The following is a 43,778-nucleotide window of genomic DNA, read 5'->3' on the forward strand; positions in this document are numbered from 1 at the left end:
CAAAGCAAGTAAGCTAAGAAACCAATCATAGCCAAGCGACCATTCCACAACTCAGCTTGAGGATTCCAACCAAAAAGAAAAGCATTACGGTCAACGCCGTTATATTCTGTAGCAACTGGTGGTAAATCGGTAGCAGGACGAGTTTCACGAGTTTGCATTGTTTTTTCCTCCAAAAAATTAAGATTTTCGGTTAGTGGTTAGTGGTTAGTGGTTAGTGGTTAGTGGTTAGTGGTTAATCCTCTACTCACAACCAACAACCAACAACTAACAACTAACAACTAACAACCAACAACTAACTAATAACCAATGATGTGCAATACATCACGCAGGACGCTGAAGCCAGCCAAATCCCAAAGCAAGTAAGCTAAGAAACCAATCATAGCCAAGCGACCATTCCACAACTCAGCTTGAGGATTCCAACCAAAAAGGAAAGCATTACGGTCAACGCCGTTATATTCTGTAGCAACTGGTGGTAAATCGGTAGCAGGACGAGTTTCCATTTTTTGACTCCGTTTAATTTTCTTTTATCGTTCCATGTATCCCAAATGTAGCTATTTAAAACTTTCCTGCTTTCTGCCAATGGGAACAAACTACACCCATCTCTGACGGACGATTAGATTGGCTGTATTTTTTTAGTTAAATCCACCTACAGAGAGTGCAAAAAAAATAAATGTAAATAAATGTAACAAACATGACATTATATAAAATTATTTTCCTCAAATCCTCTTTAAGAAATCTGAATATTTTGCTTTTTTCAGCCCTTCAAAAATTGACTAAATTAATGACAGAGTGTGTTTATATATCGACTGCCACATACAAGCTACTTCCATCATTATTTTTTGCCAAAAATTTGATTCATTCTTCAAATTCCTATACTTGAAAGTAGATAATTCACTGTCACTGGTCACTGGTTACTGGTCACTGGTCACTGGTCAGGTGACTAACTTCTACCTCTTGCTACAGTCGATTTTCAAACTTTGGGGGGATGCTTTAAACACCAGAATTCCAGGATTCTAAGCATAAAGAGTTGGGTGTTACAACATAGTTTTAATTTTATGAATTCCCACTGACTTGAGCTATACGAGGAAGGAATTAGAATGTTTCATAGTACGCACGTAGTACTGGCACTATATAAGTCATTCTTTTGGGTGGCGCAAGAGCCAGTTGTTAACCAGCCAGATATCACGTTTGGACCTCGCTTTTTTTTCGCGTTAATCTCTGGTGTGATCCTGGCTTTTGCCCTGCAACTGGTTTTAACAAACCTTTCTGTTGCAGCGGGTATCTCCTACTTGGGTCGTTCCTCTGACTCAGATGGAGATAAAGACCACGGCGAGGTGGGAAGTGTAGGCGGCACCATTCGCAAAATTGGCACGGCGCTGGGTATGTGGACAGTGATTTCTGTCACTATTGCTCTTGCCATTGCTTGTTTCTTAGCGGTGAAGCTCAGTCTTTTGGATTTAACTCCGGGATTGGGAGCAATTTTTGGTTTGGTCATTTGGGGAGCGTACTTTTTACTGCTGGTTTGGGTGAGTTCAACTACAGTTGGTTCCTTAGTTGGCTCTTTGGTTAATGCGGCGACTTCCGGCTTACAGTCAATTATGGGGACTGCAACTGCTGCTTTGGGAGCGAAGGCTGTCAATCAGCAAGTCGTATCAACTGCTGAAGCAGCAGCAGCTGCCGTGCGTCGGGAGTTGGGTAACGCTATTGACCCTGCGACTCTGCGCGATAGAGTGGAAGACTATTTAGATATGGTGCGCCCGCCAGAACTGGATTTGTCTGGGATTCGGGGTGAATTTGAAAATTTACTCAAAGACCCGCAACTACTTGCGATCGCAGGTGGTACAGCAGCAGGTGGTGCAGCGCTTCGTAATATTGACCGCCAAAAATTTGTCGAATTAGTTAGCAGTCGTACTGACTTGTCCAAACGGGATGTTAACCGCATTGCTGACACATTATATGGTGTTTGGCAACAAGTCGTGGGTCAGCAACAACCCTTGCAAGACCGCTTTAGTGAGTTGGCTGACTATCTCAAATCCCTTCCACCGGGACACAGCAGGACTGATGAACTCAATGCCAAGCTGGATCGGTTAATCGAAGAAATGCGTTCCACAAAACAAGCAAACCAAAGGGCAACTCAAGAAACTGCCCCCGGTCCGCTTCAGAGGACAATCCAGCAGGCAATAACGGCGCTGACTGGTGTTGTTATGGGACGTACAGATTTATCTGACTTAGATGTAGAAAAAATTCTAGGTGCTCTTACCACTGCTAAAGATAAAGTATCCGAACAAGCAGATAAATTAGGCTTGCCCACACCAAAGCAGCCTTATAGCCCCATTCGTGCTGATATAGAAAATTACCTCCACAACACTTATACTTGGCAACTAAGTTCTGATAGAGTCGCCCAAGAGTTTCGTGATGTTATTTACGATGCAGCTGCCGATCCGGGAACGGTGCGGCGAGAGTTGGAGCAAATTCAAAGAAGCGATTTCGTTAACATCTTGCAACAACGCGGTCTGCTGACTCAAGCAGAAATTCAGCGTATTTGCGATCGCTTAGAAGCAGTCCGTCAGGAAGTCATAATTGCAGTGACTGCCGAAGAAGAAAGAGAGATAGTACAAGACTTGCAACGTCGGGTAGAAAGCTATCTCCTAGTCACTCCTAAATCAGAGTTAACCGCAGAAGGTATCCAAAGGGATTTCAAACCCCTGTTAGAAGACCCAGACGCAGACCATGAAACTCTCTCTCGACGACTCGCTCAATTTGACCGCCAGGAATTGCGGGAAACTCTGTTAGAGCGGAATGACATTTACCCAGAAGAAGCAGATGCAATTCTTGACCAGTTGGAAAAACAGAGAGACCAAGTTTTAATCGAATCCCAAGGAATTGCAGAACAAGCAAGATATCAAGCAGAAACGCTGTGGTTGAATTTGAAGTCCTACCTGCGGAACACTGGTAAAGATGAACTCAATCCTGATGCCATCCGCACGGATCTCCAGAGATTGCTGGACGATCCACAATCAGGAGTTGCCGCAATTAGAGCACGCTTATCTCGTTTTGACCGCGATACCTTAGTCAAATTACTCGCTCAACGGCAAGACTTGAGCGAAGAGCAAGCAAACCGTATCTTAGATACTGTTGAACAATCTTGGAATAGCGTTCGTCATGCACCAAAAACCGTAGCAGATAAAGCTAAGGCACAATACGACTCTGTGACAACTACAATTGCAGATTACTTGCGAAACACTGGTAAAAACGAGTTAAACCCTGAAGGAATTCAACGGGATTTAAATAGACTGTTGCAAAATCCCAGAGAAGGAGCTGTTGCACTGCGCCGCCGTTTGTCTCAAATAGATAGAGATACGTTGGTGAAGTTGTTGAGTCAGCGCCAAGACTTGAGTGAAGAACAAGTCAATCAGGTCATTGATTCCGTACAAACAACCGTTCGCGATATAGTACGTGCGCCCCGTCGCCTTGCTACTCGCACCCAGCAAAGAGTGCAAAATTTCCAAACTTATATGTCAGAGTATTTGCGCCTCAGTGGGAAGGAAGAACTGAACCCCGAAGGTATCAAGCGCGATTTACAACTCCTGTTACACGATCCCCGTGTGGGGTTGGAAAGCTTTAGCGATCGCCTTTCCAAATTTGACCGTTCCACCATCATCACCCTACTGAAACTGCGGGAAGACTTGAGCGATGAGGAAGCAGCGCGAATTGCAGATAGCATGATTTCAGTGCGCGATCAGCTTGTCGAACAAGTGCGAGGAATTCAACGGCGCATTCAAGATGTCATTGAGGGAATTTTTGCTCGCATTCGCAATTACCTCAACTCCTTAGATCGCCCAGAATTAAACTACGACAGCATTAAACGCGATGTTCGCAAATTATTTGACGATCCCCAAGCAGGATTTGAAGCTTTGCGCGATCGCTTGGGATCGTTCAATCGCGATACAATAGTAGCAATACTCAGTTCCCGTGAAGATATTTCAGAAGCCGATGCCAACCGCATCGTAGACCAAATTGAACGGGCAAGAAACAGCGTCTTGCAAAGAGCAGAACGCATACAACAAGAAGCACAGCACCGCTTAGAAGAAGTCAAGCGTCAAGCGCAACGTCAAGCAGAAGAAACCAGAAAAGCAGCAGCATCTGCAGCTTGGTGGTTGTTTACAACAGCACTCGTTTCTGCTGCATTTTCCGCAATTGCAGGAGCTGTTGCTGTTGCTTAAATAAAGAGTTTGTCTCCGCTTACCTAAAGAATACCTCTCTTACAAGAGAGGTTTTTTTACTGTTAATATCGCGACAGAGGGTAGTACTATAAACTACCTTTGTGATCCATACTAAAAATTGCTCCCTTTGCAAAAACTTGCTATGGATCGATTGGAGGAACTATTCCGATTAGTTGAGGAAGCCTGCGGACACCCGCCAGGAAGCCTAGAACGTCAGAAACGGCTAACACAAATTATTCGCTTGACTTCTGGTAAACTCTGGAAAGAAAGCAGTCCCTTCTACCAAGATGCACTGCAACAAACCTGGCTGTACTTTTGTCGCAATCTTTGTGAAAGTACAACGGGTCAAGCTTACGATCCCAAACTAGGTAGTATTGTCACTTGGCTAAACGTTTACTTAAGACGTAGATTACAAGACTTTTATCGCAACCAGCAACGACAACAAGCTAGAACAATTTCTACAAATTTCAGCCAATCCCGATCGGGTGAGGATGCTGAAATTCTCGACCCTGTAGATAACCTAGCAGCTGAACCTGATGCTCCTCCCATTTTAGAAGAAATTAGGTCATGGGTCGAGACAGATTCTGATGGAGAGTTGAGTTGCAGTCACATTCAAGGTCGCCCTGATGTGACTTGTCAAGTGTTAATTTTGAAACGCTTACCACCAGAAGTTGGTTGGAAAGAACTCTCCATAGAATTTGGCTTGTCGGTTTCTACATTAAGCAGTTTTTATCAAAGGCAATGTCTTCCTCGTATGCGAAAATTTGCTGAAAAAGAGGGTTATTTATAAGACACTGCATTGGCAATAATACCAATTAAATTGAGGTGACTTAAGATTCCCGTAGCTTCAACCAGTTCGGTAGAAGTCACCTGACCGAGGCGTCCTACCATCACAACCCCTTTGCAGTGGGAAGCCATAAGTCTGGTATTAACTGTTCCGAGAATGGAAGGAGCGTCCACTAGCACAATGTCATAGTTTTGCTCAAAAAACTCCAGCAGTTCTTTCATTCGTGCAGAACTTAATAATTTAACTGAGTCTTCTGGTATAGGTCCAGCAGTCAAAACATCAATGGAGGGATGTACGGGTTGAACATATTGTTTGGCAGAAGAGTTTGTTTCTTCAACTAATAATAACGATAATCCCCAATCATTAGAGAGAGTCAAGATTTTGTGCAGGTTAGGTTCGCGCAGATGAGCATCGATGAGTAATACCCTCTGATGCATACGAGCAGCACTCATTGCAAGCCCCAATGCTAAAGTTGATTTACCTTCTCCTGGGATTGCTGAAGTTAACATGAAAGACTTGCAGGGAGAAGAAAATCCTAACTGAATATTCTGGTACGCCATATCAAGGCTTTCATGGGATTGAGAACAAAAAAGGTAACCTTCGTCACATATAGCTTTTGTTAAGGAACCAGTCAGTATTTTCTGTACAATAGAAGGTAGGCTCAACTTTCTCTTCTCTATATTTAATGATGGTAAATTTGGAATTGTTCCCAGTAAACGAAGATCGGTTAGCTTTTGCAAATCTTCTGGAGAAGAGATGGTATCACTTAAACTTTCGGATAGTACAGCCGTTCCAATACCTAAAATTGGAGCAAGTAGCGCCCCTATAAGTAAGATAAGAAATCTATTGCTGCGTAAGTAAGCTCCTCGTTGGGGTTCTTCTAACACTTGCAATTCATACCCTCCCCGAGCAACCATCAATTCTAAAGATTGTTGTGTTGTCATAAGTTGCTCGAATGTTTTGCGATGAGTTTCTACGAACGGTAACAGACGGTTGTATTCTGCAATCAAACTAGGATATTTGTTAAGCTCCAACCGAATTTGAGCTTCTGATTCAGTTAAACTCTTTTCATTAGCACGCAGCCCGAGTATAGTTGTTTGCACTTGTACAAGCTCTTCCATCAGTTTGGAATCTATCCCTACTATTTGCCCTTTCATGACTAGAGGTGCTTCTATAGTGACAGATTCTGGAGCAAACAACTGCTTTTGTTTAAGTAGGGAATCCGATTGTATTTCTGTTTTGTTCCCTAGCGTTTGCTCAATCTCTTCCTGTAAAAGAGCCACTTGGTTTTGGCGTTGCTGAATTAATTTTTGTACGACAGGAGAATTTTCTGTATAGCGCAGTCGTTCTTGAGTCAAAGCCAATTCTGTCTTTTGAATTTCATTGACGAGCGTTTGATAGCTCGGCGATTGACTCAGGCGAAAGGAAATGAGAGAATTTTTGGGAGAAAAATCTAGTTCTTTCTTAAGATTGCTATACCGCGCCCGTGCATCTTGAAGTTGGGCGCGAGTGTATCTTAACTGTTTCCTGACATCAGCAAGAGATTCTAAAAGAATTTTGCCTTGCATTTCCGGATCGAGTAAGTTATGTTTTCTCCGAAATTTTTCTAATTCTTTCTCAGCTTGAAGCATCTCTTTTCTGACTTTTGGCAAGCGCTCGTTTAGAAACGAAAGCCCTCTAGAAAAACGTTCTTTTTGCTGTTCTATTTTGTAATTTTGATAGACTTTCTGTATAGCAAGCAGAACTTTTTGTGATTTAACTGGATCGTTATCTTTGTAAGAAAGCTCAAAGATTTCAGTTACAAGTTTATTATCTTCTGTATTTCTTTCTACTTTTGTGACAGTTAAACGTCCCTGTTGACCTGTTGTTCCTCGCATATCTTCTACTGTAAGCTCCGGATAATCCGAACGCAAGGAGTTGACAACCTTTTGTATCAGTTTGGAACTTAGCAGAAGCTCTAACTGAGAAGTGCGATCGCTAACTTCAAAAGTAGGGTCAACAGCTTTGTTGTCTGCTCCTTCTTGAAGGAAATTTGACCGCCCTCTCTCAGAAGATTGAGAAGTAACCATTATTTGCATAGAACTCTGATACGTTGGTTTTGTCACAAAAGCCAAAAGGCTTGTCAAAGACATTACTATGCAGTAAACACTTAAGATCTGCCTGCGCCGCCGAACCAGAAGTTTAGAGAGTTTTTTGACCTCAACCGTACTTTTTTGGGGTACTACAACTATCTTCCCCCGTTCCAAACCAATATCAGTCACTATCAAGTTCCTCTAATATCAAATGATTTTTTCCAACAAGAGTGAGAAAAATATTTGTCAGTTTTTTTACTGAACTATAATTCTTTACTAAAGAGATGAGGCGTCAATGAGTTTGCTCTTCAATAAAGAATCATTTTCGATATGGCTGACAACACTTGCAATATCCAACCTCTAACATTTTTCTTTTTCATTTCAACCTAAGTTAAAACATCAAACTCGTCAACTCTTTCTTTTAATCTTTATCATATTGTTAATAATCTTTCTTATATTGTTTTGCTGTTCCCGAAAAATCTATTTATACAACTATATGTAGGGTAGGAGCTAACTATATGTAGGTAGGGCTAAAGCTTACCAACTAAGACTGATAGTGGGCTTTAGCCCTACCTACAATACTTAAAGTTTTTTAGGAATAATTGATGATTCCTAGATTTGTGTATTTTCATACTAGAAAACAATGAAAAATCAAAGAAATATTGAATTGATTAATTTTGGAAATTAAAGTTTTTGTAAAAAGCTTTCAAGATTTGCGGATAATGAGTCGGTCATCGAATGGGACTCCCAGGGAGTATGAATACTTTTATATGAAATCTTCAGTTTTTGTGTAATATCATATACAGCAGCCACAAAAATTAAAGATTTGGTAAAATCTATAAAGATTTTTAAAAAACTTCCGGAAGAGTAAATTAAGGGAGTTCAAAAATTTGATTTTTATGGATCGCAAAAATAAGATTTGTGTACAATATGTTGATATCTAAATAAAGAATTACTGTAAAGCTCGCGCTGTAGATAGATGTTTAGCGCAGCTTTTGATTATTGGGATGCACTGACCTGAAAAGGGCTTCTGCCTCTAACTCTTATGAATGCGATTGTTGAAATCGATGCTGAAACAATGAAATAAAATGCCTATCCCTTTGCTGCATGAAACATCCCGGCTGAAGATACTTTATCAGTATGGAATCCTTGATACTCCTGATGAAGCAGATTTTGATGACTTAACCAAATTGGCGGCACAAATTTGTCAGACTCCAGTGGCGCTTATTACTTTTGTAGATGACAACCGACAGTGGTTCAAGTCGAAATTTGGCGTATCCCTTACAGAATCACCACTTAACTCTGGTTTTTGCCCGTTTGTTGTTCAAAAAGGTGATGAGTTAATTATCCCAGATACGTTAGTGAATAAAAAGTTTGCTAAAAATCCAGTTGTTGTTCTGCCACCACACGTTCGCTTTTATGCAGGAATGCCATTAATTACAAAAGAAGGCTACACCCTGGGAACCATTTGTGTACTTGACTTTATTCCCCGCAAACTAACTCAGCTGCAAATACAGACCCTACAAACTTTAAGTCGTCAAATTGTCAGGTTGTTAGAACGCAAGCGCAATGAGTCAGTTCTTTTAGCACTGACACAGCGAGAACAACAGAAAGCTGAACAACTCGAGCAAGCGATGAAAGAACTGACTCGCACCCAAATGCAATTGATACAAAACGAAAAAATGATTGGTTTGGGTCAACTTGTGGCTGGAGTTGCCCACGAAATCAATAACCCACTTAACTTTATCTACGCCAATCTCATCCACGCGAATCAGTACACGCAGGATTTACTGAGCTTAGTTGAACTTTATCAGAATTACTATCCCCACCCAGTTAAAGAAATAGAAGCGACTTTGAAGGCAATTGATTTTGATTTCATTCAAGAAGATCTGCCCAAACTCATTTCGTCTATGACTATTGGAGCCGATCGCATCCGGCAAATTGTCTTGCTATTAAGGAATTTCTCTCATTTAGAGAAAGCCGAGATGGCTGAGGCAGATATTCACGAGGGGTTGGATAACACGTTGTTACTTTTGAAACATCGATTGAAAGGTTCGTCACGGAACCCCAGTATCAAAGTTATTAAAGAATATGGTGATTTGCCTGTTGTGCAATGCTACGCCGGACAGTTAAATCAAGTGTTTATGAATATTTTAACTAATGCAATTGATGCTTTAGAAGAGTCATTGGTCAAGTGTCATTTGTCCTTTATAGGGGATGAAGAACAAAGGACAAAGGACAAAGAACAAATAACTACTCCCACAATTCACATTCATACTGAAGCAATAAACAACGAAATTGTCATTCGCATTGCCGACAATGGACCTGGTATTTCACTTGAGGTACAATCCAAACTCTTCGATCCATTTTTTACAACAAAACCTGTAGGTTCCGGTACAGGTTTGGGACTGTCGATTAGCTACCAGATTATTGAAAGGCATGGTGGACAATTGACTTGTAAGTCAGCACCCGGAAAGGGTGCTGAGTTCGTCATTAAAATTCCTATGAATTATGAATGATGAATTATGAATTATGAATTATGAATTAATAAAAATTTCATCATTCATCATTTTTCTCTCGCCGTCGGGGTACTTCATAGGTCATAAAATCATAAGCCATGTCTGTTTTGGGAAAAATAGCACGGGCTTCCTCAAGTAAATCCTTCAACTCTATGGAATTTCCTGGAGCATAACGAGGACTAAAATGTGTCATAATGAGCCGATGTGCCTTAGCTCCTAAGGCTGTCTGTGCTGCCATTGTTGTTGTAGAATGCAAGCGCTGAAAAGCTAACTCGGAATCTTGATGGGCAAAAGTGGCTTCATGAATTAACACATCAGCGTCCTGTGCCAACTCCACTGCATTGTCACAGTAAATTGTATCTGTACAGTAAGCAATTTTGCGCCCAATTTCTGTAGGTCCGCACAATTCTTTGCCATTTATGACTCGCCCATCTGTAAGAGTGACTGTTTCACCACGTTTGAGTTGTCCGTAAATGCGTCCGGGCGGAATTTCTAACTCTTTGGCTTTTTCAACATCAAAACGTCCGGGACGATCTTTTTCCGCGACTCGATAACCAAAAGTGGTGACGCGATGATGTAAGGCGTTGCAAGTCACGATGAATTCATCATCTTCATAGACAACTCCGGGACGGACAGCATGAACTTTGATGGGAAAGGAAAAGTGGGTGTGGGAGTGTCGCGAAGCGAGTTGTAGGTAATCATTTAATCCGGGCGGACCGTATATGTCAACCCGTTCCACACTACCAGCTAAACCACAACTTGCAAGCAGACCCATTAAACCAAAAATATGGTCGCCGTGCATGTGGGTGATAAAAATTCGGGACAGTTGGCTGACTTTTAGGTCACTCCGCAGAATTTGATGTTGGGTTCCTTCGCCACAGTCAAATAACCACAACTGAGCTCGTTGCGGTAGTCTCAAAGCAACACTGGAAACATTGCGCGCTCGCGTAGGTACACCTGAACTCGTCCCTAGAAATGTTATCTGCACAGCCTTATTTTGCCTTCCTCTTGCTGAATTCATCACTTCTTCTTCTATAGTGGCATGGAAAACAGAAAATATTTTGTGCTTGATTTTTACGTGTTGGTAGTGGAGATGTAACTTGTATTAATCAATACCACACTTTTTGATTGGATTTTTGGGATTATTGTAACGATGCTTTAGCATATACAAAAACTTTGTAATTAAGCCTCACTTTTTTACAGAATTTTTACGAACTCTTGATGAAAAATATAATCATAGCAGTTAAATTGATAGATAGGGTAACCTGTAAGCACTGACTGGTGACAAATTATCAGTAACGAGCAAGGCATTTGGGAGATCTAGATTCTAAGTCTTCCTATTAATTGATGAAGTTTTTGCAGCAAGTTTTCTTTCCCTCTCGTAAGCAAATAAAAGCGATCGGTTAATCCCCATACTGAATCTATAGGGAGTTTGAACCATGAATCAATTTCTTTTTATCCATCAATAAATTTAGAGGCTTGTAGCTTATATGTAACTGGTGATTAGCTCATGTTGAGTTAATCGCCGAACGATTGGAATATTTCATGTTAACTCAATCACTGGATGCTGGCTACTGGTCATCAGTCACTAGCTGTAGCTAACTTTGTTGCATCAAAATGCTTTTAGTCAAATCTTAAAAGTATGGGAAGAGCACACAATAAACACCAGACACTGAATGTCCATTACTTTTTAAAAGTTCTGGTACTGTACGGCTTATTATTCAGTTTACTGTTCTTTCATGTACTACTTATCATGGGAGAAAAAGAAAATTTGGTTGAAGCTAGAGAGTTGGTTAATCTCACAGATTCAGCTATGAATAGCTCAGATTCTAACACAGTAGAACAGTTAGATCGTAGATTGATTGAGCTTAAGTTAAATTCAGAAAATATCGAAAATAGAAATAGGAAAAGCAAGAATGATACCAGTCAAAATTTGACACAAGTTATTAATGCTATTGAAAATTTGAAAATTACCGAGTTTAACAATTACTTTCATAAAAATTTTCTCTCCTTAAAATTTGATAAAACAAGAATTGATTTAGTAGATGGGAGTCAGGCTACTGCCCTGGTTTACTCAGTTATCTTGAAAGACCGTACTGCGATCGTCTTGAATCTTCCTCATAAAAAAAAGAAATGGACGTGGATAGATATTAACTATCAAAATTTGAGAAAAGAAATTAATGAGTTCCAGATTGGGCTAGAAAGACGCAGTGACATAATTTACGATCCCAAGCAAGCTCAAAAACTTTACGATTGGATAATTCGTCCGTTTGCCAATGATTTAGAATCATTCCATATTAAAACTTTAGTTTTCATTCAAGATGAAATACTGCGAGGCGTACCAATGGCAGCTTTGCATGATGGTAAGAAATTTTTGATTCAAAAGTACGCTATTGCTACAACTCCTGGCTTAAGTCTCACAAATACTCAAAAAGTGAACCGTAAAAATCTGCGAGCTCTTGCTGTAGGGCTAACGAAAGATGCAACAGTTGATGGTCGAATATACAAAGCTTTAACCAACATCCAGCACGAAATTTACCAAGTTGTGGTGCAAATTCCAGGAAGCAAGCTATTGTTAGATGAAGATTTTACACCTCTGAGGTTACACGCAGAACTTCGCAAAAAAAGTTACCCAATTATTCATATTGCCACTCATGGTGAATTTGGTATTGTTCCTGAGGAGACTTTTCTTGTCACAGGCAATAATCAAAAACTCACTATTATCGATCTAGGTACTTTAATTCAAGATGTCTCTCATGGTGCCAATTTAGTGGAATTACTAGCATTAACTGCCTGCGAAACTGCCATTGGCGATAAAAATGCCATTTTTGGTCTAGCTGGGGTTGCAGTCAAAGCTGGTGTAAAAAGTGCTTTAGCTTCTCTTTGGTCGGTTAACGATGCTGCTACGGAAACCTTAGTTACCAAATTTTACAAGGAGTGGAGTCAAGCAGGAATCTCTAAAGCAGAGGCTTTGCAAAAAGCACAGCAGGCGATGATTGCAACTGGTAAAGTGTACGCGCATCCCTACTACTGGGCACCATTCATCCTGATAGGCAACTGGCTCTAGATGGTCTGGGACACTTGATTAATAGCTCTCACTCTATGTCAATAATTTAGGTTTATTCTCTCATATATTAGGAAAATTAATAATTTGGATATTCAAGCTCATTATTGATTTACAAACAATCATAGAATGTCTCTCATTCTTATTGCTTTTTATTGAAAATAGCTTTTGATACCATTTTTGATTCTTTATGACTGCTCAAATCTCTTTTTTTACTTCAGTTGTCTGTTTTTATTCTTCCTTGGCTTTTCTACCTTAGAATATCAACGCTCATAATAAGCATTACAGCCTAAATTTTTGCCAACTTCTAGTTGTCAGCTTTGCCATCTTTTACTTGTTGTCCCAGAATCATTAACTATTAAGTACTTTTTTACTTTGGAACAGATGAAACAAGGATTGGTCTCAATACTGCAAGATCTGAGAATTTTTGTAGGTTGGGTAAATCTGTGGTAAACCCAACAAATGTCTGTAAATGTTGGGTTTCGTTCCTCAAACGCCACTTCACTCAACTCTGGAAACCAGAGCATGTGAGTGGCTCCCCAACCTACGTATTTTTGTATTTTTAGGCTTAACCGACAAGTATTGGCATTGGTCTGGCAGAGTGATTGATTTCCCAGTCCCCAATCCCTATTCTTTACTGAGCTAAATCTTGTATCAAACTGGCTGCTACTTTTCCTATTTGTTGTCCATTTTCCGTCAGCGCTAACGCCTCGGTCATGGCATCGTACCACAAACCAGCTTCTGCATAGAGAGTCACTTTTTGGAGTTTTTCTTGATGGTTAGCAAGTGCCACTCTCAAAGTGGATGATATTTGTACGACTTCAATTTCTGCCCTAACCAGTAAATTGTGTGATGGACGATCGCGATCGCATAAGGTTTCCACTTGCCATAGATAGCGTTTACCAGTGATTAAACCTTGCTTTTCCTGTGGTAGTGAGAGCTTCATAACTCCTGAAGAACTCTGTAACTGCTGCTTATACGCTAGCTTACTGGGTCGGTTATTCGTGTCAAATTCATAGAGAGTGAATTCTAAAGGTAATTGTTGGTCGTAAGGTACAAACCAAACAAAGGTTGGGTGGGAAGAAACAGTTTGTCCAACATGAGTTACAGGAGCAAGTAAGGTTAGGGAAAGAGCGCCAGCGATATGGCAACCTCCTCTCACACCAGATGAATCTGTATAGCCACTCGGCGGTTTTTGATCCTGAGGTGGTCGGTATCCAGCTCGTGCAGCCTGAGCCAGACTAAAGACTGTGGCTACGACACAACTTGCGATTAGTGTTGTCTTTATAAGTTTATGCAACAAGCCCAGCATATGAATATTCATAAGCATTTCCTCCGGGTTTGCATTGAAATTTATTAATCAATTTTATAAAGGTCTGTGAATTATACTTGCAGTTCACTACAATTCTACAAAAAACTATACCCTTCTCACTAAATTATTTTTCCTGTTAGTTTATATTTTTGTGTAAGAGGTCATTGATAAAATAAATCTTAAATTCCCATGTATTGTGTAGTGTCTTAATGTTTACTTTATAAAGTATCTCTAATTTTTTCCTATGGCTAATTTTTTTCTTTGCTCGTGTTATTAGAATTTAATCAACAAGATTTTTATAAAAATTTATAATTTTGTCTAACTCTTAAGAACACTTAAAATACTTGAGTTTGTCTTTATTCTCCCTGGAAATTATTTACATTAGCTTCACTAAAATTTTGCTATTGGCCAAGATAGCTCGCACAGAGTTCCTTTTTTCAAAAGAGACTCTCGCCTAAATTTACCTTTGAACTGTCGGGCTATATACTCAAACTGCTGTGTTCCCCGACCTTCTTTATACGAGTTGATACCCAAGCCATCATCTACAATTCTCAAAGTGTACCAACCTTTAAATGCAGTGCAAGTCACTTCGAGACGAGTGACGCCTGTAGCGTGTTTGCCAACATTGCATAAAGCTTCTTCTAGAAATCGACACAAACCCCTTTTTTGTTCAACACTTAAGAGACAATTTTCTATTGGTTCAAATGTACGAATCTTAAATTTGAGGGTTTCAAAGCACGGAAAGTCTCGCTGTAGAGTGTAGTTGTAAACTTGATAGAGAACTTCATGAATAGGGTCTTGCAAATTTATTTCCAGATTCTTCCCTATGTAAAGACTATTCTCTTGAGTCAGGGGGTCTCTTTGTAAAAATTGATAAATTCCCCGAAGTTCACAATTAACTTTCTCCAGTTCTTTTTCTAGTTGTGGAAGCAATTCTTGTGGCTGCGAGTCTCGATCTCGAACCCGTCTTAAAATTCTGGCTAAAGTTTGCAGGGGTCCGTTGTGAATAGTTTCAAAAGTATGCTCAATAATTGCTTGACGAGCATTCATTCTAGATCGCAAGCCTTTGTTGTATTGAAATAAGGCTGTCAGCCCCACACCATTAAAAACTAGCACCAGTACAGTGGGTACAACTGGAACCCACCACCCCCAAACAAGGAACAAATAACCTATAGCCATGAGGTTAGTGCTAGCAATACCAACAGCTAAAAGATGGACTGATGGAGATTGACTCAATCTGGCAAGAAGAATACCCAATATACCCCAACAAATTATCCACAAGTACTCCCACTCATCTGACCAAGTTTGTAGGAGTGGTCTGGAATCAAGTACTGCACTAATAATTTGGGAACAAGCATGAGCTTGAATTTCAACTCCAGAAATGCGTCCAGGTACATTGTCATTAGGTGTAGTTGCAGCAGTCATGATGTAATCTTTGACACTGGGTGCAGTGATTCCAACAATGACTATGCGATCGCGTATCCAATCTGGATTAAAGTTTTTTGTTTTGATATCATTCAACGAAATTGTTCTGAATCTTGCTCGACCACTCCGATAGTTTAGAAGTACTTGAACTCCACCTGCATCAGATCTGACATATCCTCCTGAATTAGGCAAAAAGCGGGGTAGTTCTGTGTTACCAAACCTCATAGCATGGCGATCTCGGATGCCATTTTCTAAGAATAGACCTTCACGAGCCAAGTAAGCTTCTACTAGACGTAAAGATAAAGAAAATTTATAACCTTTTGGTGTAGGTGTTCCCAACAAACTACGTCTTAATTTGCCATCACTATCTGGGATTTGATCTGCAAAACCAACTTGTTCGGGACGCATACCCGATGGTGGCTCGACTTTAATGGGCAAAACTTTTTCAATAACAATTAAATTTTTAAGACTCTTGAATGCTGCATTCAGTTCTGTACGACCGGGGTTAACTGGTAAATCTCTGTGAATATCAAGACCAATAACTCTAGGGTTATACGCCTGTATATTTAACAACAGTGTAGCTAACTCTCGATCTGGTACTGGGTAAGTTTTGAGACTGTGTATATCTTCTTCCTTGACTTCTACAATGAGAATTCTCTCGTCTACAGATTCAGAAGGACGCAGGCGCAAAAGACTGTCAAGAGCTAGCCACTCTAAATACTGAAACGATCCAGTCATGCGGACTGCGATCGCTAGCCCAATAAATATCATTCCCGTCAATGCACCTGTACTCCAAACGGTAATTTCATCTTTGATGTTTTTCCAGACGCCAAGATGCATAGTGCCCCGAAATTCAATGTACGGTCATGGTTATTGCAGGAAATCCTTAGTTAACCATTACCAGTTGTGTGCATTGCTTCCGGAAAAATTAACTCCTATTTTTTCTCAAGCTACCGAAGTAATACAGCATTCAATACTTGTCGCTTAAGCCTAAAAATACGAAAACACGTAAGTTGGGTTGAGGAACGAAACCCAACATTTATAGACATTTGTTGCGTTTCTACACGGGGAAAGCCCAACCTACAATTTCCGAAAGCCCTTGCAGTATTGATACAGCATTTCTCTTCTCTTCGTTTTACAGAAATTTACACATTTGAAGAAGTTTAAAAGGGTTTTCTATGAACTTACTGAGTTTTCTCAATTTTCTGGTCTTCTTAGCAGAGCTTGTCAATCAATTAATCCTTCTTCTCTAGCTCGCATTTCGGTTTGAATCCGGATGTTTTTCCCCTCTTCAGGATATACATCCAAAGCATCTTGCAGTTTAGTCCAATAATGGCGTACCATTCGCTCTGAGACACATATCCGTTCTGCAATCGCCTTATCTTGCAATCCTTCTTCAAAGGCTAAAGTCAGCACCTTGAGCCACTCTGGTTTGACTTCAAAACCTCTTTGCATACCTTTGATGTCTTTGGTATGCGTCAATCCCTGTAACGCCCACTCAACTCTAGTTAACATTTCTTGACTGGAAAGACTTTTATCAGCAACTGTAAAGCCTCCCTTGTGAGCGTCAATTTCCGGTCTAATACGCACAAGGGTTTTGACATGAGCGCTTTGGACGACAAGATTCAAAGTTGAGTATTGCTTCATCAAAGTTCGGAGCAATTGGATACCTGTTTCAGTCCGTGCTGGTGCTCCAAATTTTGCTGGGATAGAAATATCCATGACAACAAGGTCTGGTTGCGAGTCTTTGATATGACTGAGGACAGTTTCAGCCGTTTGCGCCGTGGAAATTTCAGCATTTGGATATTGTTTGCGTATCACTGGAATTGTGCCAGCCAAAACAGATTCATGGTCATCGATCACAAGGATTTTCAGCAGTTCTTGTTTTGTTTCTAATAAACCTTGGCTCGTCATGGTTTATCCTCGCTGTTTGTTACTCAATGAGTTATCAACTATCAGTTACTACTGTAACTTCTTGACTGAGAATGGATAACTGTTGTTACCCATACCAGCAAAAAGACCAAATAATACTCAGATTGTTGTTGCGACAAAAGCATTTTCCTGATGTTAAAATTTTAAAAGTATTGCAAAGATATTTTATTTCTGGTATACTAGAAAACATGAAAAATGTAGGTAAATCAGGATAAGTTATTTCTACTGTAAGTTGCCGATTGCTTTCCTGTTGATTTAAGCCTACATAGACAGATATCATTTGTGTTGACACTTCAGGCAAAACTATTCTCAATAATTCTTCTAAAGTTGTTAAGATCACCAAACTGCGTTCGGCTGGCTCATCTTGCCAGTACGTTGGTACATCAAGCCTAAAATAGAGATGGGAATTAGATGCCAACCATGACTGTAGTAAAAATTCAATAGCTAAAGGTAAACCTTCAGGAAGGTACGCCGAGAATAAGCGATCGCTCAATTGTGCTAGCGATTGATGAAAACTATCAATTTTTTTCAAGCACTCTTGAGTTGTGGTGAGTGAAAACTCCACATTATCTTCCGGAAGTAACTCTAGGCTGCGACGTATTGTAAACGACTCTTGCAATAAGTCGTCTCGAATTTTTTCTGCTTCTAGAAAAAGTTTCATGGATTGTCTAAAAGACCACCAACGTAATGCTTGTTGAGTCCTTTGATAGTAAGTAACAAACCAAAGGAGGGTCATAATATAGACAACAAGAAGCACAATTTGCGTACACAATTGATGACTCACAGGAAATCGCTATGTCGGCTTTTTCCTAGCGTAAGGAAAAAATATGTTGAGCACATGACTGATTTACGTCAAGTATCTTGTCTAAACCGGACAAAATCATTCCAATAACAAGCAATTTTCATTTCCGAAAACTGTATTTTGTCTAAGTGTACACAACTTTAAGAGTGTTTTGTTTAAAACAACCTACAAAAAGTACTATTACGTAATGCCAGATTTGCTCCTGAAGATTATATAACACATAACACTTACAAATCCGTAATTAACCTTGCCTTCCTGAGTAAGTATTGCATTGCTGTTTCTTCTTTAGAAATAATGTCAGCTGAGGTATTCATGCCAGCTTGGATGCGACATTGATGATTAGAACTTCCAAAGGAAAGCGCTTCAGGTTGAATAGTTGCCTCAAAATAGCTCAAAGTAGATGCTGCATGACCTTGCCCGTTTGGATTAGATTGAGGTGTAATCACGTCTGGAGAAATGCTTTTGACAACACCTTTGAGAGTCCCGTAATCAGGGTAAGGACAGGCATCGATTCGCAGATGCACGTCTTGACCTACTTCGACATTCTTAACTTCAGTAACAGGAACCATTGCCTTGATAACTAAAGGTGCATTCTGAGGCACAATTTCAGCAACGGGTTCTGATAGACGCAATACTTGACCGGGATTGCGTAAATTTAGCTTAAGAATGGTACCATCACTAGTAGCACGAATAACACTATCTTCTATTTTAATGTTATTTTTTTGGATTTCCTTCTGAGTTTGTCTAACTTGATTTCGCATCTCAATTCGTCGCTGGATAAGAGCATTTTTTTCTCTTAAGAAAGCAGAAATGCTTGCTGTCCCTCTAGCTGCTTCTTGAGCAATTCTTTCTTGAGCAATCTCCACTGTTGCTTGACTTGGATTGATAGCAGCCATAGCTTTCCGAACATTAGCTCTAGCAATATCTACAGACTCGTGTTCTGCTTTGACTGATGATTCTGCCTGTTCTACAGAAAGACGTTTTTGATCCACCTCACGCTCGGCGACTGCACCTTCGTCTACAAGTTGTTGATAGCGATCGCGTTCTCTTTTAGCAAATTCTAAAGCTGCTTTTGTTTTCTCCAAGTCTGACTCAGCTTTTTTTAAATTTGCCTCAGCTGCTAGTAATTCATTTTCCGTTTTAATTTGCTGCTCTTTATACTCCCGTTGATTGCGTGCTAAATCGGCTTTAGCAGAAGCAATTGTCCTTTCTATAACTTTTTTTTCCGCTTTAATTTGATTGTCTAAAGCGCTAATTTGTGCATCAATTTGTGTGATTTGTAAATTTCCTTCTTGGATACTTGAACGCAACTGACTATTTTTGACATGAAGTTCTAAATCATCAATACGAGCGATGATGTCTCCTCTTTTAACAACCTGATTTTCTTGAACAAAAATATTTTTAATAGTTCCTTCAATAAATGGTTGTACAAGACGAATTTCTCCAACGGGACGCACGTTTGCTGGTGCTTTCACGGTTACGTTGTATTTTACAGAGGAAGCAAGACTGATTCCTGCACCAACAGTTCCTACAAGAGTGATTCCTACTAAAGATGTCCACGGACTAACAGGAGGAAGAAGTTCTTCACTGCTAATGGAAGGAAATAATTTTTGATTTTCGGTAGAGAGCATAGATATTACCTCGTAATAAAGTGAGTGGCTAATGGTCAGTAGTTTATAACTACTAACTACTAGCAATCTTGCCAACTTTAGGGAATTAAAAATTCTCGATGCTCTCCTTCGAGAGAGAGCAATTCTTCCACAGAACCTTGAAGTTTTAACTTACCTTGCTCTAATAAAATCACCCAATCTGCTCGGTTAATTACTCTAGGACGGTGAGTAATCATAATTGTGGTTTTTCCTTGACGGTGTTTTAACAGTCGATCCAAAACTTGTGACTCACTGACTGGATCTAATCCAGCGGTGGATTCATCCAAAATCAAAACTGCTGGATCTGTGGCAATAGCTCGTGCGATCGCCAATCGCTGACGCTGTCCGCCAGAAATATTGGCACCAAACTCTCCTAGTATGGTTTGATATTTGTCAGGTAGTTTACTGATAAATTCATCAGCTCCTGCAACTTGACAAGCTCTCACAATCTGTTCAAAACTAAGATGGGGCGAGCCTAAGCGGAAATTTTCGATAATAGAACGACTCCAAAAATGAGCGTCTTGAGGAACTAAAACTACCTGTTGCCTGAGACAATCGAGAGACAAATCGTATATATCATAAACTCCCAAGCGAATACTGCCTGAGCTTAAAGGATATAATCCAGCAATGAGTTTAGCCATGGAGCTTTTTCCACAACCAGATTTACCGATGAGAGCAATAACTTTACCACCAGGGATTGTTAAAGAAAAGTTTTCTAATAAATCTACTCGACCTGCATAGTGGAAATTGACATTTGTACAAACAATGTCAGCATTTCCTGAAATTTTAGCATATGGTTTCTTACCATCGCCTTCATTTTCTGGCGTTGCATCTATAACTTCTGTTAAGCGTTGTGTAGCAGTTTTTGCACGCGTAAACTCATCTACAAAGCTAATGAGAGTTCCAATCAGTGACAAAAAATTGCCATTCATGGAATTAAACGCTAGCAGTTGTCCTATACTCAGATTTTCTGCTGAGTTAATAACTAAATTGCCACCAAACCAAAGCAAAATAACACTGCCGATCGCAGAAACAAAGCTAGAAAAGGTGTTGTTGACAATACTGATTTGAATAGTCCGGAGCGTTAAGCTAGCAAGACTGCTAAATTTACTTTGAAACTCATCCCAAAACTGTGGCGCTGCCGTAGTACTTTTAAGAGTCATTGCTCCTTTAAAAGTTTCTACTAAAACACCTTGTGTTTCTGCTTCTGTAATTAAAAGCTCGCGGGTTTTATTCCGCAAAGTTGGTTGGAAGATAATTGTAGATGTGGTCATCATTATAGCGATGAATATAGCCACTACAGTCAACTTCCAACTATAGAAAATCATGATACCGAAAGAAACTGCTGCAATAAAAATTTTGCTAGGTAGAGTGACAACAACTTGAGAAACGAGACGATTGATTTGATCGATATCCCGTAAGCGGCTGACAATTTCCCCACTACGTCGGGATTCGTAGTAAGACAGAGGCAGTCTCAAAATTTGTCGCCCAAATTCTAGAACCAGCCCTAATTGTAATCTTTGTGCAAAATGAGCGATTAAGTTAGATTGTACCCAGGTAATGCTGCTAGAAATAAGATTCATGACAACTACAGCGATCGCCACAGTCGTCAACAGCTTTGTATCACCTCTAACCAGTACATCATCTGTAAGGATTTGTAGCAAAAAAGGCGAAGCGAGAGAGAGCAATCCTAAAATCAAGTTTAAAGGTAATGCTTGCGCCAGAATTTTACGAAAAATCCAAACTCGTTTGAAGAAACGCTCAAATCCTGAGACTTTATCATTTTCTTGTGCAAAAAAGCGAATTGGATCTGGTTCTAGTAAAAGCATTAACCAGTCTTTCCAACCATCTGCTATCTCTTTCTCAGTTAGATAACGGATACCTACTGCAGGATCGGCAACAACACATTTCTTACCTTTTTTGCCGTACAAAACAACCCAGTGATTTCCTTTCCAATGAACGATCGCTGGTAAAGGTGCTTCATTCATGCGATCGATAAGTTCTGGTGAAGTTTTAACTGGGCGAGCATTAAAACCTAGGGTTTCAGCTCCTCGTTTCAACCCCAATAAAGTTGTACCTAATTGTCCAGTGCCAACCACTTCACGGATGTGATTTAGGGTGAAATTACGTCCATAATGTTTGGCAACTGATGCTAGACAAGCAGCACCGCAATCTTCTTCACTGTGTTGTAAAACGTGAGCGTATTTCATAAAGATATAATGCTTGCTTTGATTTTCCTGTTTGTTATTCAAAGGTGTTTGGTCGTATGACGCATTAAGAGTACCCTGACACGTATGAGTAGCCCATACACTATAAAAACAAGGCTACACAAACAAAGCCCGCACGTGCCAATTCTGCACAAGCTTACGCAGGCAAATTTCGTCCATGTAGCCACAACCATTTTTGTCAATTTTTCTGCTTTTTGCATCAAATTACACAATAGAGGAAGTTTAAGAGTATCGCATTAACGTTTTGTGCCAATTCGACTACCTTTGACAGAAAAAAAGATTACATATTTCAGAAATGATTATTGCCGGAAACTACATGAAAGAGCCGCCATCTCTGTCAAGACTAGCCATGCTAGTCTCTACATATTAGAAAATCATGCGTCCAAACCAAAATCCGAGCAGTATTGCTTCCGTACTTCCTAGTGAAAGTTATGTCCAGCGTTTTTTCTTTTTGTGACTCCGAGTGTCAAATATGAACGCCTGTTCCCAAGCAAACTGGATTTCTTCTGGAGTCAAGCCAGGATTACCAAATAATACCCCAGCACCTAATATAAACATATAAGTATCTAGATCGAAACCCACACGAGAGCGTCCTCCGCTTACTGTAGATGCTTCTTGTGAAGAAATTTCTGTAAAAAGTGGATGGTGTTCTTTCATTGCTTTTACTTTTTAATATGTTTGATGGAATGCAGGTCTGGTAACTTAAAAGCAAAAACGACAGCCATGATTTTTTATTCACGACCCTCTATTCTAAACTTTTAGTTATGCGAGATATTTGGCAAACACAACCCTAGCGGCTTAGTTCATGTTCTTCACAATTAGAAACAAGAAAGCTTTTATTGATTCTACAAAGTTCCTACCTTTCTAGGTAGTGTTTTAGAGCTAGATACCTGCTTGCTTAAATCCTGGGAGCGCATTGCTTAGTAGTAGCAAATATTGATTTCACTAAGAAGTCACACACAGATGTATATCTGCACCTTTCTAAGCAGGAATATTTAAGCAATTCAATAACAAAAGATAACTTTATCTATCTTTATGTCTTTTAATTTTTACATTGGTCTATGCTCTACGATATTTTGTATATCTCAAGAAGAGCAATTTAGATCGTCTAATGTTATGCTACTGGAATAGTATTCCGTATGTCAATACCTATGTCTAGAAAAAATGCTAAAAACCTTTGTATTCAGCTATCACCAGACGAGCAAAAACTGCTTGAAGAATACTGCTTAAAAACTGATAGAACTAAGAGTGATGTCAATACTGCAAGGGCTGAGAGTTTTTGTAGGTTGGGTTTACCGTGTGTGAAACCCAACAAATATTTGTAAATGTTGGGTTTCGTTCCTCAACCCAACCTACGTAATTTCATTGTTTAAGCTTAACCGACAAGTATTGAGAGTGATGTAGTTCGTGAATTGGTCAGAGGCTTGAAAAGTTCTTTAGATAGCAAATAAGTCTTACTAAAGAATTATGCAAAAAGTGAGCCGTGTAGTTTTTTCCATTTTTTATATAAAGAAACTAGAAACTGGAGCATCATAACGATGTTCCAGTTTTCAATAAAATTTTGTTTTTTTTACTTGAGTCATAATCTCTGTAAAGACTAGCCATGGCATATCTCTACACATTGAACAATTGTGCGTTAAAACCAAAATTTGAGTGGCAGTAATCTTACTCACCAAACTTATTTAGAAACAGGTTTAACCAAATCCTTTCGTCCCCAGACAATTTACCATTGGCTGGCGGTAAACTATGATCGCTTGGATTAGGTTCAGCGTTCGCTAACTTATCCAAAATCTTGTTTATTTCTAAGTAAACTCCTCCTATAATCTGTCCTCCAGAAACAGCAACACAATCTTCTGCTACAAGTTCTGTAAACAATGAATTTGTCTTATTTATCTGTGTCATTTTTTACTACCCATCTATCGCTTTATTTGCATTTTATTTATGAAGCTAAATACTGAAACATTATTAAATGTTTCAGTATTTAGTTAAAAATCTAGAGAATTGTATAGACTTTTCTCCAAATTTATCAATGACTAGATAGTTTCTACTTGAACAGCAGTTTCAAATGCAAACTGAAGTTCGGCTGGGGACAATCCAGGCTGACCAAAAACTGTAGCTGCGCCAATTATGAAGAGGTAGCCAGGAAGGTTAAAGTCAACATCAAGACCACCGCTAACAGTAGCAGATTCTTCAGCAGAGATTTCAGCAAATAGTACATTCTTGTCAATAGCTTTCATGATGAATAGCTCCTATGTTGCAATTTGTTTTTTAAGTTGAATATTTGCCTGAATTTTCCAAGCAAATGAGTAGAAGTGTCCGATAACTCAGGTAGGCTTTACTCTACATTAAACTTCTAAAAGAGAGTTAGATTTGCATGATGAAACCGTTTGGTAAATTCAAATTCTCTATGACCACTGTAGAGGATTAAATTCTATAAGTGGGTTATCAAATGCATCTAGGATAACGATCGAGCCATCTTTCAAAGGTTTCCATTTATATTTGCCACCTGAAACAACAGCAGACTCTTCTTTACTCAGTGTTGAGAAAAGTGAGGTTGTTGTAGTTGCTTCCATTTTTACCGCCTATTTGTCCATACACTGCGGTTAACGAATAAGTCTAAATACTGAAACACAATTACATATTTCAGTATTCAGAACTTTATACACTTACTCAGTTATCTTTAAAGCCTTTCTAAGTAAGTTTGGAAAGCCTGTAATGATTGACAGAACTTTCTCAAGTCTTTCAATCATTAAATAGTTTCTACTTGAACAGCAGTTTCAAATGCAAACTGAAGTTCAGCTGGTGACACTCCAGGCTGACCAAAAACTGTAGCTGCACCAATTATGAAGAGGTAGCCAGGAAGGTTAAAGTCAACATCAACACCACCGCTAACGGTAGCAGATTCTTCAGCAGAGATTTCGGAAAACAGAACCTTATTTTCGATAGCTTGCATGGTTGGTAACTCCTGTGATTTAAATGTTTAGAGTAACTTCTATTTAAAGATTGTCGATCGTTTCTTGGAATGGAAGCCCAAGAATACTAGTTCTCAGCCCCTTATTCCTCCATCTTGCGTGGAACATTCAAAACTACTTAGTTGTGTTTGAAGCTTTTCTGAGTAGTCTTGAAGTATTCCCTAATACTAAATGGTTGCTACTTGAACAGCAGTTTCAAATGCAAACTGAAGTTCGTCAGGTGTCAATCCAGGCTGACCAAAAACTGTACCAGCGCCAATTATGAAGAGGTAGCCTGGAAGGTTAAAGTCAACCTCAACACCACCGCTAACGGTAGCAGATTCTTCAGCAGAGATTTCGGAAAACAGAACCTTATTTTCAACTTGCATGATCTTTAGTCCTACTGGTAAATTATTTGTTTACTTCAAGCTCCTAGTTGATTGCTTTGTTGTTTGCCGTTCAACTTATCGCTTGATTAACAATATATTCGTCAATCAATAGGTAATGCATTAACACTTTATGTAAAGTTAGTTACCAGCTTGAGAAAAGACTATTTCACGATTACGAAGTGTTATATTTCCGAAAAATACACCTACAAACTATAGTTTATTGGGATGCTCCCGAAAAAAATGCTAGCTAATGCACTGGAAGTATCTTCAAGACAATTGCAAATAGCGGCAAGTGTCATATATTTTAAAGAAATAGTAAAGATAATACGGAAAAAAAGCAATTTCTTTAAAGCTTGTGTAAAAAAATCTCATGAATGATTGATATTCTTTTATTAAGGACTTAAATAGTAGTCAGGAATATATGTTGCTGCTAGTAGCTACAAGTTTTATCGATAAGTATTTTTACAGGTGTATCCAGACGGACAGTGCTGTTGTTGTAGTTTAAGTCATCTAACAACAGTTAATCTATCTACCTAAAAGTTTGAAAGTCATTAAGATTTCGTTTTGATTGGTTTTTTTGAAATAGGTCTTGTTAGATAGCTAGCATAATTGCAGTGAGGTCAGATGAAAATAACCCTAGATTGCAAAGTTAGTCTTGCAAAAAACATTCTGATTCAGGAATTACAAGGAAATTCTGCTTTAGTCAACCTTCAAACTCAAGAGTATTTTTCTCAAAATGAAGTTGCCACTGATATGCTTTGGGTACTAACAGAATCAGCATCTATTGAAGTAGCATACAGACTTCTATTAGAAGAATATGAGGTAAATGCCCAACAATTACACCAAGACTTGCTGGGCTTTATTGAGCAATTATCTAAATATAAAATTGTTGAAATTAGTGAAAGCAACAAGAATCACAATTAGTGTTAATCCATAACATTTAATAGTCAATAAAAATTGATTACCTTGTAAAAAAATTTAGTACATAAGGTGAATTTCGTGATGCGTATATTAATGGTTGCTTCTGGGGGAATCGCAATGTTACGCCCTTTGAAGTGGGCGCTTGAGGCAGGTCATGAGGTTTGGTTAGTTTGCCCCCATAACCCCTATCCACTAAAAGAAACTCCTAACAATTATCGCTATATACCCTTCATTTTAGAGTTAGTTAACTACTACGAGCATACAGGCGAATTACCAAAAGATGAACAAACACACCAACTGCTTCTGTGGACAGCTGCTTCACAGTTGCGTGCGATCGCCAATGAATTCCAACCGAATATCATACACGTTCATGGAATGTATTTTGGAGCGGAGTGTTGTGCTCTTGCCGAATTGCATCCACTTATCGTCTCTGCTTGGGGTAGCTTAAATAGTTTGATAGAAACACAAGAGGAACAAAGCAAAAAGATTTCTAAATTAGCAGGTATCATGTTTAAAGCTGCTGATGTTCTGATTGTAGAGGCACCAAGCCTTTTAAACAAATGCAAGCTGTGGATTAACCAATTCCAAAGAGTAGAGTTAATACACTTGGGAACAAAAACGCAGCATTTTTGCCCTCAACCTCTCAAGTATGTCAATCAGTGGCGGCAAGCATTGGATATTCCCAACGAAGCTAAAGTACTGCTCTCTGCTCGTGGTTGGAGTAAGATTTACAGCCATCACCAAATACTGGAGGCTTTTGCAATGGCTTATCCACACTTGCAAAAACAAACAGTGCTGGTGTTTATGAAGTTAAGACGAACCCACTCTTTGCAGGAAGCAAAAGAATATTACAACGACTTTTGCATCAGAGCAAAACAACTGGGAATGGAGCAAAATATTCGTTGGTTGCCTAGTTTGCCACATGACATGGTACCAACAGCGTATTCTCTAGCAGATGCGATCGTTAATTACCCAATCTCTGATGCGTTTCCTTCAACTCTAGTAGAAGCTGTAGCGTGTCAAACACAAGTGATTACCACTCGTTTGCCAGCTTATCAGGGAACCTTTGTTGAAGAGTTTTGCACTGTGGTGGAACCTCAAAATCCTACTGCTTTAGCAAAGGCACTCATTGAAGTGGTGAATAATTCAACGGAAGAGAGAGAATATAATTTAGTAAAGGCACGGCAATTCATTATCAAGAACTACGATGAAGAAGTTTTCAAGGAAAAGTTACTGACGATTTATCAAGAAGTTGCATCTAAGGCAATACGGTTCAGTTAAGGATAATTGTAGGTTGGGTTGAGGAACGAAACCCAACATTCTTGAGGCGTTTGTTGGGTTTCGTTCCTCAACCGTATTTGCATCTAAGGTATCACATCAAAAAATAAGCTGAAGGTTAAAATCAGTTTTTTATAGCCATTACATCCACGAACAAGAGAGGTAAAAATGAAGGAATCTAACCAAAAGCCAGAAAAAAAAGTCTATAAACAACCTGAGTTAATTTTACGCGGAATACTATTACGCCCTGAGGACGATTTTAGTATTAGCTTTAAAGAACCTACTACTGTTCAAAAGCCTCAACATTAAATGCTTGCTGAATTTTTATTTTAGATAGCATCGTTTCAGAAATAAGCACGTTTAGATATTCTATCTTTTTTTCTCATATTATGAAAATACTCATTGCACTTTTAAGTAGCCAGCATCACTACGTACAACAGGAAGTATGAAAAAGCGATTGGCGATCGCTCCCCAGTCCCTCTTTTCTCGTTAAATCAGCAATTGGCAAAATCTTTGTCATAATTTAATTTTCTTGTAAAATAATTTAACATCGGATAAAACTTCGCCGATAATGATAACTTATCTGGAAACAGGGAAAGCAACAGTCCTCGAAAATTTGCGAATTGTGCGAGGACCGTATTTACAACTGGGCAGTGAGTCTAGCATTGCAATCCGCTGGGCTACTGATACTCCAGTCCAAGGCAGGGTATGGTATGGTGAGTCTCCTGAAAGGCTGTGCTTGGTGCAGGACGAAACGACTGTAACCTGTAACCACGTGGTCAAGTTAAGCGAGCTCGCACCAGATACAAAGTACTACTATGCAGTCGGTTCACCAGGGGGAATGCTGGCTGGAAAAACAGAAGAGTTCTTTTTCGTCACTGCACCACCATCAGACTTAGCACCTGAGAATGTTCGACCCTTACGTATCTGCGTTTTAGGAGATGCAGGACGTGGAAATGACATAGCCGCAAGTGTACGGGATGGGTATCTAAAATTTACAGGAAGTCGCCATACTGACCTCTGGCTGATGCTTGGTGACAACGCTTATGAGACTGGAACTTATGAAGAGTACCAACGGGGAATATTTGATATGTATCCCCAACTTCTTCGCAGTAGTGTCCTTTGGACAGCAATTGGCAATCATGATGCAGGCTCTGCTGATTCACTCTCACAGTCAGGTCCCTACTATGAGCTTTTCACTATGCCAACTGGTGGGGAAGTAGGTGGTTTGCCATCTGGAACAGCAGCTTATTACTCTTTTGATTATGGCAACATCCACTTTATCTGTCTCGATTCCTATGGATGCGATCGCACTCCGGAAGGCGAAATGTTAAGTTGGCTGGTACGAGATCTAGCAGCAACAGATAAGGATTGGAAAATTGCATTTTGGCATCATCCTCCCTATACAAAAGGGTCACACGATTCAGATACCGAAATTGAACTCATAGAAATGAGAGAGCGAACACTTCCCATCATAGAAGAAGCAGGAGTAGATATTGTGCTGAGCGGTCACAGCCACTCCTACGAACGTTCTTTCCTAATTGACGGACACTATGGTACCTCAGATACCTTCACCGAACAAATGAAAAAAGATGGAGGAAGTGGGCGAGAAGGTGAATCAGGCGCATATCAAAAACCCCTTCAAGCTTCTCATGCTGGAACAGTGTATATTGTCGCAGGGACATCTGGCTTTGCCGATGAAGTATCCCCCCATCCAGCAATGTATACTTCACTAAGCATTCCGGGATCGCTAGTGATAGATGCACACGGGAAGAGGCTTCATATCCAATTCGTTGATAACGAGGGCAACGTTAAGGACGAGTTTACAATGGTGAAAACCTGTTCTTTAATTCCAACTTAAGTTGTGAATTTCTTTATCAAATTCGCGGATGGGTAGCTGTAGGAAAAGAACTTGCTCAAGAAATGGCTGGATTCCTGTTGGCTTAGGGTTTGGAGGCGATCGTATAATCCGAACCATCCGCGCTCTTCACCCAGACTGGATTTCAGCCATTTTTACTCTACTCGATTTGAATTTTCCGTGCTATGATTAATCCATCCGCGATTCCGAACCACGAAAACTACATAGGGATAAATTTTCCAGAGCCAGCCGTTGCAACTTATACTAATCCCTATCAGGGATTGAAACTTGGTAAAGCCTCCATTCTGGTATATCAGGACTAAAGGTTGCAACTTATACTAATCCCTATCAGGGATTGAAACTGAGCATAAGTAGAAGATGGAATGAGAGCTAAAAAAGTTGCAACTTATACTAATCCCTATCAGGGATTGAAACAAAAGTTTATGAAGTTCCTTCAATGAGAGGACACACGTTGCAACTTATACTAATCCCTATCAGGGATTGAAACTTTTACGCAGATGGAAGCCCAGGTAGGGTAGTAGGTTGCAACTTATACTAATCCCTATCAGGGATTGAAACAAACAGCGCAAAACGCCTAAAATGCTGCGACCGCGTTGCAACTTATACTAATCCCTATCAGGGATTGAAACCGAAAAACTTGATTTTCGATAATTAACTGTTTACCCGTTGCAACTTATACTAATCCCTATCAGGGATTGAAACACCATCTTGGCACTTAGCAACTACGGGGATAGGCGTTGCAACTTATACTAATCCCTATCAGGGATTGAAACTTGAATGCCTTGTCCGTAAGATTCACCACGGAGGGTTGCAACTTATACTAATCCCTATCAGGGATTGAAACCTCACAATAGGGCGATACAAATGCAAAAACTGGGGTTGCAACTTATACTAATCCCTATCAGGGATTGAAACGTTTTCGGGTGCTTTAGTAGCGGTTGCAGTTGGGTTGCAACTTATACTAATCCCTATCAGGGATTGAAACAGCTCTAATTATCACGTCTTGACTGACTCTACCTGCTGGTTGCAACTTATACTAATCCCTATCAGGGATTGAAACGGAATTAGCAAAACGCAATGTCGAAGCTTATATCGCCAACTCGAAAACGAAAGCTGTAATGGTGACAGGCTCAGTCGTAGAAGGGGTTGAATTTCAGTTTGCTCATGCGACGATCGCACAATGGGAAAAGGAAATTTCAACCATTTTGTCTGGGTCTGATATTCAATCTCCAATGATAAAAACGATGAGTGGAACATTGATTGGAATTCCATTGTACGGGCGAAACGTTGATTCAGAAGTGGAAAGCCAAAGCTGCAGATTATCTGGATGGACTGGCACAGAAGATGGTCGAGCATTACCTCAAGTTCTTCCCAATTTGGGGAATGTGGGAAAAGCTTGCTAGACGGGATACAAAGCTTTGGTATTATCAAATCCTCGTTGATTCAGCCTAGAATTTACTAGGTGTGTTATCTTGGTTGAACCGCTTGTATTACTCAGCATTTCAATTCAAGCGAATGAGCAGATTTATTGAGCAAATGGAGATTGCCCCTGAAAATCTTGCCTCTCGTCTCGAAGGCTTGTTTCATCATGAAGCCCGTAGTTATCAATGAACTTGAAGCATTAGTTCGAGAAACTGTAGAGCTTGTGGAGATTCATATGCCTCAAGTGGATACTTCATCAGCAAGACGGAAATTAGGCTGGAGACAGGAGCCGTGGAAACTCAACAAATCAGATCGCTAAAATTCCCCATTTTAGTAAGTCACTTTAATTAGGAGTAAAATGGAGTTAACCGTAATATTTAACTCCATTTATGCAATATCTATCCCCACAGCAAGTTTACAAACAATATGGCTATCACCCTAAAACCCTAGCGGATTGGGCAGACGATGGAAAAATAGACTATATCAGATCCCCTGGCGGTCACAGACGCTATAGCCAAGCCTCCTTAGAATCCATTAAAGGTGGAACAGACCTACGTAAAGTAGTGCTATACGCTAGAATTTCAACAAGTGGTCAGAAACCAGAACTTGAGAACCAAATTAATTATTTAGGAAAAAATTACCCCAACTGTGTTTGTATATCTGAAATTGGATCGGGAATGAACTTTAAGAGCAAAAGGTTCATAGCTCTGATGGAGGATGTAACCAAGGGTCAGGTTAAAGAAATAGTTGTTGCACACAAAGACCGATTAGCTAGATTCGGTTTTGAATTCATAGAGTGGTTTTGTCAATTGCATAACTGCGCTATTACTGTTCTTAACAACGCCGAACTAAGCCCTCAACAAGAGTTAATGCAAGACTTTATGAGTATCATGCATTGTTTCAGTTCAAGATTGTACTTTTTACGGAAATATGAAAAAAAGATTGAAAAAGAGGTTGTCAATTTGGAGTAAAACGTAGTATTATGTAGTCAATGTCTGGAATTGGGTACGCCAATGGCGCGGAAAAAAGTAGTCCAAACAACTGAATATACGGTTACTAGGATTGCCTACTCTGTCGGTGGCGTACCAGACGAGTTAAGTAAGCTGGCTCAAGCTTTAGGAGACTTACGTTCAGAGCTATGGAACAAATATGGGTCGCTGCAAGCCTGGGGAATCGATAAAAATACAATTATTAAAAATATCCGAAATACCCCGGAATTGAGAAAACTATATGGTTCAGAAAGGTTTAACCTTAGCTCGGAAATATGGGAAAGAACAGTACAAGCTGTCATTGATGATATTCATGCAGTTCAAGAAGCAGCCAAAGTACAGGTTATTCGCAAAATATATTTAAAATTTAAACCAGAAAAAAAGGAGGTTCTTAAAGGTAAGAAAACAATATTAGTAGACAACCCAGAAACGTCATTCAGAGACGAGCTTGTTAAAAGTCTCAATTCGCAGGAGTGGCAACAATATCCTTTAATTAGTCGTTGGGTTAGGCAATATTATAAACGTGGTCATACTTGGGTTGATAACCAAATTGTAATCAACGCCACAGGTTCAACCATGAAAGGTAAGGTGTCCCACAAGGGGAAAGTGACTATATACCAGATACCTGGTTTCATGGATGGTAAGAAATGCCAGTGGATAAAAGTCTCCATCCTTACTGGTAGAGTTACACCAAAGGCGGGACGGTTGCGCTTCATCATTAATGCCTTGGGAAAAGTAGAACTTCATTATCCTAAAACTACTAAAATTGAAGCTAAAAGGTGCACTGACACTCTTGGCATTGATAAAGGTTTCACAGAAGGATTTTACGGAAGTAATGGCGTTGCTTATGCTCAAGGGTTAGGAACTATTATTAACAATGCTTCTGAGAATAGAACTCAGAAAAATAAAAAACGTCAAAAGTTATTTGCAATATCTCGAAGAGTTGACGCTGCCAAATCTACCCGAATCTTAAAAAATAATTTAGGACGCCAAAAGGCAAATAAGCTAGACAGCAAAAAACGTCAAACAATTACTCAACTGATTCGGACTGCTACCAATCAAATATTTAATGAGTTTGGTGAAGTAGTAGCTGAAGATTTAAGTAAACATATCAAAGGCAAAAAAAGAGCCAAAGTTGTAAATCGGAGATTGAATGAATGGAGTAAGGGAGAATTACAAAAAGCGTTAGATGAAATATCTATTCGCAAAGGTGCAAAAGTTACATTAGTCAATGCCTGTTACACTTCACAGGTCGATCATCGCAACGGTACGTTACTAGGGAAACGTAAAGGAGATCGGTTCTTCACCTTCGATGGGGAAGTGTCGCAGGCAGATCGCAACGCAGCGCTTGTTATCCAGAATCGTGCATCTGACCTTGAAATAACTCGTTTTATGAAAAAGGAACAGGTACACAATATCTTGTTAAAGAGAACTGCGTTATTCCTTGCTGATAATGGTCATAGTTTGGAGTCTGCTATCTCAATGGGATGGTTGGATGAAAAACATATCAATCAAGGTAAACCGCTAAGGCGTAAGCGGTAGGGTCTAGATACGGTGTCCTAAGAGAACTGGTTTATTTGACTAGTAATTCAGTTACTACCGTCCATCAGACTGCAAAACTTTTGAACAATCGTTATTTTGGGGTCTACTCCGATTTACTACGATATGTTGTTACGCCTGATACCATAGAGCATCGTTCACAACAGATGAATGTTTGATATTGTATATCATTATCAGAAAGTAACGGCGGTTCTTGAACTTTTGGATGTAGGCTTAACAAGCCCTTTTTCTGTAAATTCAGGCACAAAAAAAGATCTAATTGACGAAAAAAGCGTATAATAAGGGACTTGTTTGCCCAACCTCTTTAATAGGAGACACATCCTCGTGAAGGAAAGTATCATCAAAATCTCAAAACCCGTTCCAAAAGTTCCACCCCAATCTAGTGATTCTGAACTGCTATCAATTATGACCCAACCTGAAGAATTTAGCATACCAGAAGAACCACAAGAACCTGAGCTAGAACCTGTAGATACGCTTGCAGAACCAGCTTACGCTAAATTTGCCAGCACGAATTCTAGCGGTTGGAAGGCATCAGACATTCTGCGGGAAATTAGATTGGATTATTTTGATATGGGTGGTGCTGATTAACCAGCAATGAATTGCTAAATCTCTTTATTATGCCTGCATTAGGTCTAATACTGAAAAAACAGAGTTTATACTCTAAACTTTAAGAAAAAACTGACTTTTTCCGACTTTTTCAGGCTGCAAAGCTTCAAAAAAGGGCTTACATTGAATTTTGTAAAAAGATTATAAGCCTTCCAATTTCGTGTTTAATGCACTCATCATAACTTTGAGTGCATTTTATTTTGTCTGTCCAATCCCCTGTACGGGCATTGTTTGAAAGAGTCAAATGGCTGTTAAATGAACGAAAGCCATCATTTGAATATAACTTCATATATTTGGATAGTAAATTAAACCCCAGATAAAAATGCCCATTTCTCATCAACACCACGGTCACAGTCACGAACCACCTAGTTATAATCGTGCTTTTGCGATCGCGACTACACTTAATCTAGGATTTGTTTGTTTTGAAGCCCTGTTTGGCTTCTTCAATAATTCCCTGGCTTTGATTGCAGATGCCGGTCACAATCTCAGCGATGTTTTGGGGCTACTCTTAGCTTGGGGAGCCTCCTGGCTATCTCGGCGTCGTTTTATATATCGTTATACTTATGGTTTGCGCCGTTCTTCCATACTAGCAGCGCTCGCAAATGCTTGCTTTTTACTGCTAGCAATGGGTGCTATTGCTCTCGAAGCATTTAAGCGGCTCTACAGCCCCATACCCATTGCTGGTCATGTAGTTATCGGCGTAGCTTTAGTGGGAATTGCTATCAACACGGGTACAGCATTGATGTTCATGTCTGGTAGAAAAAGAGATTTGAATATCAAAGCAGCATTTTTGCATATGGCATCGGATGCATTAGTTTCTCTTGGTGTGGTACTTGGCGGTCTTGCCATTATGACAACTGGTTGGTTGTGGTTCGACCCAGTTATCACTCTGATTATTGCGATTGTTATTACTATTAACACTTGGAACTTGCTGCGAGAATCTGTCGATTTAGCACTTGATGCTGTACCAAAAGGAATTGATTTGCTGGCTGTTCGGACTTATTTAATAGAACTCCCCGGTGTCGTGGAAGTTCATGACCTACATATTTGGGCAATCAGTACCACGGAAGTCGCATTAACTGCTCATCTTGTCATGCCAACAGGAAGTCTTAGCGACGCTTTTCTGACTCGAATCAGAATGGAACTCCATGACAACTTTGGCATCGAACATACGACTATTCAAATAGAAAAAGGTGGTTTTCTACTTTCCTGCAATCAAGAGTCCTGTTGCGGTTGATATCCTTTTACTTGATGGATAGCTTTATACTCAATTTGTGTGTTCTACCGATTAATTACTTTTTGTAAAGTTTATGAAGGGAAAAGATCTATCTTTTGGTCGTTGTCTGAGAAGATGTAAAGTTTAATATAAAACGTAAATAATTATAAACAGTTACTTGAAAATCTTTGCGAAATGGCTCTATGTTGATGTGAGGTTTCAGTTCTCTTTTATTTAAAATTTATTCACAGAATATTTAAAGTAAAAGTATAGATTTTACGTAATATTACTGGCATAACATAAAAGTGGATAAAAAATCACAATATTATAAATATTAAGATCGTAAGAGTTGCTGTTTGGCGCTCGCGACCAAAGGCAAGAAGTTAGGAAAAACTGGGTGCAACTTCCATACCAATTAAGCAACGAGTATCTTAAGGAAATCACACAATGCAACCAGGACTTCCGAGCTTTACCAATCTTGCTAAAGGATTGGCTGTTCTAAGCCAGCAACGAGCCACAGGGGAGCTGATTTTCGCTTCAGCTAATGAGAAATGGCATTTATATTTATTTCTAGGGCGTTTGCTATACGCCACTAGGGAAACCCATCGTGTTCGTCGTTGGTATAGAGTTGTTAAGCAAGATTGCCCTAGTTGGAAATTTGAAAACCATAACATAACTTTACAAAAGGACGAGCTTTGGGAATATCACCTGCTTAAGTTGGGTCTTGAACAAAATCAGTTGACCTTAACCCAAGCAAAAAGCATTGTTGGCAAAACTATTGATGAGGTTTTATTTAACCTTGTTACTCACTCCAAATTAGAGACCCATTGGGTGCCTAAAAAATTACACCCAATTGCTTTAATAGATGTCAAGCCATGCTTGTATACAGCCGTTGAACAAAGGAACAGATGGCGCAACATGGATTTAGGAGGATTGAACCCCGATACTGCACCAATTGTTAAACAGCCAAACTTTGAAAATTTTAGAGTTCCTAAAAATTATTTTGGAATCATTCAGCTTGTTAATGGAGAAAACACCATTTGGGATCTTGCTTCACATCTCCAACAACCTGTCCTAACAGTAGCTAATGACGTACAGCAATTGGTAAATCACAGCATTCTTGAACTCTCAGCTATTCACGATCGCTCCGTTCCAGTCAAGCTCGTAAATTTTCTGCCTCAAAATAAAAAATTCTCCCGATGTTTCAATTCTGATGATGATGTCAAGCCAACTTCATCTTCGTCATCTCAACCCATCACTCCCACAAACACTTCCAGCAACTTCCCCGAACGAGGAAAACAATTTCAAGTAGAAAACTACTATATCTCCAATAATTCTTTTGTAAAAGCATCTGTTTCATTACCAATTGTCTCAGTACCTGTGACTGCTATTCCCCAACAGGATTTACAGGGGAACATAGCGATCGCAACAGAAATCATTCCACTTTCGGTCAACAAACCGACAAGTCACTCCCATGAAAGTTCCTACACTCCTCAACTAGAGTTGATTCCTCCGAGCGCAGGTAGGCTTCAACCCGGAAAAGAAAGTCCCTTGATAGCGTACATTGATGATAGTCGCAGCGACAGTTTAAAAATGACTTATATCCTGACAAAATCAGGTTATAGGTGTATTACTATACAAGAATCAGTGAGTGCATTAACAACCTTATTAGAGAATAAGCCCAGCTTGATTTTTCTAGACTTAGTCATGCCAATTGCAAATGGTTATGAAATTTGCGCTCAAATTCGCCGTGTCTCAGCTTTAAACAACATACCCATCATCATTGTGACGAGCAATGATGGAATTGTAGACCGTGTCAGAGCGAAAATGGCTGGTTCATCAGGCTTTTTAGCAAAACCGATAGCGATAGAGAAGGTGCTAAAAATTTTACAAAAGCATCTACCAAACTCAGTGACCAGTGACCGATGACCAATGACCAATGACAAATGACCCAGGAAAATACTTTTATGACCACAGTCCTTTTAGTTGAAGATAGTTTGACTGAAACACAAGTAATAACCTCTTATCTCAAACAAGCAGGGATAGCGGTCATCTGTGCCAGAAGTAGTGAAGAGGCACAAATTAAACTGCAATCGCAAACTCCAGATTTAGTCATTTTAGATGTCATTCTACCAGGTCAAAGTGGGTTTGAACTTTGCCGAGAACTGAAAACAAATTCCAGTACTCAGCATATCCCTGTGGTTATGTGTTCAACTAAAGGAACAGAAGCAGATAAACTTTGGGGTTCAATGTTAGGGGCTAATGCTTATATATCCAAACCAATAGACCAACAGCAACTTATTCAAACAATTAAAAACTTGACTAATCAATTTATGATTCGTAATTAGTAATTGTTTGATGAATAATTACTAATTATTTAATGATGGAATATGCAAATAAATTCGTCACTAACAGCAATCGATTTAGAACCATTAGGATTAGAAGCATTACCTCCAGAAAGAAATCTTTCTAAATTGCTGCGCTTTCCTCTTGGCTCAAAAAACAGTGCCTTACTGCCTTTAGAACAAGTTACAGAAGTTATAAAAGTCAACAGAGTAGATATTTTACCAATTCCTGAAATGCCGAACTGTATTTTAGGTATTTGTAATTGGCGAGGAGAAATGCTTTGGCTTATAGATCTCAATCATCTTATTAGCTATGCTGCACCAATAATAGCAACCCCTATGGCAATAGTCGTTCAGGTGAATCAAAAGGCTGTAGGTTTAGTTGTGGAGCGAGTTGATGATGTTGAGTTACATGACTTGGAACAACTACAAAAGGCAGTATCTGGTTTGTTTCCTCGTTCAGTGTTACCTTTTGTGTTGGGTATTTTACCTGGTGACAATCTCGTTTTAGATGTCACAGCTATTATTCAGAGCCACTTATGGAAAATACATAATTAGGTGGTGCAATTCGTTGGTAGGTAGGGCTAAAGCCCACCACTATTTATTATGCTGGGCTTTAGCCCTACCTATTTTAGATCGGGAAAAGGATGTAGGTACTTTCATGCAGGATTTTCAACAAATCGAACAAAGTTTGAGTGTACAATCTTCTTTTAAAGAACCACAAATTTATAGTCATGATGATGGGGAAAAGAACCAGAAAAAAGGAGATTTGAATTTACATGAAGCTTTGGATTTGGTAACTACTATAAAGATAAATTTACAGCAAGAGGGACATTCCGTTAAACCAGAAGCTCGTGAAAAAATTCTGCAATTGGAAAAATGGGTTCAGGAATTAAAAACACAGTTTGATATTGATTTAGCGATCGCAACCGAGCAACACAGCAAGCATGAACGACAAAGGTTGTTGGCTCTTCTGAATCAGATAGACCGGACAGCAAATGTCGATACCTTGTTAAGAACTACAGCTACTGAGATTCGCAAACTCTTACAACTAGATCGTGTATTAATTTATCATTTTGAGTCTGACAAGCACGGTATCGTACTAGCTGAATCAATGACATCCGGTTACACACCAACTCTAGGGGAAGATTTACCAGCACTTACTTTTGGGATACAAAATCGGGCAGATTGCGAACAACAGCCAGTTATCGCTCTTAACGATATCTATGAAAACGCCTTTAATGCTTACCAACTCCAACTTCTCAAACAATTTCAAATCAAGACTAGTTTGAGTCTGCCCATTGTACTGGAAGGGCAAGTTTGGGGACTACTGGTAGTTCAGCAGTGTTCTCATGCTCGAAAGTGGAAAGAAGCTGAGTTAAACTTGCTGCATCACATTGTTGCTGAACTAACGCTGAAGTTACAAACAGTAGAGCTTCAAACCCAAAAGCATGAAGAAGCCAAGCAGGAAAAAGTATTGGCTCAAATACTGCAAAAAATTCCTCCATCTTCTGATGCCAGCGCGACTCTTGGTAACATTACCCAGCAACTTCGGCAGTTTTTCAAAGCTGACAGAGTGACAGTTTATCGGTTTTTCTACGATTGGAGTGGTGAATTTATTGCTGAATCGGTAGGCGCAGGCTGGATATCTTTGATGCAAGAACAAGAAAACGATAGCAGTCTTTGCTCAGAGAATATTGTAGATTCCGATCTGTGTACCGTGAAGTTGTTAGGCAATCCGGCAAAGCGTTCCACTGATTCTTATCTCAAAGATACACAAGGTGGAAGTTTTGTCAAAGGAAAAGGCGTGAAGCGGGTTGACGATATCTCGACAGCAAGTTTTTCTGATTGTTACCTAGAAACTTTAGAAAAATACCAAGCAAAAGCTTATATCATTGCCCCTATTTTTGAAGGCGAACAACTTTGGGGGTTACTAGCCGTTTTTCAAAACTCCAGTCCCCGACGCTGGCAAAATTCTGAAACCACGCTACTGTCACTCGTGAGTGCTCGTCTCAGTACTATCCTCAAGCAAGCGGAAGCAGCTGCACAAGTTCAGCACAGATCGGAGCAAATTGTAGCCGAAAGAGAGCGATCGCTAGCGCGTGTTATTGAGAGAATACGCCAACCTTTAGACATTAACGTCATTTTTAAAATGACAACTCAAGAAGTCCGAACTCTATTAAAAGCGGAACGAGCAGTCATTTACCGTTTTGAGGAAGATTGGAGTGGAGAGTTCGTTGCTGAGTCAGTCGCAAGTGGTTGGATTTCCATGTTGCAAGAACAGTCAGAAAATCCACTCCTGCGAGAAAACGTCAGCGAGTGCAGTGCGAAAATCCTTGGAGGGGGTCATGCTAAAGTTACAGACACCTACTTACAACAAACCCAAGCAGGACAATTTACAACAGCAACCAACTTTAGAGTTGTTAACGATATTTACCAAGCTGGATTTTCACCATGTTACATTGATATTTTAGAACAGTATCAAGCTAGAGCTTATATTATTACTCCAATCATCAAAGGCAATAAACTCTGGGGATTATTAGCAGCTTACCAGAACTCGAGTCCCCGGCAATGGGAAGAATCGGAAATTAAAGTTCTCACCCAAGTGAGCAATCAACTGGGAGTAGCCATACAGCAAGCAGAATACTTAAAACAACTCAAAGAACAGTCTGCTCAGATAACCAAGACAGCAGAGATAGAACGGGCTGTTGCCAAAGTCATAGACAAAATTCGCCAATCATCAGATATAGACACGATTTTCAAGACAGCAGCTCAAGAAGTCCGCAAACTTCTAAATTTAGAACGGGTTACCATTTATAAATTTCGTCCGGATTATTTTGGTGACTTCGTTGTTGATTCTGAATCTGGGGGATGGTCTAAATTAGTAGGTAGTGGGTGGGAAGACCCTTATTTAAACGAACATCAAGGAGGAAGGTTCCGCAACAATGAACCCTTTGTTATACATGATGTTTACAATAGTGGTCTGACCGATTGCCATATTGAAGCTTTAGAGAACTTTGGAGTTAAATCTTGCTTAGTTGTTTCCATATTTCAAGGGCAAAAGCTATGGGGATTGCTCTCTGCTTTTCAACACAGTCAACCCCGACATTGGGAAGACATAGAAGTCAAAATATTGACACAAATTGGCTTACAGTTAGGAGTCGCGCTGCAACAGGCAGAGTATATTGAAGAACTGCGCGTACAATCACAAAGGTTAGCTAAATCTGTAGAACAAGGAAGCGCCTATAGCAAACTTGTCTACAGACTGGGACTGGCTCTGATTCAAGAGAATTTTTCACTAGATAACCTTTTGCATATGGCTGTTCAGGAACTGCGGAGACAATTAAAGACCAGCAGAGTTGCTATCTACCGCTTTGATGCTGACTGGGGTGGTGAATTTGTAGTTGAAGATGTGCATGGTGATTGGGCAAAAGTTGTCGGAACTGAGTTAGCCCGGACAGAAGATACATATCTTCAAGAAACAAAAGGCGGTCGCTATCGTCGTAAAGAAACCCTCAGTGTCAACAATATTTATACTACAGGGCATGAAGAATGCCACGTTCAACTTTTAGAACGGTGGGGAACAAAGGCTTACATGATTGCTCCCATTTTTAAAGGCGATCGACTTTGGGGACTGTTGGGAGCTTATCAAAATGACGAACCGCGCCAATGGGAACAAATAGATGTTAACTTGCTCGCTCAGGTAGGAGTACAAGTCGGTCTGGCTTTACAACAAGCAGATTACTTGGAAAAACTACGTTCTTCAGCACAGCAACTTTCAGAAGCAGGCGCACGAGAAAAAGCAGCAAAAGAACAATTGCAGATGGAAGTCATGCAATTATTATCTGCCGTACAACCGGCACTGAGAGGAGATTTAACCGTTCGAGCAACAGTGACAGAAGGTGAAGTCGGTACAATTGCCGATGTTTACAACAACACCTTACAAAGTCTTAGAAAGATTATCATGGAAGTTCAGACAGCTTCGAGAAAAGTTGCTCAAACATCTCAAGCAAGCGTTGCTTCTATCGTTGGTTTAGCTAACCAAGCACAGCAACAATTTCAGTCTCTTAACACTGCTTTAGAGCAAATGCAGACAATGGCAAACTCCACCAAAGCCGTAGCAACAAACGCGCAACATGTGGAAGCAGCCGCACAACAAACCAATCAAATTGTGCAGCAAGGCGATGCAGCCATGAACCGTACTGTAGATGGGATTCTTGAGATTCGGGAAACAGTAGCAGAAACTAGCAAACGCCTCAAGCGCTTCTCAGAATCTTCCCAAAAAGTTTCCAAAGTTGTCAATTTGATCGGTCACTTTACCACTCAAACCCAACTGCTGGCTCTGAATGCAGCCATTGAAGCCACCAAAGCAGGGCAATACGGACGCGGTTTTGCCGTTGTTGCAGATGAAGTACGAACTTTAGCACGTCAATCTGCTGAAGCAGCGACTGAGATTGAGCAACTTGTTGAAGATATTCAAAAAGGTACGGCAGAAGTTTCTATGGCAATGGAACACGCCATTCAGCAAGTTGCTTCCGGAACCATGCAAGTTCATGAAGCCCGCCAAAATCTTAATGCAATTGTTACAGCAACTAACCAAATTAGCCAGCTTGTGGAGGGTATTACTCAAACCACACAATTACAAACAAAACAGTTTGAATCAGTGACGCAAACCATGACACAAGTAGCTGCTATTGCTAATACAACCAAAGAGAATTCTATGGAGATTTCTACCTCTTTTAAAGAACTTCTCAGCATGGCACAAAATCTTCAGACAAGTGCCGATCGGTTTAAGGTTGATTAATAAAGGGTTAGTTGTTAATTGTTAGTTGTTGGTTGTTAGTTGTTAGTAGGGGCGCTCTTGCGCCGCCCCCGTACATGGTTAGTGGATACTAACTGAAACTTTCAGATCCCTAATCTCTAACCTCCAATCCCAAATCCCAAATCCCAAATCCCAAATCCCAAATCCCAAATCCCAAATCCCAAATCCCAAATCCCAAATCCCAAATCTAAAATCCAAAATCTAAAATCCAAAATCTAAAATCCAAAATCCAAAATCCAAAATCCAAAATCCAAAATCTAAATGACATTTCACGAGCAAAGTTATCAATATTTCCTCCAAGAAGCTCAAGAATTGCTGCAAGAAATAGAGCAAGAATTACTCGAGCTTCGAGAGTGTTACGATATTAATAAAATTTATAATTTGATGCGAGCTACTCATACTTTAAAAGGTGCAGCAGCTAGTATCAATTTAGAAACGATCGCAACTGTAGCTCACTCTTTAGAAGATATTTTTAGAGCCATCTGTAAACCTAATTTATTGATTGAACCAGAAGTTGAAGCTTTACTTTTTAAGAGTTATGAGTGTCTTTATCTCTCCTTACATGCTGAATTCACGGGAAGCTTGCTTAATGAGGCTGAGGTTCTTAACCGCATTGCTGATATTTTTGCACAACTGCAAGAACATCTGGGAGACTCTTTTAGCCCAGAAGCCGATATTCCTAACTCAGAAGAATTAGGTTTTGATTTAACAAAATCTATATTTGAAATAGGTGTTACCCAACGATTAGATGAATTGGCTACAGCTATAGCTAGCGCTAACTCCGAGCAAATTTCTTCTCTGTTAAGAACTCAGGCTGAAGTTTTCTTCGGTTTGGGGGAATCATTAAATTTACCAGGATTTCAAGCTATTGCTAAGGCAGTAATTACTGCTTTAGATAACTATCCAAGCCAAGCAGTAACCATTGCTCGTATTGCTCTAGCCAACTATCAAGATGCTAGAACATCAGTACTCAATGGCGATCGCATCCAAGGCGGTGAACCTTCGCGGACTTTACAACAACTGAGCACACCACGCACTCGTGTAACAGAAACAATCCTCAACTCATACAACAAACCAAATTCAACATTCCCACCATCAGAACAAACTACTCCAGTTTCTCATTCAACACCTTCGGTTTCTAACACTGTCAGAGTTAATGTTGAGCATTTAGAACAACTTAATTATTTCATTGGAGAATTACTGACTAACCAAAATCGTCAGTCCTTACAAAACGAACAACTATGGAGTACAATTCGAGTTCTTTTTTCTCGCTTAGAAAAACATCAGCAGCAACTTGATGAATTAATTGGGGAACTCAATGCCCCCTCTGGGGATAAGGGGCAATGGGGATTGGGGACTGGGGACAAGAGAGACAAGGGAGACAAGG

Annotated in this window: 36 protein-coding genes and 1 CRISPR repeat array; of the genes, 19 read left to right on the plus strand and 17 right to left on the minus strand. The window is 39.7% G+C overall.

Going from position 1 to position 43,778, the window contains the following annotated elements:
• Positions 1 to 158, minus strand: a 158-nt coding sequence (locus F7734_RS36295) for a chlorophyll a/b-binding protein (RefSeq protein WP_155749338.1), incomplete at its 3' end; no start/stop codon positions are given.
• A 138-nt stretch (positions 159 to 296) separates the two neighbouring features.
• Positions 297 to 500: a chlorophyll a/b-binding protein gene (locus tag F7734_RS36300; RefSeq protein WP_038082463.1), complete on the minus strand. Its 204-nt coding sequence runs from the start codon at positions 498 to 500 to the stop codon at positions 297 to 299.
• Positions 501 to 1,097: 597 nt separating this feature from the next.
• On the opposite strand from F7734_RS36300, the gene F7734_RS36305 reads away from it, so the two are divergent.
• Together F7734_RS36305 and F7734_RS36310 are read left to right on the plus strand one after the other, a co-directional pair.
• Positions 1,098 to 4,223, plus strand: coding sequence for an MFS transporter (locus F7734_RS36305; protein WP_155749339.1), 3,126 nt, complete (start codon positions 1,098 to 1,100; stop codon positions 4,221 to 4,223).
• A 142-nt stretch (positions 4,224 to 4,365) separates the two neighbouring features.
• A complete protein-coding gene (locus tag F7734_RS36310; RefSeq protein ID WP_155749340.1) occupies positions 4,366 to 5,013 on the plus strand; it encodes a sigma-70 family RNA polymerase sigma factor in 648 nt (215 codons plus the stop codon).
• Here F7734_RS36310 and F7734_RS36315 read toward each other — a convergent pair.
• A complete protein-coding gene (locus F7734_RS36315; RefSeq protein ID WP_347566347.1) occupies positions 5,004 to 7,271 on the minus strand; it encodes a Wzz/FepE/Etk N-terminal domain-containing protein in 2,268 nt (755 codons plus the stop codon). The genes F7734_RS36310 and F7734_RS36315 overlap by 10 nt on opposite strands.
• A gap of 899 nt (positions 7,272 to 8,170) precedes the next feature.
• On the opposite strand from F7734_RS36315, the gene F7734_RS36320 reads away from it, so the two are divergent.
• Positions 8,171 to 9,601 (plus strand): ATP-binding protein, encoded by a 1,431-nt coding sequence (locus F7734_RS36320; protein WP_155749342.1) that lies wholly within the window; start codon positions 8,171 to 8,173, stop codon positions 9,599 to 9,601.
• Between the two features lie 40 nt (positions 9,602 to 9,641).
• Here the strand turns inward: F7734_RS36320 and F7734_RS36325 are convergent, their stop codons facing one another.
• The gene (locus F7734_RS36325; protein WP_166482375.1) at positions 9,642 to 10,589 is read right to left on the minus strand and encodes a ribonuclease Z; all 948 of its coding nucleotides are present in this window, start codon (positions 10,587 to 10,589) and stop codon (positions 9,642 to 9,644) included.
• Positions 10,590 to 11,354: 765 nt separating this feature from the next.
• Here F7734_RS36325 and F7734_RS36330 point away from each other — a divergent pair.
• Positions 11,355 to 12,668, plus strand: a complete 1,314-nt coding sequence (locus tag F7734_RS36330) for a CHAT domain-containing protein (protein ID WP_243147281.1) — start codon at positions 11,355 to 11,357, stop codon at positions 12,666 to 12,668.
• A gap of 631 nt (positions 12,669 to 13,299) precedes the next feature.
• Here the strand turns inward: F7734_RS36330 and F7734_RS36335 are convergent.
• The 12 genes from F7734_RS36335 to F7734_RS36390 all read right to left on the minus strand — a co-directional run bounded on the left by F7734_RS36335 (position 13,300) and on the right by F7734_RS36390 (position 25,353).
• The gene (locus F7734_RS36335) at positions 13,300 to 13,989 is read right to left on the minus strand and encodes a DUF928 domain-containing protein (RefSeq protein WP_243147282.1); all 690 of its coding nucleotides are present in this window, start codon (positions 13,987 to 13,989) and stop codon (positions 13,300 to 13,302) included.
• A 378-nt stretch (positions 13,990 to 14,367) separates the two neighbouring features.
• Positions 14,368 to 16,242, minus strand: coding sequence for a CHASE2 domain-containing protein (locus F7734_RS36340; protein ID WP_155749345.1), 1,875 nt, complete (start codon positions 16,240 to 16,242; stop codon positions 14,368 to 14,370).
• Positions 16,243 to 16,629: 387 nt separating this feature from the next.
• Entirely contained in the window at positions 16,630 to 17,316 is a 687-nt protein-coding gene (locus tag F7734_RS36345) for a response regulator transcription factor (RefSeq protein WP_155749346.1), read from the minus strand.
• Positions 17,317 to 17,401: 85 nt separating this feature from the next.
• Positions 17,402 to 18,070, minus strand: a complete 669-nt coding sequence (locus tag F7734_RS36350; RefSeq protein WP_155749347.1) for a hypothetical protein — start codon at positions 18,068 to 18,070, stop codon at positions 17,402 to 17,404.
• Positions 18,071 to 18,363: 293 nt separating this feature from the next.
• On the minus strand, positions 18,364 to 19,767 hold the full coding sequence (locus F7734_RS36355; RefSeq protein ID WP_155749348.1) for an HlyD family efflux transporter periplasmic adaptor subunit: 1,404 nt from the start codon (positions 19,765 to 19,767) through the stop codon (positions 18,364 to 18,366).
• A gap of 77 nt (positions 19,768 to 19,844) precedes the next feature.
• Positions 19,845 to 21,995: a peptidase domain-containing ABC transporter gene (locus F7734_RS36360; RefSeq protein WP_155749367.1), complete on the minus strand. Its 2,151-nt coding sequence runs from the start codon at positions 21,993 to 21,995 to the stop codon at positions 19,845 to 19,847.
• Between the two features lie 447 nt (positions 21,996 to 22,442).
• A complete protein-coding gene (locus F7734_RS36365) occupies positions 22,443 to 22,670 on the minus strand; it encodes a hypothetical protein (RefSeq protein ID WP_155749349.1) in 228 nt (75 codons plus the stop codon).
• Positions 22,671 to 23,678: 1,008 nt separating this feature from the next.
• On the minus strand, positions 23,679 to 23,915 hold the full coding sequence (locus tag F7734_RS36370; RefSeq protein WP_155749350.1) for a hypothetical protein: 237 nt from the start codon (positions 23,913 to 23,915) through the stop codon (positions 23,679 to 23,681).
• A gap of 131 nt (positions 23,916 to 24,046) precedes the next feature.
• The gene (locus tag F7734_RS36375) at positions 24,047 to 24,250 is read right to left on the minus strand and encodes a hypothetical protein (RefSeq protein ID WP_155749351.1); all 204 of its coding nucleotides are present in this window, start codon (positions 24,248 to 24,250) and stop codon (positions 24,047 to 24,049) included.
• 168 nt (positions 24,251 to 24,418) lie between these two features.
• Complete coding sequence (locus F7734_RS36380) at positions 24,419 to 24,586, minus strand: hypothetical protein (RefSeq protein ID WP_155749352.1); 168 nt, start codon at positions 24,584 to 24,586, stop codon at positions 24,419 to 24,421.
• A 176-nt stretch (positions 24,587 to 24,762) separates the two neighbouring features.
• Positions 24,763 to 24,966 carry a hypothetical protein gene (locus F7734_RS36385; RefSeq protein ID WP_155749353.1) on the minus strand — a complete coding sequence of 68 codons (204 nt, stop codon included), beginning with the start codon at positions 24,964 to 24,966 and terminating at the stop codon, positions 24,763 to 24,765.
• 186 nt (positions 24,967 to 25,152) lie between these two features.
• Entirely contained in the window at positions 25,153 to 25,353 is a 201-nt protein-coding gene (locus F7734_RS36390) for a hypothetical protein (RefSeq protein WP_155749354.1), read from the minus strand.
• Positions 25,354 to 25,977: 624 nt separating this feature from the next.
• On the opposite strand from F7734_RS36390, the gene F7734_RS36395 reads away from it, so the two are divergent.
• The 4 genes from F7734_RS36395 (at position 25,978) to F7734_RS36410 (ending at position 29,413) form a co-directional block, all read left to right on the plus strand.
• Entirely contained in the window at positions 25,978 to 26,277 is a 300-nt protein-coding gene (locus tag F7734_RS36395; RefSeq protein ID WP_155749355.1) for a PqqD family protein, read from the plus strand.
• 78 nt (positions 26,278 to 26,355) lie between these two features.
• On the plus strand, positions 26,356 to 27,555 hold the full coding sequence (locus tag F7734_RS36400; RefSeq protein WP_243147285.1) for a glycosyltransferase: 1,200 nt from the start codon (positions 26,356 to 26,358) through the stop codon (positions 27,553 to 27,555).
• A 165-nt stretch (positions 27,556 to 27,720) separates the two neighbouring features.
• Positions 27,721 to 27,861: a hypothetical protein gene (locus F7734_RS36405; protein WP_155749357.1), complete on the plus strand. Its 141-nt coding sequence runs from the start codon at positions 27,721 to 27,723 to the stop codon at positions 27,859 to 27,861.
• A gap of 262 nt (positions 27,862 to 28,123) precedes the next feature.
• Positions 28,124 to 29,413: a metallophosphoesterase family protein gene (locus tag F7734_RS36410; protein WP_155749358.1), complete on the plus strand. Its 1,290-nt coding sequence runs from the start codon at positions 28,124 to 28,126 to the stop codon at positions 29,411 to 29,413.
• On the opposite strand, the gene F7734_RS65635 is transcribed toward F7734_RS36410, so the two are convergent.
• Positions 29,399 to 29,530, minus strand: a complete 132-nt coding sequence (locus F7734_RS65635; protein ID WP_279239804.1) for a hypothetical protein — start codon at positions 29,528 to 29,530, stop codon at positions 29,399 to 29,401. The two genes, F7734_RS36410 and F7734_RS65635, sit on opposite strands and share 15 nt — an antisense overlap.
• A 131-nt stretch (positions 29,531 to 29,661) precedes the next feature.
• A CRISPR array of direct repeats spans positions 29,662 to 30,491; the repeat unit is 37 nt; unit sequence GTTGCAACTTATACTAATCCCTATCAGGGATTGAAAC.
• A gap of 58 nt (positions 30,492 to 30,549) precedes the next feature.
• On the opposite strand from F7734_RS65635, the gene F7734_RS64220 reads away from it, so the two are divergent.
• From F7734_RS64220 to F7734_RS36460, 11 genes are all read left to right on the plus strand, one after another.
• Positions 30,550 to 30,834, plus strand: coding sequence for a hypothetical protein (locus F7734_RS64220; RefSeq protein ID WP_243147283.1), 285 nt, complete (start codon positions 30,550 to 30,552; stop codon positions 30,832 to 30,834).
• A 185-nt stretch (positions 30,835 to 31,019) separates the two neighbouring features.
• Positions 31,020 to 31,172 (plus strand): hypothetical protein, encoded by a 153-nt coding sequence (locus F7734_RS64225; protein WP_243147284.1) that lies wholly within the window; start codon positions 31,020 to 31,022, stop codon positions 31,170 to 31,172.
• 70 nt (positions 31,173 to 31,242) lie between these two features.
• A complete protein-coding gene (locus F7734_RS36420) occupies positions 31,243 to 31,824 on the plus strand; it encodes an IS607 family transposase (RefSeq protein WP_155749359.1) in 582 nt (193 codons plus the stop codon).
• A 42-nt stretch (positions 31,825 to 31,866) separates the two neighbouring features.
• Entirely contained in the window at positions 31,867 to 33,384 is a 1,518-nt protein-coding gene (locus F7734_RS36425) for an RNA-guided endonuclease TnpB family protein (RefSeq protein WP_155749360.1), read from the plus strand.
• A gap of 342 nt (positions 33,385 to 33,726) precedes the next feature.
• Positions 33,727 to 33,990: a hypothetical protein gene (locus F7734_RS36430; RefSeq protein WP_155749361.1), complete on the plus strand. Its 264-nt coding sequence runs from the start codon at positions 33,727 to 33,729 to the stop codon at positions 33,988 to 33,990.
• Positions 33,991 to 34,330: 340 nt separating this feature from the next.
• Positions 34,331 to 35,245 (plus strand): cation diffusion facilitator family transporter, encoded by a 915-nt coding sequence (locus F7734_RS36435; protein ID WP_155749362.1) that lies wholly within the window; start codon positions 34,331 to 34,333, stop codon positions 35,243 to 35,245.
• 426 nt (positions 35,246 to 35,671) lie between these two features.
• Positions 35,672 to 37,153, plus strand: a complete 1,482-nt coding sequence (locus tag F7734_RS36440) for a response regulator (RefSeq protein WP_155749363.1) — start codon at positions 35,672 to 35,674, stop codon at positions 37,151 to 37,153.
• Between the two features lie 38 nt (positions 37,154 to 37,191).
• Positions 37,192 to 37,572, plus strand: a complete 381-nt coding sequence (locus tag F7734_RS36445; protein ID WP_155749368.1) for a response regulator — start codon at positions 37,192 to 37,194, stop codon at positions 37,570 to 37,572.
• A 42-nt stretch (positions 37,573 to 37,614) separates the two neighbouring features.
• The gene (locus tag F7734_RS36450; RefSeq protein ID WP_155749364.1) at positions 37,615 to 38,127 is read left to right on the plus strand and encodes a chemotaxis protein CheW; all 513 of its coding nucleotides are present in this window, start codon (positions 37,615 to 37,617) and stop codon (positions 38,125 to 38,127) included.
• Between the two features lie 103 nt (positions 38,128 to 38,230).
• Complete coding sequence (locus F7734_RS36455) at positions 38,231 to 42,373, plus strand: GAF domain-containing protein (RefSeq protein ID WP_155749365.1); 4,143 nt, start codon at positions 38,231 to 38,233, stop codon at positions 42,371 to 42,373.
• A gap of 279 nt (positions 42,374 to 42,652) precedes the next feature.
• Positions 42,653 to 43,778, plus strand: a 1,126-nt coding sequence (locus F7734_RS36460) for an Hpt domain-containing protein (RefSeq protein WP_207714296.1), incomplete at its 3' end; no start/stop codon positions are given.

Source organism: Scytonema sp. UIC 10036 (assembly GCF_009725235.1).

Excerpts from the sequence above, each read along its gene's own strand:
- F7734_RS36445 (WP_155749368.1), top strand. The coding sequence starts at position 37,192 with ATGACCACAGTCCTTTTAGTTGAAGATAGTTTGACTGAAACACAAGTA.
- F7734_RS36305 (WP_155749339.1), top strand. The coding sequence starts at position 1,098 with ATGTTTCATAGTACGCACGTAGTACTGGCACTATATAAGTCATTCTTT.
- F7734_RS36370 (WP_155749350.1), bottom strand. The coding sequence starts at position 23,915 with ATGACACAGATAAATAAGACAAATTCATTGTTTACAGAACTTGTAGCA.
- F7734_RS36330 (WP_243147281.1), top strand. The coding sequence starts at position 11,355 with ATGGGAGAAAAAGAAAATTTGGTTGAAGCTAGAGAGTTGGTTAATCTC.
- F7734_RS36425 (WP_155749360.1), top strand. The coding sequence starts at position 31,867 with ATGGCGCGGAAAAAAGTAGTCCAAACAACTGAATATACGGTTACTAGG.
- F7734_RS36355 (WP_155749348.1), bottom strand. The coding sequence starts at position 19,767 with ATGCTCTCTACCGAAAATCAAAAATTATTTCCTTCCATTAGCAGTGAA.
- F7734_RS36400 (WP_243147285.1), top strand. The coding sequence starts at position 26,356 with ATGCGTATATTAATGGTTGCTTCTGGGGGAATCGCAATGTTACGCCCT.
- F7734_RS36360 (WP_155749367.1), bottom strand. The coding sequence starts at position 21,995 with ATGAAATACGCTCACGTTTTACAACACAGTGAAGAAGATTGCGGTGCT.
- F7734_RS36320 (WP_155749342.1), top strand. The coding sequence starts at position 8,171 with ATGCCTATCCCTTTGCTGCATGAAACATCCCGGCTGAAGATACTTTAT.
- F7734_RS64225 (WP_243147284.1), top strand. The coding sequence starts at position 31,020 with ATGAAGCCCGTAGTTATCAATGAACTTGAAGCATTAGTTCGAGAAACT.
- F7734_RS65635 (WP_279239804.1), bottom strand. The coding sequence starts at position 29,530 with ATGGTTCGGATTATACGATCGCCTCCAAACCCTAAGCCAACAGGAATC.
- F7734_RS36435 (WP_155749362.1), top strand. The coding sequence starts at position 34,331 with ATGCCCATTTCTCATCAACACCACGGTCACAGTCACGAACCACCTAGT.
- F7734_RS36450 (WP_155749364.1), top strand. The coding sequence starts at position 37,615 with ATGCAAATAAATTCGTCACTAACAGCAATCGATTTAGAACCATTAGGA.
- F7734_RS36340 (WP_155749345.1), bottom strand. The coding sequence starts at position 16,242 with ATGCATCTTGGCGTCTGGAAAAACATCAAAGATGAAATTACCGTTTGG.
- F7734_RS36365 (WP_155749349.1), bottom strand. The coding sequence starts at position 22,670 with ATGAAAGAACACCATCCACTTTTTACAGAAATTTCTTCACAAGAAGCA.
- F7734_RS36310 (WP_155749340.1), top strand. The coding sequence starts at position 4,366 with ATGGATCGATTGGAGGAACTATTCCGATTAGTTGAGGAAGCCTGCGGA.
- F7734_RS36380 (WP_155749352.1), bottom strand. The coding sequence starts at position 24,586 with ATGGAAGCAACTACAACAACCTCACTTTTCTCAACACTGAGTAAAGAA.
- F7734_RS36395 (WP_155749355.1), top strand. The coding sequence starts at position 25,978 with ATGAAAATAACCCTAGATTGCAAAGTTAGTCTTGCAAAAAACATTCTG.
- F7734_RS64220 (WP_243147283.1), top strand. The coding sequence starts at position 30,550 with ATGGTGACAGGCTCAGTCGTAGAAGGGGTTGAATTTCAGTTTGCTCAT.
- F7734_RS36455 (WP_155749365.1), top strand. The coding sequence starts at position 38,231 with ATGCAGGATTTTCAACAAATCGAACAAAGTTTGAGTGTACAATCTTCT.
- F7734_RS36405 (WP_155749357.1), top strand. The coding sequence starts at position 27,721 with ATGAAGGAATCTAACCAAAAGCCAGAAAAAAAAGTCTATAAACAACCT.
- F7734_RS36345 (WP_155749346.1), bottom strand. The coding sequence starts at position 17,316 with ATGACGAGCCAAGGTTTATTAGAAACAAAACAAGAACTGCTGAAAATC.
- F7734_RS36420 (WP_155749359.1), top strand. The coding sequence starts at position 31,243 with ATGCAATATCTATCCCCACAGCAAGTTTACAAACAATATGGCTATCAC.
- F7734_RS36350 (WP_155749347.1), bottom strand. The coding sequence starts at position 18,070 with ATGACCCTCCTTTGGTTTGTTACTTACTATCAAAGGACTCAACAAGCA.
- F7734_RS36335 (WP_243147282.1), bottom strand. The coding sequence starts at position 13,989 with ATGAATATTCATATGCTGGGCTTGTTGCATAAACTTATAAAGACAACA.
- F7734_RS36410 (WP_155749358.1), top strand. The coding sequence starts at position 28,124 with ATGATAACTTATCTGGAAACAGGGAAAGCAACAGTCCTCGAAAATTTG.
- F7734_RS36375 (WP_155749351.1), bottom strand. The coding sequence starts at position 24,250 with ATGAAAGCTATTGACAAGAATGTACTATTTGCTGAAATCTCTGCTGAA.
- F7734_RS36390 (WP_155749354.1), bottom strand. The coding sequence starts at position 25,353 with ATGCAAGTTGAAAATAAGGTTCTGTTTTCCGAAATCTCTGCTGAAGAA.
- F7734_RS36300 (WP_038082463.1), bottom strand. The coding sequence starts at position 500 with ATGGAAACTCGTCCTGCTACCGATTTACCACCAGTTGCTACAGAATAT.
- F7734_RS36440 (WP_155749363.1), top strand. The coding sequence starts at position 35,672 with ATGCAACCAGGACTTCCGAGCTTTACCAATCTTGCTAAAGGATTGGCT.
- F7734_RS36385 (WP_155749353.1), bottom strand. The coding sequence starts at position 24,966 with ATGCAAGCTATCGAAAATAAGGTTCTGTTTTCCGAAATCTCTGCTGAA.